This is a genomic window from Microbacterium sp. K27, from assembly GCF_004794435.1.
Lineage (GTDB): Bacteria > Actinomycetota > Actinomycetes > Actinomycetales > Microbacteriaceae > Microbacterium > Microbacterium maritypicum_A.
In genome coordinates this window covers 112,511-169,359 of the sequence record NZ_SSDK01000035.1, presented here as the reverse complement: position 1 = coordinate 169,359, position 56,849 = coordinate 112,511, and the positions used below count along the sequence as shown (strand labels likewise).

Below are 56,849 nucleotides of genomic sequence, written 5' to 3'. Positions count from 1 at the left end.
ACGGAACAGAGCCGACGGAACGAGCGGGGCTGAGCCGACGGGCTGAGAGAGGCGGAGGGCCGAGTGTGGGGGTGGGTGCCGGCTGGGGACCGAGCTCCCACCCCATCCCCCCTCGGGATCGAAAAGAGATCCACTCTCCCTCCGCATGACGGCTGAGCCGCCCCGCCCACGGTCAGCTGGGGACTGACGCTGCTGGGCGTATGGCCAAATGGTATACCGGGCGAGGTTGCAACCCGTTGCATCCATTCGGGCGAATGTGCTTGCTTACCCGCGGTCCTCGCGAGGGAGGTAGCCCGCCAAGAACAGATCGACGGCTCTGGCCACCGGTGGCTCACCTGTCTCCACACCCAAGAGGCCGGCGTTCAAAGGTGCGCCCACGACCAGCCAAGTGAACTCGCTCGCGAGTGCGTCGGCGTCGTCGACGGTCAGACCGTGCGCGTCGGAGAGATCGATCATCGCGTCTGCGAGATTGCGGATATTCGCGTCCCAGCTCTGCGCCAGGTAGTCCCTCGCGACCTCCGGATGCGCGGCCGCTTCGGCGATGACCAGTCGACGCATCGCCACCACCGGCGCGCTCAGCATCCCGGCCCGCATCGTCTCGCCGAGTGCGACGAGCCCCTCCCTCAGGTCGGGATGCGCCCTCACCGCTTCGAGAGCCGGTCTCATGGCATCACGGCCGGCGAGCGCCCAATGCCGGACGACGGCGGCATACAGCGCCGACTTCGACGCATGCTCCCGATAGAGGGACGCCTTCGAGATGCGGGCGCGCTTGGCGACCTCGTCCATCGATGCCCCCGCGTATCCGAACTCGAGGAAGACATCACGGGCGGTATCGAGCAGCGCTTCGCCCGTGCGACCGGCCGGACGTCCAGGCGTTCGAGTCATCGCGGTCATGTCGTTCAGTTTAGTACTTGACAGTTTCCCCTGTCGGGCATACTTTGAGTACCAACAAGTACTAAAGGAGGCCGACATGATCGTTCCGGCAATCGTCCTCGCCACGGTGGCATCGTTCATCGCGAGCGCTCTGCTCTACGCCGTGCCCCCGGTCTCGGCGCTCATCTCTCGGACGAGCACTCCTCGACCCGGCCTCCCCGCCGCCGCACAGATGGCATCGGTGGTCCTGCGCAGCCTCATCGTCTCCTGCCTCGTGGCCGGGCTGATGATCGCAGCCGGCTGGCACGGCGCCGGTTCCGGGTCGCTCCTCGGACTGGCGCTGTGCACACTCCCTCTCGTCCTGCTCATGGGCGGCGTCGTGCACGAGAACACCGCGCTGCCGGCAGCGGGCGTGCACCTGCTCGACTGGATCCTCAAGCTCGTCATCATCGGAGCGATCGTCGGATCGTTCGTCTGACCGAAAGGAGAGGCACATGAGCAGCCCCCTCGACATCACATTCACGGCCACCCTCGGAAAGGTTCGCGAAGGCGACACCTGGACCTGCGTGCAGCTGGACGACTCCGCGACCATCTTCGGCACACGAGGACTCGTCAAGGTCGCGGGCACCATCGACGGCGAGCCCTTCCGCGGCGCCTTCATGGCGCTCGGCGACGGCACCCACAAGCTCCCGGTCGCCGCCCCCATCCGCACGCGCATCGGAAAGGGCGACGGCGACGAGGTGACCGTGCATCTCACCGAGCGCCTCAACGGCTGAAGCACGCCCTCAGCGGGCCGACCAGCCGCCGTCGATCGTGTAGCTGGCCCCGGTGACCATCCCCGCGGAGTCACCGGCGAGCCACAGCGCGAGCGAGGCGACCTCGCTCGGCTCGACGAGCCTCTTGATGGCGGACTCGGTGAGCATCACGGTCGCGAGGACCTCTTCCTCGGGGATCCCGTGCACGCGGGCCTGATCGGCGATCTGCTTCTCGACGAGGGGCGTGCGCACGTAGCCCGGGTCGATGCAGTTGCTCGTCACACCTCGGGGCCCGCCCTCCAGTGCCGTCACCTTCGACAGCCCCTCCAAGCCGTGCTTCGCTGCGACGTACGCCGCTTTGTAGGCGGAGGCGCGCAAGCCGTGCACGCTCGACACGTTGATCACCCGCCCGAAGCCCCGGTCGTACATTCCGGGGAGGGCGGCCCGGATGAGCAGGAACGGCGCCTCGAGCATGAGCCGCAGGATGAAGGAGAACCGCTCCGGCGCGAAGTCCTCGATCGGGCTCACGTGCTGCACTCCCGCATTGTTGACGAGGATGTCGACGTCGATGCGGGCATCGGCCAGCGCCCCGAGGTCGGAGAGGTCAACGTGCCACGCCTCTCCGCCGATCTCCGCCGCGAGCGCCTCCGCGGACGCACGGTCGACATCGGCGACCGTGACCCGGGCGCCCGCCGAAGCGAGCTCACGGGCGCAGGCCGCCCCGATCCCGCTCGCCCCACCCGTGACGAGCGCCCTGCGTCCGTGCAGATCGGTCATGTCGTACTCCTTCGCATGTCAGGCCGCGGCCGCACGGGCGGCATCGGCGTCATCGATGGCCTGCAGCGAGATGCCCTTCGTCTCGCGCAACGACACCACGGCGATGGCGGTCACGACGCAGGCGATGACGATGTAGATCGCGATCGGCAACCAGGATCCGAAGTCGCGCAGCCACTGGATCGCGAGGATCGGGGCGAGCGAGCCGGCGAGGATCGCGGTGACCTGGGAGCCGAGGGAGACGCCCGAGTACCGCATCCGCGTGGGGAACAGTTCCGCCATCACCGCCGGCTGCGGGGCGTACATGAAGGCGTGGAAGCAGAGCCCGATGGTCACGGCTAGCACGATGAGGACCGGGTTGAGGGTGTCGAACATCGGGAAGGCGAAGAACGCCCAGGTCGCGCTGAGGATCGCGCCGGTGAGGTAGACGGGCTTACGCCCCCACCGGTCGGCGAGACGCCCCAGCTGCGGGATGATCGCGAAGTGCACGACGTGCGCGATGAGCAACGCGAGCAGCAACTGACTCGTGTCGTATTCGTGCACCGTCTTCAGGTAGACAATCGTGAAGCTGACGACGATGTAGTAGACGATGTTCTCGGCGAAGCGGATGCCCATCGCCTGCAGGATGCCCTTCGGATAGCGGCGCAGCACCTCGACGACACCGTACGACGTGGCCTTCTCCGCCTCGACCTGCGCCTTGGCCTCGAGGAAGATCGGCGCCTCTTCGACGTGACGACGGATGTAGAAGCCGACCAGCACGATCACCGCCGACAGCCAGAAGGCGATGCGCCAGCCCCATTCGAGGAAGGCGGCCGAGCTCATCACCCATGAGCTCACGAGCAGCACGAGGGTGGCGAGCAGGTTGCCCACGGGCACGGCGGCCTGCGGCCAGCTCGACCAGAACGAACGCGAGCGGTCGGGGCTCTGCTCGGCGACCAGCAGCACGGCGCCGCCCCACTCCCCGCCCACGGCGAAGCCCTGGAGGAAGCGCAGCGCCACCAGCAGGGCGGGCGCCCAGTAGCCGATGCTCTGGAACCCGGGGAGGCACCCCATCAGGAACGTCGCTGCGCCGACGATGATGATCGTCGCCTGCAGGGTGGGCTTGCGGCCGAACCGGTCGCCGATCTGCCCGAAGACGATGCCGCCGAGCGGACGCGCGATGAATCCGATCGCGTAGGTGACGAAGGCCGCGATGATCCCGTCGAGGGGAGAACCGGTTGCGGGGAAGAAGTAGGTGCCGAACACCAGGCTGGCCGCGGTGGCGTAGAGGAAGAACTCGTACCACTCCACGACCGTGCCGGCCATGGAGGCCGCGACGACCCGCTTCAGCTTCGAGTTCGGGGCGGAGGGGGCGGTGGGGGCCGCGCTCACTGAGGATGTCATGTCTGTCTCCTTCGGGTGTCGCCGGTGACACCCGCGTCCCAGTGTCGAGCACGGCGCTCTCTGCAACAACGCCCAGTGCTGCACATCGACTGTGCATAATTGCAGAATGGATGCTGTCAAGCGGCCTCGCGCCGACGACCTTCTCGTGCTCCTCGCGGTCGCGCGCACCGGACGCTACACGAGTGCCGCCGCGCATCTGGGACTCGATCACACGACCGTCGCCCGCCGTATCGCCGCCCTCGAGGACGTGCTCGGCGGACGCGTGGTCGCACAGTCGGCGACGGGGTGGGAGTTGACCGACCTCGGCCGGTCCGCCGCAGAGACGGGAGGCCGGATCGAAGCGGCGCTGTCGCAGCTCGACGGCGGCACCGAACCACCGGACCCGATCTCCGGTGTCGTCCGCATGTCGGCGACAGACGGATTCAGCGCCTACATCGCGGCCCCCGCGGTCGCCACGCTGCGCAGCGACCATCCGCGACTCACGGTCGAGATCGTCGCGGCGACCCGGCGCGCCGCCGAGCATCGCGCCGGTCTCGATCTCGAGGTCGTGGTGGGGGTGCCGCAGACGCGTCGTGCGCACGCCGTGAAGCTGGGCACCTACACGCTGGGAATGTACGCGTCCCGCGACTACCTCGATCGGGTCGGAACGCCGAGCACCGCTGCCGAGTTGGAGCAGCACCAGCTGGTGTACTTCGTCGATTCGATGCTGCAGGTCGATGCCCTCGACCTGCCTCGCCGACTCGTGCCGCGCATGCAGGACGGCCTGACCTCCACCAACGTCTTCGTGCATGTCGAGGCCACGCGAGCAGGCGCCGGCATCGGCCTCCTCCCCTGTTTCGCGGCAGACCGCCACCACGACCTCGTGCGACTGCTGCCCTCGGTGTTCGCCGAGAAGCTCCCCTACTACCTGGTCGCTCGTCCCGAGTCGCTGCGCCTGCCCGCCGTCTCCGCTCTGGCCGCAGCTCTGCGCGCGCAGACGCGCGCGTCGAGGGCGATGCTCGACGGCGCGAGCGACTGAGCACCGCCCTGTGTGACCCCGGGTGACGAACCCGACCCCGCCCCCTTCTGCATGCAAGAGAATTGAGAGCGATGTCTGAACGAGAAGAACACACCCACTGGCAGACCGAGCGCCGCGCCGCCGTCACGTCGCCGACCGGCAACCTCGCCCTGATCGAGACCCGCTGGACCGGTGAGCGCCCCGATGTCGATGCCGAACAGCGCGCCGCGGCCGACACAGTGACCGTGACGCCGATCGAGCGCACGAACATCGAAACGGGTCAGGCGGAGCACGGGCTGCGCGTCTGGGATGCGGACGCCCCCGCCATCCGCGCCTTCGACCGCATCGACACCTACGATTACGACCCGGCGTGGGTGCTCGAGGGACACTTCACCCCGGTCTCCGGTGATCGACGCGTGTCGTTCGAGCACATCCGCGACAACGGCGGCACCCGTGATCTGGTCGTCCCTGGCGACATCCGCCTCGAGCTCGACGGCCAGGAGTACACCCTCGCCGCGTTCGACGACGGCGGCACGCTGTTGCTCGTGTTCGGCGACGAGACGAACGGCTCGGAGACCTACGGATCCGGTCGCTTCCTGTTCGTGCAGCTGCGCGACGACGAGGGCTCCGTCGTCCTCGACTTCAACCGCGCCTTCGTGCCGCCGTGCGGATTCAGCGCCCAGTACAACTGCCCGCTGCCGCCGGCATCCAACCGCTTCCCCCTGCCTATCCGAGCAGGCGAGAAGAACGTCGTGTTCCGCGACGGCTTCGACATCTACGCGGCGTGACGCCGCACTCGCTCACCCTGGAGTACTCATGAGAAGAACCCGCATCCTCGGCGCGCTCGGCGCCGTCGCCACGCTCGCCCTCGTGGCCGGCTGCGCGTCGGGCACGAGCAACGACGCCACCGCGAGCGAAGACGCCACGATCCTCATCGGGTCGCTGTACGAGCCCACCAACCTCAGCAACACGCAGGGCGGCGGCCAGGGTGTGACCGAGGCGCTGACCGGCAACGTCTACGAGGGCCTGTACCGGCTCACGGACGACGGCGAGGTCGAACCGCTCCTCGCCGAAGACGCCCAGGTGTCCGACGACGGCCTGACCTACACGATCACGCTGCGCGACGACGTGACCTTCCACTCGGGCGACCCGCTCACCTCCGCCGACGTGAAGTCGAGCATCGAGGCCGTCACCGCCGAAGACTCCGTGTCCGCCCGCAAGTCGAGCTTCACGACCATCGCCGACATCGCCACCCCCGATGACAAGACGGTCGTGTTCACGCTGTCGGAGCGCTCGATCTCGTTCCTGTACAACCTCAGCTACGTCTGGATCGTGAACGACGAGGCCGGCGACATCACGTCGTCCGAAGACGGCACCGGCCCGTACACGCTGGACGAGTGGAAGAAGGGCTCGACCCTCACCCTCCAGCGCTGGGACGACTACTGGGGCGAGCCTGCCAAGAACGGCGAGGTCGTCTACACGTACTTCACCGACGCGACGGCGGAGAACAACGCACTCCTCACGGGTGAGATCGACGTCATCACCAGTGTGCAGAACCCCGACTCGCTCACGCAGTTCGACTCCGACGACTACGTCGTGAGCGAGGGCACCTCGACCACGAAGGAGCTGCTCGCCTTCAACGACCGCGTCGCCCCCTTCGACAACACGCTCGTGCGCAAGGCGGTCTACTCCGCGATCGACACGAAGAAGCTCCTCGAGTCGATCTGGGGCGACTACGGCACGCTGATCGGGTCGATGGTGCCGCCGACCGACCCCTGGTACGAGGACCTCACCTCCGTGAACCCCTACGACGTCGAGCTGTCGAAGGATCTGCTCGCGCAGGCCGGCTACGCCGACGGCTTCACGTTCACGCTCGACACCCCGAGCTACGACCCGCACCCCGCCGTGGCGGAGTTCCTGCAGTCGCAGCTCGCCGAGGTGGGCATCACGGTCGAGATCAACACGATCAGCGCCGACGAGTGGTACACGAAGGTGTTCAAGGAGCAGGACTTCGAGGCCACTCTGCAGGAGCACGTGAACGACCGCGACGTGGTCTGGTACGGCAACCCCGACTTCTACTGGGGCTACAACGACGCCGACGTGCAGCAGTGGGTCGCCCAGGCCGAGCAGGCCGCAACGACCGACGAGCAGACGGCCCTGCTGAAGCAGGTCAACGAGAAGATCGCCGCGGATGCCGCGAGCGTATGGTTGTACCTGTACCCGCAGATCGTGGTCGCCTCCAGCGATCTCAGCGGGTACCCGGTCAACGGCCTGAACTCGCAGTTCTTCGCCTACGACATCGTCAAGTCCTGACGTGCGTGGGGGATGCCGCGCGTCGGCATCCCCCACGTCATCCTGAGAAGCCATGCTCGCCTACCTCCTGCGCCGCCTCGCGTTCCTCGCGGTCTCGCTCGTCGTCGCGATGGTCGCGATCTTCGTTCTGCTGCGCCTGCTTCCCGGCGACCCGGCCAACGCCCTGCTCTCGGTGAACGCCACCCCGGAGCAGATCGATGCCGCGCGCGCTCAGGTCGGCTCCGACCAGCCGCTGCTGCAGCAGTTCACGACGTGGGCGGGCCAGGTGCTCCGCTTCGATCTGGGTGAATCGTTCCTGAGCTCGCGCCCCGTCGGGCCCGACATCGCCGACCGTCTCGCCGTGACGCTCCCGCTCACCCTCATCGCCTTCACGATCGCGCTGCTCGTCTCCCTCGTCATCGGCATCACCGCCGCCGTGAAATCCGACCGCTGGTACGGCATCGCCCTCTCGGGCTTCGCGCAGCTCGGTGTCGCGGTCCCCGTGTTCTGGGTCGGCGTGGTGCTCGTCTGGGTGTTCGCGCTCGGCCTCGGTGCTCTGCCGTCCGGCGGATTCCCCCGCAAGGACTGGGAAGATCCGGCGGATGCACTGCGCTCGCTCGCGCTGCCCATCCTCACCATCGTGATCGTCATGAGCGCCTCCCTGAGCCGATACGTGCGCTCGGCGACGCTCGACGTGCTCGGCAGCGACTATCTGCGCACCGCCCGCGCCGGTGGTTCCGGCATGGGTGAGGCTCTGCTCCGGCATGGGGTGCGCAACGGCGCGGTGCCCGTCGTCGCGGTGCTCGGCATCGAACTGTCGACGACGCTTCTCGGCGCGGTGGTCGTCGAGAGCGTCTTCACGCTTCCGGGACTCGGCAGCCTGCTGCTGTCGGCCATCGAGCAACATGACTTCCAGGTCATCCAGGGCGTCCTCGTCGTCAGCACCCTGTTCGTGCTGCTGGTCGGGTTCGCCGCCGACATCGTGCAGCGCCTGATCGACCCGCGCCTGCGCACGAGCGTCTCGGGGAACCGATGAGCCGCGTCGCCGAACAGCTGATCACCGCGTCCGTGCCCGTGCGCCGGCGGCCGAAGGCGACCCTGCTGATCGGGATCGTCCTCACCGGCATCATCGTGCTGATCGCCCTGGTCTCCCTGTTCTGGCTCCCCTATCCGCTGGCCGACACCAGCGGGGGGCGTCTCGAGGGGCCCAGCGCCCTGCACCTGCTCGGCACCGACCGACTCGGACGCGACCTGTTCTCGCAGCTGATGTGGGGCGCGCGTATCGCCCTCATCGTCGGCACCTGCGCCGTCGCGATCGCGGCGATCCTCGGCACCGTCGTCGGGCTTCTCGCCGCATTCGCGCGCCCCTGGGTCGACGACACCCTCTCCGCCGGACTGGATGTCGTGATCGCGTTCCCCGTCCTCCTGCTCGCGATGCTGGTCGTCGCCGTACAGGGAGCGTCGCTGTGGTCGGCAGTGCTCGCGATCGGACTCGCGATGTCGGCGGTCGTCGCCCGTCTCACGCGCATCCTCGCGCGTCGCGTGCTGCAGGAGCAGTACATCACCGCCGCGCGCACGAGCGGCACCGGCGTGCTCGGCATCGTGTTCCAGCACGTGCTTCCGAACATCGCCCCTACCCTCGCCGTGAGCCTGGCGCTGCAGTTCGGCGCAGCCGTGCTGGCCGAGGCGAGCCTGTCGTACCTCGGGTTGGGAGCACCGCCGCCCAACGCATCGTGGGGGCGGATGCTGCAGGAGGCGCAGGGCACCGTGCTCACCGCCCCCGTCGGCGCGATCGCTCCGGGTGTCGCGATCATCGCGCTCGTGCTCGGCGTGAACTTCCTCGCCGACGGTCTGCGTGACCTGGCCGACCCGACCCGCAGGAGGAGCCGATGAGCATCCTCGACGTCTCCGGCCTCACAGTCCGCTCCGGCGCGGGCACCCTCGTGCGCGATGTCTCCTTCTCCCTCGCGCCCGGTGAGCGCCTGGGCCTGATCGGTGAGTCCGGCTCGGGCAAATCGCTGACCTCCCTGGCCGTGACCGGGCTGCTGCCGGATGCCCTCAGCGCGTCGGGCTCGGTGCTGCTCGACGGCCACCAGGTGATCGACGCCCGCGACGCCGACCTCCGCCCGCTGCGCGGACCGGTCGCGCAGATCGTGTTCCAGGAGCCCCTCACCGCGCTCGACCCGCTGATGAAGGTCGGCCGCCAGATCGCCGAACCGCTGCGCCGCCATCTCGGGCTGCGCGGGGCAGAGCTGCGTTCTGCGGTAGCGGCTGCCCTCGACGAGGTCGCGTTGTCCGACGCCCGCATCGCACGCGCCTACCCGCATGAGCTCTCGGGTGGCCAGCGTCAGCGGGTGGCCATAACCATCGCCTTGGCGGCACGCCCGCAGCTGCTCATCGCCGACGAGCCGACGACTGCACTGGACGTGACCGTGCAGGACGGGGTGCTCGCGCTGATGGAACGCCTGGTCGACGAACGAGGCATGGCGCTGCTGTTCATCAGCCACGATCTGGCCGTCGTCTCGCGCATGGTCGATCGCATCGTCGTGCTGCGCGACGGACTCGTGGTCGAAGCAGGCACGGTCGCGCAGGTGCTGCAGGAGCCCGCCGAGCCGTACACGAGGATGCTGGTCGACAGCGCCCGTGCACTCGACGCCTTCCTCGACGCCGGGGAGGTCGGCGCATGAGCCTGCTCGAACTGCGTGGTGCCGGCTTCGCCTACGGGTCCCGCCGCGTGCTCGACGACGTGTCGCTGCGCATCGACGAAGGCGACTCCCTCGGCCTGGTCGGCGAATCGGGTGCGGGCAAGTCGACGATCCTGCGACTGCTGCTCGGACTCGCCGCCCCGCGCGATGGACAGGTGCTGTTCGAGGATGCCCCGCTCGCACTGCGCGACCGGGCGCAGATGCGTCGCTTCCGCGCGAGCGTGCAGCCGGTGTTCCAGGACCCGTACTCGTCTCTCGACCCGCGCCAACGCATCGACCGGATCATCGGCGAACCGCTCCGTTCGCTGGGTCTGGCATCCGGCGCCGATGCACAACGCCGCATCGCCGAGGCGCTCGACTCCGTCGGACTTCCCGCCGATACCGCGCGCCGCTATCCGCACGAGTTCTCCGGTGGGCAGCGCCAGCGCATCGCGATCGCGCGCGCCGTGGTCTCACGCCCCCGGGTGCTGCTCGCCGACGAACCCGTCAGCGCCCTCGACGTGACGACGCGCGTGCAGGTGCTCGAGCTGCTCGACCGGCTGCGCCGCGAGAACGGCCTGTCGCTCGTGATGGTGTCGCACGACCTGACCGCGATCGCCTCGGCCTGTGATCGCACGCTCGTGCTGCAGAACGGCCGCGTGGTCGAGCAGGGGGCCACCCCGGCCGTGCTGCACGAACCGCAGGACCCGTACACGCGGGCGTTGGTCGATGCCGTGCCGCGGCTGCCGCGCTGAGCACCGGGCGGGGTCAGGCGAAGTCCCGCCACGTCTCGCGAAGAGCGGCGACGGAACCACCCAATTCGGACGCCGACAGGTACACAGGCCCCTCCGCGATATCCACATTCCGAAGCGGGTCATCGTCTCGATGCTGCGGGAACACATGGCAGTGCAGGTGCGGTGCGCGATGCCCCATCACGAGGTAGTCGATCTTTCGGGGCGTGAACGCCGCGCCGACCGCCTTACCCGCGCGCTGCACGTCGTGCCAGAAAGCATCGAGCTGAAGCGCATCGAGCCGATCGAGGTCGGTGACGTGTTCACGAAGAATCACCACGGAATAACCGGCGTGAGCTTGATTTCGCACGAGACGAAAGTATGTGGCCTCGGTGGAACCCACCAGGATGCTGTGTTCGTTCTCCTCCAGGTGAGCGTCGGCGCACATGCCACACCGCGCGGGATCGATGAGCTCCGACCACTGCTCGTCCGTCCACCACATCGGCTCATCGTAACCAGAAACCTCCATCGCGCCGTTCACACCGCCCGCGTCGACAAGCCGAAGTACGCCAGCTCCGCATCGTTCAGCATCCGGGACCGGATCAGGAATCGCATCCCGGTCGGGCCTTCGACCGAGAAACCCGCACCGCGCCCCGGCACCACGTCGATGGTCAGGTGCGTGTACTTCCAGTACTCGAACTGCGACTCCGACATGAACACCTCCACCGTCTGCGGCAGTCCGACGTCGAGGGCACCGAGCAGCACGTCGCCCGGCCCCGTGATGAACATCCCGATCGGATAGCACATGGGTGAAGAGCCGTCGCAGCAGCCGCCGGACTGGTGGAACATGAGCGGCCCGTGCTGTGCGGTCAGCTCACGCACGAGTGCGGCCGCCGCCTCCGTCACGTCTACGCGCTGGTAGGTGCCGATGCTGACCATGACTGCCGCCTTCCGGGGAGGAGCCGGGCGGACGCTGAGGGAGCAGCGCCCGCCCGGGGATCGAGCTCAGAAGAAGCCCATCGGCCCTTCCGCGTACGAGACGAGGAGGTTCTTCGTCTGCTGGTAGTGGTCGAGCATCATCTTGTGGTTCTCGCGCCCGACGCCCGACTGCTTGTACCCGCCGAACGCCGCATGCGCCGGGTACTGGTGATACGTGTTCGTCCAGACGCGTCCGGCCTCGATCGCTCGTCCTGCACGATAAGCCGTGTCCCCGCTGCGGCTCCACACGCCGGCACCCAGTCCGTAGAGGGTGTCGTTCGCGATCGAGATCGCGTCGTCGAAGCCGTCGAACGAGGTGACCGACAGCACCGGCCCGAAGATCTCCTCCTGGAAGATGCGCATGTCATTGGTGCCCTCGAACACGGTCGGTGCGACGTAGAAGCCCTCGCTCAGATCGCCGCCGAGATCGACCCTCTCGCCACCGGTGAGCAGTCGCGCACCGCCCTGCTTGCCGATGTCGATGTAGCTGAGGATCTTCTCGAGCTGATCGTTCGACGACTGCGCGCCGATCATCGTCGCCGGATCCAACGGATTGCCCTGCACGACCTTCGCGACCCGTTCCAGCCCGTCGGCGAGGAAGCCGTCGTAGATCGACCGCTGGATGAGTGCGCGCGAGGGGCAGGTGCAGACCTCGCCCTGATTCAGCGCGAACATCGTGAAGCCCTCGAGCGCCTTGTCGTAGAACGGATCGCTGGTCGAACGCGCGACGTCTTCGAAGAACACGTTGGGGCTCTTGCCTCCGAGTTCCAGCGTCACCGGGATCAGGTTCTGCGAGGCGTACTGCATGATGAGGCGACCGGTCGTGGTCTCGCCCGTGAAGGCGACCTTGCGGATGCGCTTGTGCTGCGCGAGCGGGGCGCCCGCCTCGATACCGAACCCGTTCACGATGTTCACGACGCCGGCCGGCAGCAGGTCGCCGATGATCTCGAACAGGAACAGCAGGGATGCCGGTGTCTGCTCGGCGGGCTTGATCACGACGCAGTTGCCCGCGGCGAGCGCGGGCGCCAGCTTCCAGACCGCCATCAGGATCGGGAAATTCCAGGGGATGATCTGACCGACCACACCCAGCGGTTCATGGAAGTGGTACGCGACGGTGTTCTCGTCGAGCTGGCTGATGCCGCCTTCCTGCGCCCGCAGGACGCCGGCGAAGTAGCGGAAGTGGTCGACGGCGAGCGGGATGTCGGCGGCGAGGGTCTCGCGCACCGGCTTGCCGTTCTCCCAGGTCTCGGCGACCGCGATCTCCTCGAGGTGCTGTTCGATCCGGTCGGCGATCTTGTTGAGGATCACGGATCGCTCGGCAGGACTGGTCTTGCCCCAGGTCGCGAACGCCTGCCACGCGACCTCGACGGCCCGATCGATGTCTTCGCTCGTGCCGCGACCGACCTCGGTGAAGACCTTGCCGTTCACGGGGCTGACGTTCTCGAAATACTGGCCCTTCACGGGCTCGACGAACTCGCCGCCGATGTAGTGGCCGTAGCGCGGCCGGTAGTTCGCGAGGGCGCCCGGCTGGCCCGGGGCCGCGTAGGCGAGGGACACGTCTTCTTCGACGATGCTCATGGGGTCTCCTTCGACGGGGCCGCGCGTCGGTGCAGCGGCTCTTCTCCGAAGGTAGGTCGCCCGGGGTTGCGCCCCGATGCGCAACGTTGCGCCCGGTTGCAGGCCGCGGTCAGGCCTCGAGGCGCTCGATCCTCGCGACGAGCCCTGCGCGCTTCGGCGACCGGGCGGGGAGCATCTCCAGCGCGAGACGGAGTGCCTCGGCATCTCCCTGCCCCTCGGGGATCTCTGCGTAGGAGAGCAGCACGTCGAGACTCGCCTCGGACAGCATCGCTTCGCGGAGCGCTCCCCTCACCGACTCCCGGAACTCCTCGACGCCGGGCGAGGTCGACTCGGGGAGCACCGGACCCCGATAGGCGGTGAGCGCCACCCGGTGCGCGCCGCGATCGAGCAGTGACAGCACGTCATGTGCGTCGGTATCGACGGCGACGGGAAGGCGGTACGGGCGCGACTCGGGCACCAGATCGGGGGCCGTGCGCTCGAGCACCTTACGCAGGCGAACCATCTCCGGGCGGAGCGTGTCGGGCGAGACGCCCGGGCCGTAGACGAGCTCGCAGAGGCGCTCGGCCGAGAGACCCTGGCGGTGCACGGCCAGCATCAGCAGGATCGCCGCGTGGCGTGCGCTGAGCTCGATCATGGACTCGTCGTGTGCGGACTCGGTCTCCAGGCGGGCCCGATCCCGGCCGAGCACATGCAGCGTCGCGCGCGCGGTCGCCGGCATGCGTCCCTTCGTCACGCTGGTTCGCGGCCGGGACTCCTCGCTCCGTCGGCGCAGACGAGCCACCATCAACTCCGCCTCGACCGCGCGGGCCGTCGCATCGACCAGCAGTCGCGCCTGCAGCGAGACCACCTCGGGGCCTCCGGTGATGTCGATGACTCCGAGCACACGCTGCGTCTCGGGGTCGCGGACGGGCGCAGCCGTGCATGACCACGGATGCACGAGGCGGTTGTAGTGCTCCGCGCCGCGGATCTGCACCGACTGGCCGAGGGCGAGCGCGGTTCCGGGGGCGCTCGTGCCGACGGCATCCTCCGACCAGTTCGCACCGGCGACGAAGCCCATGCCGTCGGTGAGCGAGCGCAGCTGATCATCCCCCTCGATCCAGAGCAGGCGTCCGGCCTGGTCGCCGACGGCGATGATCACTCCGGTGTCCTCCGCCTCGCCGGGCAGCAGCAGCGCACGGATCATGTCCATCACCGAGGCGAGAGGGTGGGCGAGGCGGTAGGCCTCGAGCTCGTCGCTGACCAGTTCGAGCGGAGGAGCGCCTTCGGGTCCGACCCGACCGCGCCACGACCTCTCCCACGACTCGCGGACGAGGGGGCGCACCTCTTGCAGGCGCCGGTCGTCGAGATTGCCGGCGAGCAGCTCTTCGTGCGCACGCTCGATGAGCAGTCGCGATGTCGGGGGGAGGGACTCGCGGGATACCTGCCACGGCGCAGACACAGCGGTCTCCGATCGTCGAGAGCGTGCGTTGCCTCAGTGTACGAGCAGCGCGGCCCCGAGGGAACACCTCACCGCGTCAACGGAGGAGGCCGGCGACGAGGTCGTCGATCACCTCGTCCGTCGAGGTGTCCGGATCGATCGGCGTGGTGAGCCGGTCGAGCAGCAGTCCGTCGATCGCGTAGTGGAAAAGCGCGATCTCGCGCCGTCCGCCCGGGAGCCCTGCCGCGGTGTTGAAGGCGATGTCGCCGTCGAAGCCGGCACGTTGCCAGGCGCCCAGCACGGCGGCGACCTCGGGGCGTCGGCCGCCTTCGAGTCGCAGCTCGAACAGGGCGAGCGTCACGTCTCGATCCTCGGTCAGCCTTCGCACGATGTCGCGGATGTAGTCGGCGAACAGCGCGGGGCCGGGTGGCACGTTCGCGCGGCGCTCGAGATCCTCGGGCGTAGGAGCGAGTCGCTCTCCGATTCGCTCGACGAGTCCCTCGATCAGGGCGTCCCGACTGCGGAAGTAGTTCGATGTGGTGCCGGTCGGAACCCGCGCGGCGACGTCGACCGCGCGGTGCGTGAGACCTCTCGACCCTTCCCGTGCGAGCACCGTGAGTCCCGCATCCGCGATCGCCCGCCGCCGGGAGTCGTTCTTGACCATGGGTAGAAGACTAGCGCAATCACTACGCCTGTTGTACTGTAACTGCGACAAATGTAGTGATTGGAGCATCATGCGAGAACTCGTGTACTACGCCGCCGTCACCCTCGACGGCTACATCGCCGGCCCGAACGGCGAGTTCGACGCGTTCCTCGTCGAGGGCGACCACATGGACGGCATCAATCGGCGCTTCGCCGACACCCTCCCGACCGCCGCGGCCGCAGCGCTCGGGATCGCACAGAACCGCGACGTCTTCGACACGGTGCTGATGGGATGGAACACCTACGCCGTCGGCGGGGTCTCCAGCCCCTACCGTCACCTGCGACAGATCGTCTTCAGTCGTTCGAAGACGGCCGAGGGCGAGAGCCTCGTCGTCACGGCCGAGGATCCGATCGACGTCGTGCGGCGACTGAAACAGGAAGACGGCGCCGCCATCTGGCTCTGCGGCGGGGGCGCCCTGGCGGCGACACTCGCCGACGAGATCGACCGACTCGTCCTCAAACGACAGCCCTTGCTGTTCGGCTCGGGCATTCCCCTGTTCGGTGAGCGCCCGTATCGCCCCGAGAGGTTCGATGCCGTGCAGACGGTCGCCTACGAAAGCGGCGTGGTGTTCACCGAGCTGGAGCGTCGGCGCGAGGGGTGATGCGAGAGAGATCTTCCTGCTAGCATTCTGCTGTCAGGAGGCGGGATATGGCGACCGTGACCATCCGGAATCTCAGCGACGATGTCGTCGACGCGCTGAAGGAGCGTGCCCGACAGAACTCCCGCTCGATGGAGGCCGAGGTGCGCGACGTGCTCACGCGATTGGCGAAGAACAGCGCGAGCGGGCTCGAAGCCGACCTGGCGCAGCGGATGGCCCGTCCGCGCCGGTGGTCGGTCCCATCAAGCGAGATCATGGCGAGGGTGGAAGCGAACCCGTCGACCCCGGAACAAGACAGGATGCGTCGGGAATGGGCGGCGGAGCTGGAGGCGGACAGGCAGAATCCCTTCTTCCTCGAACCGCTCCGGGACCCGTGGGAGAGTCGTGATTCTTCTTGACACGAACGTGCTGATCCAGCTCGACAGCGTGCAGTTGCCCCCGGACGACGTGGCTCTGAGCGCCATCGTCTACGCCGAACTTCAGCTCGGAGTCGAGCGTGCGACGGATCCGGTTCTTCGCCGCAGCCGCCGCAACGAACTGATGCGCCTCTCCTCACTCCTCGAAGCCGACTGGCTCCCGTTCGATCGGGCAGCCGCGGAGGGATACGCCCGCCTTGCGTCGGAGGTGATCCTGACCCGTCCCGCACATGCCCGGAGCAAGGACCTCATGCTGGCCGGGCACGCCTACGCACTCGGCGCCGCCCTCCTCACCTTCAACCCGAAGGACTTCGAGCTCGTGTCCGGCGACGTCGAGATCATCGTCCCCGAACTGCGCTGAGACAGGTCAGCCGCGGGCGGCCCACCACCCCCGAAGCCGCTGCTCGGCGACATCGGGGCCGAGCACGCCCTCGTCCAGGCGCAGGTCGAGGAGGAACCGGTACGCCTCGCCGACCTCGCGTCCGGGGCTGATGCCGAGCACCTGCTGGATGCGGTTGCCGTCGAGCTCCGGACGGATCGCGTCGAGCTCCTCCTGCTCGCGGAGTGCGGCGATGCGCGACTCGATGTCGTCGTAGGCGCTCGCGAGACGACCGGCCTTGCGCTTGTTCCGCGTGGTCACGTCGGCGCGGGTGAGGATGTGCAGGCGCTCCAGCAGATCGCCGGCATCGCGCACGTAGCGACGCACGGCCGCATCCGTCCAGGCGCCCTCGGCGTAGCCGAAGAAGCGCAGGTGCAGCTCGATGAGCGTGGCGACGGCGTTCGTGGTCTCGGTGTCGAAGCGCAGCGCCTGCAGCCGCTTGCGCGCCATGCGCGCCCCGACCACATCGTGGTGGTGGAACGTGACCACTCCCCCGGCCTCGAGCTTGCGGGTGCGCGGCTTGCCGATGTCGTGCAGGAGTGCCGCGATGCGCAGCGGCACGTCGGGCGCGGCGCCGGGGTGCCGGGAGTGCTCGAGCTCGATCGCCTGGGCGAGCACGGTGAGCGAGTGCTCGTAGACGTCCTTGTGGTGGTGGTGCTCGTCGACCTCGAGGCGCAGTTCGGTGACCTCGGGCAGGAACTCGTCGATCAGCCCGGTGTCGACCAGCACGCGGATCCCGCGCACCGGGTCGTCGGTCTGCATGAGGCGCACGAGCTCGGACTGGATGCGCTCCGGACTCACGATCTTCAGCGTCTCGCGGAGCTCGGCGATCGCCTCGGCCGTGGCCTCTTCGACGCGGAAGCCGAGCTGGGCGCTGAAGCGCGCGGCGCGCAGCATGCGCAAGGGGTCGTCGCCGAACGAGATCCGGGGGTCCGCCGGGGTGCGCAGAACACCCGCGATCAGATCTTCCACCCCACCGGTCGGGTCGATGAGCTTGACCGACGGCACCTGCAGGGCCATGGAGTTGACGGTGAAGTCGCGGCGCACGAGGTCGCCGTCGATCGTGTCGCCGAACTCCACCGTGGGCTTGCGGGTCACACCGTCGTAGCTGTCGGCACGATAGGTCGTGATCTCGACCTGTTCGCGCTGCACGCGCGCGCCGATCGTGCCGAACGCCCGGCCGATGTCCCACTGTGCGGTCGAGATCGGCGTGACGATGGTCAGGATCTCGTCGGGCGAGGCGTTGGTCGTGAAGTCGAGGTCATGGGTCGCGCGTCCGAGCAGCGCATCGCGCACCGGACCACCGACGACGGCCAGATCGAAGCCGGCCTCCTCGAACGCCGTCGCAAGGGTGCGGACGACCGGATTCTCGGCGAGCGCACCGAGACGGGCGAGGCCGTCAGCCATATTGAGCATGGGTTCCAGCGTACCGGGGTGAGCCGTTCGTGCCGGGGCAGTCTGCTGCCCCTGCCTCTTCTCCGAGCCCTTCTGCGAAAACCCAGACCGTCCGCCCGCGCGCCGGCGCGCCACCCCTCGACACGCCGGTCCCCGCGACGTCGGTCTCCGTTTCGGCCGAAGGAGCGTCGGTCGCGGAGTTCACCCGCCCTTCCCTTCGGGGTCAGACGCCGGTCATCCGTCTTCGATGGGGTGGAGGGGCCTCGTGCGGCTGAGCACGGAAACCCCACCTCGAAGGACTGACATGACCTCCCCCACCCCTGCGGTGCGGTGGCGGCGTCGCGGACTGACGTCCGTCGCGCTCCTCGCCCTGCTCGGCGGCGCCGTCGTCGCCCCCGCGGCTCTCGCCGCCCCCGACCCCGAGGTGCCGACGGGATCGCTGATCACCGGCGACACCTCCTGGCACTACCTCGACGACGGCTCCGACCCGTCTCCCGCACCGGCGGCGCTCCGCGACTGGACGCTGCCCGCCTATGACGACAGTGCATGGAAGACCGCTGCCGGCTCGTTCGGCGCGAAGGGCGGGAAGCTCGCACCGGTCGGTCCGCAGACGCCGAAGACCCTTCTGAACCACTACCTCGACGGCACGGCGGCCCCGACCGTCCCGACCTACTTCTTCCGCACGACCTTCGAGCTCGAAGCGGGCGTCGCCGAACAGGTCGCGGCCCTCCAGAGCACTATCACGTACGACGACGCGATCATCGTCTGGATCAACGGCGAAGAGGTCGCCCGCTACGTCGACGGCCGCATCACCGACACCACCAACGTCGAGTACGCGGGAGACGGCAACGGCGACCCGCTCACCAGCACGTTCAGCGCCGAAGGCGACCTGCTGCACGACGGCACCAACACGATCGCCGTCTCGCTGTTCCAGGACCGGGAGACCAGCTCCGACATCTTCTTCGACATGTCGTCGCTGACCCTGGTCAAGGCATCCGCCCCCGGCACCCCGGTCGTCGCACCGCCGACCCGCGTCATCCTCACCCCGACCGAGCAGCCTGCCGTCTCGCAGTCGTTCTCCTGGCTCGCCGGCGACGCCTCGCACACGGTCGGACAGGTCGAGATCGCGCCCTCGGCGGGCGGCGAGACCCGCATCGTCGACGCATATGACGCGGGTGTCGTGAACGGCAACCCGAACAAGCACTTCTCGGCCACCGTGACCGGCCTCACCGCCGCCACCGAGTACCGCTATCGCGTCGGCCTCCCGGGCAGCTGGAGCGACTGGTTCACCTTCCGCACCGCGGATCCGTCCGCGACCGACTTCCAGTTCATCTACTACGGCGACGCGCAGATCGGCCTCGACACCACGTGGCCGAGCGTCGTGAAGCAGGCGGAAGCCGCCGCGCCCCGGTCGATCGGCTCGGTGCACGCGGGTGACCTCATCAACACGTCGAGCAACGAGAACGAGTGGGTCAACTGGTTCAAGGGCATGAAGGACTCGGCCGTCCGCACCAACGTGATGGCCGCCCCTGGCAACCACGAATACTCGGGCGACAAGCTGCTCACGGCGTGGAAGGCCGCGTTCGAATACCCGCGCAACAACCCGTCGACGAGCTCGATCGGCGAGCTGGCCGACCTCGCCAAGGGCGACTCCGCCGTGGCGCAGCAGTACCGCGCGTTCTTCGACCACTGGAGCTCGTTCGCCGCCGAGACCGCGTACTACACCGACTACCAGGGCGTGCGTTTCATCACGCTGAACGCCACCCGCGACACGACCTTCCTCACCCCGGCCGGACTCCCGTCCTGCACGGGCACGGAGTGCCCGTCGTCCCAGATCGGCACGCTGTGGACCCGCTTCCAGGGCGCCTGGCTCGACCTGCTGCTGCAGAACAGCCCGTCGAAGTGGAACGTCGTCACGTTCCACCAGCCGGTGTTCTCGGCATCCGAGGGTCGCGACGAGCCGGTGTTGCGCGCCGAGTGGCTCCCGGTCTTCCAGCGCAACGACATCGACCTGGTGCTCATGGGCCACGACCACACCTACGCTCGCGGCTACGTGAACACCGATGCCACCGAGACCACCGGCCTCACCACCGGCCCGGTCTACGTCGTGTCGAACTCGGGCGCGAAGCACTACGACCTCGAGACCCCCGAGAAGAACGTCTGGACCAACAACGGCGCCACCCAGGTACTGCGTGGCCAGGGTGTCACCACGTACCAGGTCATCGACGTGTCGAAGAATCAGCTGGTCTACCGTTCGTACCTCGCCGAGAAGCAGCCGGGCGCGACCACCGACCTCCCCGTCGGCGCCGTCTACGACACGTTCACCGTGACGAAGTCGAATGCCGGGGAGAAGTGGGTCACCGAGGCCGGCGTCACGCCTCCGGTCACGCCGGAGCCCGAAGTTCCGGCCAAGGTCGAGCTCGGCGCGGCATCCGTGAAGGCCGGCGGCACGGTCACGGTATCGGGCAGCGGCTTCGCGGAGGGCGCGCAGCTGCGACTCGAGCTGCGGTCCGACCCGGTGCAGCTGGGCACCGCCACCGCCGGTGCGGACGGATCCTTCCAGCGCACGGTCACGATCCCGGCGAACACCCCGGCCGGCGGGCACACGCTCGCGGTGATCCTGCCCGACGGCACCGAAGTCACCGCGGCCCTCACCGTCGCAGCGGCAGCCGGTGGCGGAGCGGTGGCACCGGGCAACGGCGGCTCGACAGGCGGCGACCTCGCCACCACAGGTGCCGACAGCGCGCCGTACATCGTCGCAGCCGTCGTGCTCCTCGCCGCCGGCCTCGGCCTGTTCGCGATGCGCCGTCGTCGCCGTCACGCCGCGGTGGAGACGACCGAGGCGGAGTAGTCCGCACGAGAGGGTGCCGTGCCGTCTTCGGACAGGCCGGCACCCTCTTTCCCTGCACAGATATCCCATCGATAACGATGCGGATTCCGCTGCTCACGGGGAGCCATCCCCTCCTCCACACACCCCTACGCTCTGGACATGCGCCCTCACTCTCGCCTCATCCTCGCTTCGGCCACAGCCGCACTCCTGGGCCTCTCGCTCACCGCCTGCGCCCCGGCGAGCACAGTCGGCTCGGTGACGCCGTCATCGTCATCGTCGCCGGTCGCCTCTCCGTCCCCCACGCCTGCGGACCGGGTCGTCGAGATCTCGGTCGACGGCCTCTCGGTCGACGACGGCGCCGTGATCGCGTACGACGACCCTGACGGCGCTGTCGCCGCCCTCACCGACGCCTTCGGATCGGCTCCGACGGAAGGAACCGTCGAGGGCCCCTACGGCGCCGTGTACTCCGGATACGACTGGCAGGGCACGAAGGCGACGGTCCGCGAGACCCGTATCGACCTGGTCGTGTCGGCGGATGCCCCCGGTGTGATATTCCGCACCCCGGAGGGCATCGGCATCGGTTCCACGCGCGCCGAGGCGATGGCCGCAGGAGCGGTGGACGGCTGGGATGAAGACGGCGACGGCGTCGCCGACTACCTGAGCATCGGCGTGCGAGAGGTTCCCGGCACGTCATCCCTCGTGAATCCCGGAGAAGTCGGCGTGGAGTACATCGACCTCAAGATCACCGGCGATGTCGTGACCCGCCTCAGCAGCGGAGGCAACGACTTCAGCGACATCTGACGCGAATCCGGACGCTGTCGACAAGACTCCCCATCGCCTGACGGAACCGCCGACTGAGATAGCCTTCACCCGAGTCCGTCCCCGGTGAAGGAGAGCAAGTGTCCGCGAATGATGTGATCGCCGACGAGACCGATCGGATCGTCGCCGCGGCCCTGCAGGTGAACGGCCGCGCGTCGTGGGGCGAGATCGCTCGCGTGGTCGATCTGCCCGAGCGCACGGTCGCCCGTCGAGGCCAACGGCTGCTGGATCGAGGACTGGTCCGCGTCTCCACCTACGTCGACCCGGCCCGCGTCCTACACGCCCGCGCGGTGCTGTTCCGCATCACGACCGAGCCCCATGCGCTGTGGCACGTGGCACGCACGCTCGCGCGGCGGGCGGACGCGTCCTCGGTCTCGGTGCTCGAGGGCAGCAGCGACATCGCCGGAATGCTGCTCCCCCACGATGACGCCTCCATCCGCGAGCTGCTCTTCACCGACTTCCCCGAGCTCGACGGCATTGACTCGATCAATGTCACGACAGTGCTGAAGTTCTTCCGCTCGGGGCACGACTGGCGCGCGGGAGTGCTCACCGACGAGCAGGCGCGCATGCTCGACGAGTCGTCCGGATCCGAGGTCGACCCCGCCGATTCTCTGAGCACGGACGAAGAGGCGCTCATCCGGCTGCTGCTGAAGGACGGACGGATGCCGGTCGCTCAGCTTGCCCGATCGCTGGGACTGAACGTCACGACCACCCGGCGCCGGATGGAGTCCCTGAGCCGTCGCGGTCTGATGCATCCGCGGACCGAGGTCGTGCCGAGTCTGTTCGGGTTGGGACTGGAGGCGCTCGTCTGGCTCCGGGTGCCGATGGCGCGCCTCGAGAGAGTGGGAACCGCCCTGGCGGCAGCGCCCGAGGTGAAGTTCATCGCCGCGACCACCGGCACCTCGCAACTGCTCGCCAACGTGCTCGTGAAAGACGCCGACGAGTTCTACGAGTTCCTCACCGGGCCGGCCGTGGCGGGCCACGAAGGCCTCGAGGTCGTGGAGTCGCTGGTCGTCATCACGCCGGTGCTGCGTGGGTCGCTGATCGTGGATGAGGCACCCGAAGCACTGGCGAACGACATGCCCACCGGCGCCATCCGCCTATAGTCTGATTCTGTTACTGACATGTAACGAAATGGCGAGATCGTTCTTCAAAGCTTGACCTAGTGGCGAAATAGGGCAAGTATCCTCTCCAGGGCCATCACCCCTGGAGAGGACGACCGTGTTCACGGCAACGGGAGACAACTGGGCGGATCGCGCGGCGACGCTGCCCCTGCGCACGCGCTTGTTCATCGACGGTGCGTGGGAGGAGGGCTCGGCCGAGCCACTGACGCCGGTGAGCCCGCGCGACGGACGGACGCTCCCGCCGATCAGCGCAGCCTCGGTGGGCGATGTGGACCGTGCTGTGCGCTCGGCGCGCGCGGCATTCGACTCCGGGATCTGGTCGCGGATCGCTCCCCGCGAGCGTGGACAGCTGCTGATCGCGTTCGCCCAGAGGATCCACGACAACGCCGAAGAGCTCGCCCTCACCATCTCGCTCGAGATGGGCAAGCCCCTGCGCGAGGCGCTGCAGACCGAGCTCCGCGCCGTCGTGAACTGCTTCCGCTGGTACGGCGAGGCTGCGGACAAGGTCCTCGACGAGATGCCGGTCACCGCCCCGGGCAGCCTCGCGCTCGTCACCCGCGAACCGGCGGGAGTGGTCGCGGCCGTCGTGCCCTGGAACTTCCCCCTGACCATGACCGCCTGGAAGCTCGCCCCCGCTCTCGCGGTCGGCAACAGCGTGGTGCTCAAGCCCGCCGAGCACACCACCTTCTCGGCGCTCCGTCTGGCCGAGCTCGCACACGAGGCCGGGATCCCCTCCGGCGTCCTCAACGTCACACCCGGCACCGGCCAGGTCGCCGGCCGTGCTCTCGGCGAGCACCATGACGTCGACGTCGTCACCTTCACGGGCTCGCCCGAGGTCGGCCGCAAGTTCCTCGGCTATTCGGCGGCGTCGAACGGCAAGCGCGTCTGGCCGGAGCTCGGTGGCAAGACCGCCAGCCTGGTGCTGCCGGATGCCGACCTCGAGCGCGCGGTGCGGGCCACCGCCGACGGCTGCTTCTACAACCAGGGCCAGATGTGCACGGCCTCGTCGCGTCTGCTGGTTCCCCGCGCCCAGCGGGACCGTGCCCTCGAGATCGCCGCCGACGTCGCACGCACGACCCTTCCCGCCGACCCCTTCGAGGTCACGACCTCGATGGGCGCGATCGTCAGCGAGAGGCAGCTCGCGGGCATCGCCGGCTTCGTCGAGCGCGCCCAGACGGAAGGCGGCGAACTCGCGGCCGGCAGCCCCGAGCGGTTCCACGCCGTCGATGGTGGCAGCTACTTCGCCCCGGTCGTGCTCGGCGTCACTTCCCAGCACGAGGTCGCGCAGCGCGAGGTGTTCGGCCCCGTGCTCTCGGTCATCGCCTACGACGACGTCGAAGACGCCCTCGAGATCGCGAACGGCACCGAGTTCGGACTCGCCGCCGCGCTCTGGAGCACCGACCTCAACGCCGTGCACACCCTGTCTCGGCGCCTGCGCGCGGGCATCGTCTGGGTCAACTGCTTCGAGGAGGGCGACATGACGATCCCCTTCGGCGGGGTGAAGGGTTCCGGCTTCGGCCGCGACAAGAGCCTGCACGCGCTCGAGAAGTTCACCGATCTGAAGACGACCTGGATCGAGCTCTTATGACGCGCCCGTTCATCGGCATCACCACCTGGCGCCGGTTCATCGACACCGATCTCGGGGCCGGCCGCGCGGCGCACACCCTGGGCACGGAGTACGCCGCCCCCATCGAAGCGGCCGGCGGTGCCGTCGTTCTCCTCCCTCCGACGGCGAGCGTGGACGAGGTGCTCGACCGCCTCGACGGGCTGGTGCTCTCCGGCGGCGAAGACGTGCACCCCTCGCGCTACGGCGCCGAACCGCAGGAGGGGAAGAACTACGATCCCTCGCGCGACGGCTTCGAGATCGAACTCGCCCTCGGGGCACGCCGGCGCGGTATCCCCGTACTCGCGATCTGTCGCGGACTGCAGGTGAGCAACATCGCCTTCGGCGGGTCCCTCGTGATCGATATCCCGACCACGGAACACCACCAGCCGGTGCGCGCCGCCGACCAGCAGCTCGCCGCCCGGCATCCGATCGTCCTCGCGGACGGGAGCCGGCTCGCCGCCCTCTACGGCACGCGGGAGCGGATCGTGAACACCATCCATCACCAGTCGATCGACGTTCCCGCCCCCGGTGTCCACTCCGTCGCCTGGGCGCCGGACGGGATCGTCGAAGCCGTCGAGTCCGACGACGACTGGCCCTTCTGGGCAGTGCAGTGGCACCCCGAGAAGATGATCGACCCCGATGAGGCCGCAGAGGAGATGCCGCTGTTCACGGCGTTCGTCTCGGCCGCCCGCGAACGAGCAGCGGAACACCCCGCTGCGGAGAAAGGAACACGATGACCAAGCAGGTCTTCCTCGAGTACGAGAACGGCGTCCGCGCCGTCGCCACCCTGTTCGAGGACCTCGCCCCTCGCACGTGCGAGGCCATGTGGGGTGCGCTGGAGAAGCCGGTCACCATGCAGGCGATGCACGCGATGTATGCCGGACCGGAGGTCATGGTCGGGCTCCCCGAAGAGGCTCAGAACTTCGACCCCGAGAAGGTGCCGTTCGAGAACCAGCAGGTCGTGCCCGCACCGGGTGATCTGCAGTGGTACTGGCAGCGACCCATGCAGATGGGTGGGCTGCCGTTCGAGTGGTACGAGATCGGCGTCTTCTACGATCGTGGTGCCCGTACTCTCGGCCCGCTCGGATGGACACCCGTCAACATCTGGGGCGGCATCACCGAAGGACTCGCGGAGTTCGCCAAGGAGAGCGCGGCGATCCGCATCGACGGAGCCAAGCAGCTCACCATCGGACGCCTGGTCTAAGGCGTCGACTCAGTGCTGGACCCATCCCGAAGGAGCAGTGCATGAATACCCGAAGAATCCTCACCACCGGAGCGCTCGTCGCCACCGGAGCCCTCGTCCTCGCCGGCTGTGCTGCCGGTGACGACAGCGCATCGTCCGGCGACAAGGAGTTCGCCGGCGAGACCATCGTCGTCACGTCATTCGGCGGCGACTGGGAGAAGGCCTTCATCGAGGCCGTCGTCGATCCCTTCGAGGAGGAGACCGGGGCGAAGGTCGAGCTGATCACGCTGTACAGCGCCGACGCCCTCGCGCAGGTCACCGCCCAGAAGGCGAGCCCGCAGATCGACGTCGTGCATTTCTCCGGAGGGCAGGAGTTCACCGCGGCCGCAGACGGTCTCATCGCGCCGATCGCCGCCGACGAACTCTCCGAGACCGGCGACCTGATCGACCTGGCCACGGCCGGACTCGAACGGGGCGAAGGCCCGGTCATCCAGCTCGCGCCGATCGGGCTCGTGTACAACACCGAGGCGGATGCGCCGGCACCCACCTCGTGGTTGGATCTGTTCGACGAGGCCTACGCAGGGCACGTCGCCCTCACGGACTTCTCGAACACGTACGGCGTGCTCTCGATGCTCCGGGTCGCCGACGCGCTCGGTGGTGGCATCGACGACCCGTCGCAGGCGATCAGCGATCTCGGGGCCCTGGCTTCCTCGGGCGACGCGATCGTCGTCCCGACCTCGCCCGATCTGCAGACCGCCTTCGCCCAGCGCGACACGTGGCTCGCACCGTACGCGATGGACTACGCCGGGACGCTGCAGGACGCCGGCCTTCCGGTAGAGTTCATCGTCCCGGAAGAAGGCGTCACCGCCTCCCTCATCACGGCGAACGTGGTCGAGGGCCGGGACAACCCCGACCTCGCGAAGCTCTTCATCGATTTCGAACTGCGCCCCGAAGCACAGGCCGTCTTCGCGGAGAACATGCGGTACTCGCCGGTCAACACCAAGACCGAGCTCTCCGACGAGGCTGCGGACGCGGTGCTGACGGGTGACGAGCTCGAGACGGTCGTCGTCTACGCTCCGGGCGATGTCGCGGCTTCGCGACCGGCCTGGACCGATGAGTGGAATGCGCTGATCACCAAATGAGTGTGCGAACCCGTAGGGAGCCCTGGCTCCTGCTCCTGCCGGCGATCGTGCTGCTCGCGCTCGCCTTCATCACCCCGGTGGCTGGCATGCTCCTCATGAGCGTGCAATCGTCGGCAGGCGGGTTCACCCTCGACAACTTCACCCGGTTGTTCACGAGTGAGTATCACCTCCAGGCGGCGCTGCGCTCGCTCCGCCTGGGGGTGATCCAGACGGTGATCACCCTGCTCATCGCCATCCCGCTGTCCTACGTGATGGCGCGCGCCGGATCCAAGGTGCGCTCGTTCCTGCTGATCGTCGTGATCCTCCCGCTCATGACGAGCGTCGTCGTCCGCACGTTCGGGTGGGTGGTCCTGATGGGACCGTCAGGGCTCCTCATGAAGATCCCCGGTGCCGAGTTCCTCGTGAGCGGCACCCAAGGCTTCCTCGGAACCGAGACCGGTGTCGTGATCGCGATGGTGCAGGTTCTCCTCCCGTTCGCGGTGCTGAGCATCCTCGGCGTGATCTCGGGCATCCGGCCGCAACTGGAGGAGGCCGCACGCACCCTCGGCGCCGGATTCTGGCGCACACTGTGGCACGTCGTCCTCCCCCTCGCGATCCCCGGCATCGTCGCCGGAGCCTCGCTCGTCTTCGTCCTGTCGGTGAGCTCGTTCATCACCCCGCGCTTCATCGGCGGCGCGCAGATCCCGGTGTTCGCGCAGACGATCTACATCGATGCGACCACCAACCTCGACTGGTCGTTCGCGGCCGCGCAGGCCGTGCTGCTGTTCGCCGGGGTCATGCTCGTGCTCGCAGCGACGTCCCGACTCGGGAAGCAGAAGGTGTGACCATGGTCCGTTCCGTTCCGATCCTCGGCAGGGTCCTCGCCATCGTCCTCGGCGTCGTGGTGACGCTCTACATGCTCGTGCCGCTCATGGTCGTCGCCGGAGCCTCGATCGGCGAGAACCGCTTCCTGACCTTTCCCGGTCAGGGCTTCACGTTCGAGTGGTACGTCGAGGCGCTCACCTCCGACACGTATCTGGAGCCGTTTCGGCTGAGTCTGCTGGTCGGCATCACGGTCGCGATCGTCGCCGCAGCCATCGGCACCGCAGCCGCTCTCGCCCTCACCCGCTTCAAGGTCCCCGGCGGTGCCGCCATCCAGGGGCTGCTGATGTCGCCGCTGACGATCCCCACGATCATCCTCGCCATCGGCGCACTGTCCATCTCCTCACTCACGATCGGGTCGCCGAATGTGGGTGTCCTGATCGCGATCCACGTCGTGATCGCGATCCCCTATGTCATGCGCACCGTCACAGGTGTCATGACCAGGGCCGACCACTTCACGGAAGAGGCGGCACGCACCCTGGGCGCCAGCACCTGGAACCGCTACCGCCTGGTGGTGCTCCCCATCGCCCGCCCCGGCATCGCCGCCGGCGCGTTCTTCGCCTTCAACATCTCGTTCGACGATGCGGTCATCGCCCTCTTCCTGCGTACTCCGCAGCTCGAGACCCTGCCCATCGCCATCTACGGCCAGCTGGAGTTCAGCACGTCGCCCACCGTGGCCGCCGTCTCGACTCTCATGGTCCTGCTCACCGTCGTCCTCATGATCGTGCTCGAACGCATCATCGGCCTGGGAAGGTTGTTCGTCTGATGACAACACTCACCATCACTGCTCTCACCAAGGACTTCAAAGGGACGAAGGTGCTCAAGGGCATCGACATCTCGATGCGTTCGGGGGAGTTCGTCTCCTTGCTCGGGCCCTCGGGGTGCGGCAAGACCACGCTCCTGCGCTGCATCGCGGGCCTCGAGTCGCCCAGCGGCGGCACGATCGAGATCGCAGGCCAGGATGTGACCGGGCTCCCGCCCGAGAAGCGCCACCTCGGCATGATGTTCCAGAGCTACGCGCTGTTCCCGCACATGAGCGTCGTCGAGAACGTGCGCTTCGGTCTGCGCATGTCGGGCGAGAAGACCAAGGCCGAGCAGAAGGAACTCGCCGTCCGTGCGCTCGAGCGCGTGCAGATGGGCCACCTGGCCGATCGGATGCCGGCACAGCTGTCGGGCGGACAGCAGCAGCGCGTCGCCCTGGCCCGTGCCATCGCGTTCGAGCCGCGCGTACTGCTGCTCGACGAGCCGCTGTCGAACCTCGACGCCCGCCTACGGGAGGACATGCAGGTCGAGCTGAAGGAACTGCACCGCACGCTCGGCCTGACCACCGTGTTCGTCACCCACGACCAGGAGGAGGCGATGAGCCTCTCGGACCGCATCGTCCTCATGAACGCAGGTGTGATCGAGCAGGAGGGTGCACCGGCCGAGCTCTACGGAGCACCGCGCACTCCCTTCGCCGCCGACTTCATCGGTGCGGCGAACCTGCTGCCTGCGACCCGTTCCGGCGCCGTGGCGACATTGGATGGCACCGCGATCCAGGTGCCGATGACCGGCGCGGGCCCCGATGGCGCCGGCGAGGTGGTGCTCCGCCAGGAGGATCTGCGGCTCTCCCCGACGATCGGAGGCGACGCTCCGGTACGTGTCGAGGTCGTCACCCATGTCTACCGAGGCGCCGACGTCGTCTACATCGTCGAGCTCGCGGGAAAGCGGATGCGCGTCGTGCGTCCGCGGCACGAGGCGCCGATCCCCGAGGGTGCGGCCGGTCTCGGCTGGCGAGAGGGTGCCGTGCTCTGGATCGCCGCGGCCTGACGGACAGATCCGCTCCTCGTCGGAGGGCGCCCTCCGACGAGGAGCGGCACCGTCGTAGGATCGCGGCATGGCCGACGAAGACTCCCCCTCCCCCGACGCCCCCCGCGATGCCTCCCGCCGAGGCTTCTTCAAGGTGGGCGGCGCCGCCCTCGCCGGCGCGGTGGTCGGCGGTGTCGGCGGCGCGGCCATCGGAGCCTCCATCGCCGGTAACGGTCGCGACGGTTTCGCGGCGGATCCTGATCCGTTCGCTGCCCTCACGCCGCGCAGCGAACCCGGTTTCGATCACCTCGTCGTCGTGATGGGCGAGAACCGCTCCTTCGACAACCTGCTCGGGTACCTGTACTCGAAGGAGAACCTCCCGGCGGGCGAGACGTTCGAGGGTCTGGAATTCGGCTCCTACAGCAACACCGCCTCCGACGGCACGGTCGTCGACGCGCACGTGTACGAGGGCGACACCGACCGGATCATGAGTCTTCCCGACCCGGACCCGGGCGAGGAGTACCCGCACGTCAACACGCAGATCTTCGGCACGGTCGATCCTCCGACGAACGCCGACCTCTTCGTCGACGAGATGACCGCGCCCTTCAACGCCCCGACGCGCGGCGAGAAGGCCACGATGTCGGGTTTCCTCGAGGACTACATCATCAACTTCCGACGCCTGCGCAAGGGTGTGGATCCCCGGCCCGACGAAGCCGCGCACATCATGGGCTCGTTCTCTCCCGAGATGCTGCCGGTGCTGTCGACGCTCGCCTCGGAATTCGCGGTGTTCGACCACTGGTACGCCGGAGTGCCCTCGCAGACCTTCTGCAACCGTTCGTTCTTCCACGCCTCCACGTCTCACGGTTTCGTGACCAACCAGGCCGGAGGCGGCTACCGGAAGTGGTTGGATGCGCCGGCAGCGCCCACGGTGTTCAACCGGCTCGAAGACAAGAAGGTGAGCTGGAAGATCTACATCGACAAGCTCCAGCTCGTCTCGTTCACCGGCATGCTGCATGCGGCGGTGCTGGAGAAGTACTGGCGCACCGATCATTTCGGAACGATGGAGGACTTCTACGCCGAGGCGAAGGACGGCACGCTCCCCGCATACGCCTTCATCGAGCCGCGGATGGTTTACGACCACAACGACTTCCACCCTCCTTTCGGTTCCCCCCGCGAGAGCGAGGTCGACGGTGAGGCCGTGTTCGACAGTGCGATCTCTGACGTGCGTGCCGGAGACCGCCTCATCCACGACATCTACGAGGCGGTGCGCACGAGCGCTTCCCCGAAGGGCTCCAACGCCGTCAACACCCTGCTGCTCATCACCTTCGACGAGCACGGCGGGTGCTACGACCACGTGCCGCCGCCCGCCGTGACGAAGCCGACGCCCGAGACCGGTCCGGGTGAGATGGGCTTCACCTTCGATCGGCTCGGGTGCCGGGTGCCGGCCATCGCCGTCTCGGCCTATACCAAGCGCGGCAGCATCATCCATGACGAGATGCATCACGGATCCGTGACCGCGACCCTCTCGCGCCTGCACGGCCTGACGCCCCTCAACGACCGGGATGAGTCGGCGAACACTCTGCTGAACGTCGTCAACCTCGACAAGCCGCGGCATCCGTCCGACTGGCCGGTGACCACCCCGGCCTACACGCCGCCCAACCCGGAGGACACGGCACCACAGCCCGGAGAGAAGGATCAGCTGAAGCCTCTCACGCCGCCCGCACGCGGTCTGCTCGGCCTGCTCCTCGCGCGCTACGGGAAGCCTGGTGAGCAGGAGCCGGAGACCTTCGCCGACGCGTACAAGCTGCTGCACGAGCACGGCGAGGAGCTGTTCGGTCCGCCGAGCGGGAACTGATCGTGGCTCTACTCGTACGGTCGGCGCTCAGTGAGCAGAGCCTCCTCCCGACTACACGTCGGCGATGAGCCTCTTGCCCAGGTCGACCGTGTCGTCGATCTCGTAGCCGAGGCGTCGGTAGAACTCGACGACCTGGGCGTTCCCCGTCCGCACCTGCAGGTTCACCTTGGGGCAGCCCAGATCGCGCAGACCGGCCTCGACGTGGGCGACGAGTGCCCTGCCCACCCCGAGCCCTCGTGCGTCGAGATTCGTGGCGAGATAGTTCATCCACCCGCGATGTCCGTCGTAGCCGGCCATGACCGAACCGAGGATCCGCCCTGTCTCGTCCTGCGCCACCACGAAGAGATGCGGTTGCACTGTCGCCTTGCGGGCGATGTCCTGAAGCGGGTCGTTCCACGGTCTCGTGAGACCTGCAGTCTCCCACAGGGCCACGACGGCATCGGTGTCTTCGGGCTGGAACGGTCGGATGCGCACCGGTCCAGCTTTCCAGATCGACCCCGCCTGCCCGGGTCAGCCCTCGCGGGAGAAGGTGACGTGCGTGACACCGGACTCGGCGACCTCCGAGGTCACGCGGTAGCCCGACTCGAACCCGCGCAGGTCGTCCCACAGGCGGATCCCGCTGCCGATCAGGATCGGCGTGATCCCCACATGCAGGTCGTCGACGAGTCCGGCGCGAAGGTACTCGCGCACGGTCGTCGCCCCGCCTCCGACGCGCACGTCGCGTCCATCCGCAGCGGCGACCGCCTTCCGGAGCGCCTCCTCGGGCTCGGCAGACAGGAAGTGGAAGCTCGTGCCGTTGGCGAACTCGATCGACGGACGCGGGGTGTGCGTGAGCACGAACACCGGAGCCTGGAACGGCGGCTCGTCTCCCCACCATCCGCGCCAGTCGGGGTCGTCCGGGTTCGCGTGGAGCCCGAACATCCCGGCCCCCATGATCTCGGCGCCGATGTTCTCGAAGTAGTGCGAGGCGTACTTCTCGTCCACGCCGGTGGTGCCCGCCCCGCTGGTGTCATGGAAGACGCGTTCGTGGAACGTGCGGGTTGCCGTATATGCCGCCGTCAACCGCCCCCAGTCCTCGCCGAACGGGTTCTCGGGAGTCTGATCCGTCGTCGTGGCGAAGCCGTCGAGCGAGATGTTGAGATCGACGCGAACACGGGTCATGACTGCCTCCGGAACTGCACGGGGTGACGACGCGTCCATCGACGCGCCGTCACCCAGCGTCAGCGTTCAGCGACGCCTTGTCAAGGACGAGGGTCTTGATCAGATGGCGTCGCCCTGAACGGGCCCTTCCGTGTTCGGCTTCCATCCGAGTGCGGGTGCCACATGTTTCGCGAACGACTCCAGCACATGCAGGTTGTACTCCGGTCCGAGCTGGTTCGGGATCGTCAGCATCAGGGTGTCGGCGGCCATCACCGCCTCGTCCTGTCGGAGCTGTTCGATCAGCACGTCGGGCTCCGCCGCATAGGTCTTGCCGAACGTGGAACGGAACCCGTCGATGATGCCGATCTGGTCGGCGTTCTCCTCGCTGCGAAGGCCGAAGTAGGCCCGGTCCATGTCGGACACCAGCGGGAACACGCTGCGACTGACCGAGACGCGCGGGGTGCCGGTGTGACCGGCCTCCTTGTACGCCGAGCGGAAGAGGTCGATCTGCTCACGCTGCAACTCGTGGAACGGCTGCCCTGTGGCCTCGGTGACGAGCGTCGAGCTCATCATGTTCAGGCCCTTGCGACCCGTCTCGATCGCGGTGGGACGCGAACCCGATCCCCACCAGACGTGATCGCGAAGCGTCGGCGACTGCGGCTCGATCGCGAGGTAGCGTCCGGCGCCCACCATGCGGGGATCACCGGGGGCGATTCCCTCGCCGTCGATCGCGCGCAGGAACAGGTCGAACTTCTCCCGGGCGATGACGCTCCCGCGCTCGGTGTCCTCCTCATCGACGTAGCCGAAGGTCTCATAGCCGCGCAGAGCCGTCTCGGGTGAACCGCGGCTCACCCCGAGCGCGATGCGTCCGTCGGAGATCAGATCCAGCGCAGCCGCTTCTTCCGCGAACTGGAACGGGTTCTCGTAGCGCATGTCGATCACCCCGGTGCCGACCTCGATGCGCTTCGTGCGCGCGGCCATGGCCGTCAACAGGGGCATCGGCGAAGCCGCCTGACGCGCCCAATGGTGCACACGAACGTATGCGCCGTTCACACCGATCTCGTCTGCGCCCTCGGCGATCGCGATGGTCTGCTTCAGCATGTCCCCCGCGGTGCGGGTCGCTGAGCCGGGCACATCCGCATAGTGCCCGAAGGAGAGGAATCCGAAAGCCTTCATGATCTATTCCAACGCATGGAAACGCCGTCTATTCCCCCGGTACCAGGATGCCGTCGAGCACGAGTGACCGGATGCGGGGCTCGATCTCGGCCCACAGATCCGGGAGCGGAACCTCGAAGAGGTCGGCCAGCGCCGAGACGATCTGCACCACGGTGAGCTCGCCGTCGCACGCGCCCACGAACCCGGCGAGCGCGGGATCCACGTTCACCGTCCGGGCGAAGCCGCCGCCCTGTCGCAGCTCGATGACGCTCGGGTCGTCGTTGGCCGGAAGCAGGTGCCGGGCCTCGGTGACATCGGGTGCCGTCACCAGCGTTGCAGGAAGCCCGTCGGCGAGGGCGTCGTGCGCGGCCAGCCCGGTACCGAGAGCGGCGCCGACGTTGGAGACCGGCTGGGCGATGCGCTCCGTACGGCGAAGCGGAGGCGTCGAGCCTCGCCGCATCAGTACGTACCCGAATCCGACCGACGTCACGCCTCGCGCGGCGAAGTCGTCGAGCCAGGCGGTCAGCAGCGGGGTGAATGCAGGGTCGCGGGGTGTGGTGCCGCCGTCACGGATCCACAACTCCGCGTAGCCGAGCGGCGACAGCTCCTCGCGTTCGATCACCCAGAGGTCGATGTCGCTCGGCACCCACGCGTCGAGACGTGCGAGGCCCGTGATCCCGGCCCGCGACTCCCAATTGCCGAGCAGCTGGGCGATGCCGTGCTGCGTCAGATACGCGGGTGCGCTCCGCACGAACTGCTCGACGAGCGCGTCTCCCACCAGTCCGCCGTCGCGGTATTCGTACGCCGGGACGCCGTCCATCCGGGGGGTGATGACGAACGGCGGGTTGGAGACGATCAGGTCGAAGGCCTCGCCCGCGACGGGCTCGAACATGCTGCCGTGTCGGAACTCGATGTTGGCCACGCCGTTGAGGCGGGCGTTGAGTTCCGCGAAGGCCAGGGCGCGCTCCGAGATGTCGGTCGCGATCACGGTGCCGGCCCGACGGGCGACGAGGAGCGCCTGGATCCCGCACCCGGTCCCCAGATCGAGCGCGCGATCGACCTGGATGGGAACGATCGTCTCGGCGAGAGTGCGCGACGCCCCGCCGACCCCGAGCACGTGGTCGAGAGGAAGAGGGCCGTCGAGCGCGACCTCATCGAGGTCGCTGGCGATCCACCACTCCCCGACGCCGTCGGCGTCTACGAACGACTGTGGACGCAGCAGGACGGTCGGGGTCACGGTATCGGCATCGGCTTTCGCGAGTGCGAGCGCCACGAGCCCGTCCACGCCGAGCTGCGGCAATGCGGCGGCGACCGCCACCCGCGGCTGCGGCATGCCGAGCACCAGGAGGCGTCCCAGGGTCGCCAGCACGCCCCCGTCACCGGCGATCGTGCGCAGGATAGGCTCTCTCATCCCGCGGGCGAGGGCATCGTCGGCCTCCTCGCCCCACAGTCGGCGAAGGGGCGCGGAACGCAGGTCGGCGGCGTCGAGATCAGAAGCGAGTGCGGCGACGAGAAGCGGGTCGGTGTGGGGTGCGGGGGTGTCGGACACGGCCGTCACTCTACGCGTCTTCAGGGTTCTCCTTCCCCAGGCCTCCTAGAATCAGGGGGTCAGTACTCACGATCAGCCCTTTTCCGGGCGTTCGAGGAAGACCTTCATGACCGCGATCACCCCCGAGCACGGCTTCCGTGCGCGCCTGCGAAGGCTCGCAGGCGGGACCGCTGTACTCGCGATCGCTTTGGGCGCCTACACGGTCGCCCTCCCGAGCACCGCCATCGCCGCCGGCGGATCCTCCTCAGACGACGAGCAGAGCATCGGGTTCCACGTCTCCGCGGGTCTGCGGGGGCTCGTCGCCCCCGGTTCCGCGACCACGGCGATGGTTACGCTGCAGAACGACACGGATTCGAAGCTCTCCGGCGGTCAGGTGCAGGTGGAGCTCAGCAAGACTCCCCTGACGGATGAGGCTTCGGTCACGAGCTGGCTCGACGAGGGTGAGGCTCCTGGCGACTTCGCGACGATCGGTTCCGAGACGACGGCGCCACTCGAGGCCGACACGTCGGCCACGGCGACGGTCTTCGTGCCCGCCGACACCCTCTCCGATCTCACCCCTGGTGTGTACCCGCTGCGCGCAGAGCTCACCGGCGCGAAGACGGCGAGCGCCACCGACGATCGCGCGACAGCCGTCGCGGCCACCGCCACGAGCGTGCTGGTCGTGGCGGACTCTCAGACGACGCAGGTCGGTGTCCTGGTCCCGGTCACCGCGACGCCGGAGGGTGGGGCGCTGCTCAGTTCCGACGAACTCGCCGCGCTCACCGCGCCGGACGGTGCTCTCACCGCTCAGCTCGACGGTGTCGCAGGAACCACCGCGGTGCTCGCGATCGACCCGTCGATCCTCACGGCCATCCGCGTGCTCGGCTCCTCAGCGCCGCGGTCGGCCCAGGACTGGCTCACCCGTCTCGAAGCTCTGCCCAACGCACGGTTCGCACTGCAGTTCGGTGATGCGGATGCCACCGCTCAGGCACAGGCGGGGCTACCCGCACTCCTGCAGCCGACGACGCTGGCTCCGTTCCTCGATCCCGCGAACTTCCCGCAGGCACCTGCCAGCGTCTCCCCGACGGACGGACCGAGCGCGACGCCGGGCCCGTCCCCCAGCCCGACCAACACGCCGCAGCTTCCTGACGACCAGGAGCTCACGGCCGTCGAGGGTGCCCTTCCTCGAATCCTGTGGCCGGACGACGACCTCGGACCCGACGACCTCTCCTCGTTCACGCGCTACCTCGGCGAGGGCACGACCACGGTCGTCTCCTCGGCAGCGCTCGGCGGACAGAGTGCGGCGCACGCCACGCTCGGCGGAAACGACCTCCTGGTCACAGACACGGGCCTGTCCGAGTCCTTGTCCGAGGTCGCGGCCGAAGCGGACCCGCTCGATCGCCAGCGCCTCCTCGCCGAGGCCGCTGCTCTGCTCCTGCTCGCCGAGGATCGCGTCGCCGGTGCCCCCCTGCTCGTCGGACTCGACCGCGACGAGAATCGCGACGCCGACGCGTTGCGCGACGCGATCTCGGCCGCCGATTCGATCGGATTCGAGCTGTCCGCGCTCCGCGCGACACCGCCGGTTCCGGCCGCCCTCACCTCCCAGGCCGATCCCGCTCGCGCCACCGCGGTCAACGAGCTCCTCGCCGATGAGGGCACTCTCACCGCCTTCTCCTCGATCCTCACCGACCCCCAGGTGCTGCTGAGCCCCGAGCGCATCAGGATCCTCCGCACGCTGACCGTCGGATCGTCGGCGAAGTCCTTCGCCGACGGTGTCGAGAAGCACCGGAAGCGCACCACGGAGACGCTCGCGGCCGTGAGCATCCCGCCGTCCAGCACCATCCAGCTGCTCACGGCCAACGCCGACCTGCCGATCGCCGTGCGCAACGACCTTCCGTGGCCGGTGACGGTGCAGCTGTTCGTCTCACCGACCGACCCGCGCCTCGAAGTCACCCCGATGACCGAGACCGTCGTCGAGGCGAACTCGACGAAGCGCGTCAAGGTCCCGGTGTCGGCACGCGTCGGCAGCGGTGAGGTCGACCTGCGGCTCAGCCTCTACAGCCCCACCGGCGTGCAGATCCAGGGTCAGCAGGAGATCCGAGTCGCCGTTCGCGCCGAGTGGGAGACCATCGGTCTGGTCATCTTCGGAGGTCTCGCCGTCCTCCTGATCACCCTCGGTGTGATCCGGACGGTCCGCCGCAAGCGCCACGAGGCTGCTGAGGACGCCGAGGCGGAGGCCGAGCTCGAGAAACTCGACGAGGTGGCCGCGGAAGACGAGGTGGCCGCGGAGGCCGAATCCGATGCTCCTGCACCGACGACCGGAGACAAGACCGTCGACGGGAGACAGATTGAGTAGTCTCGGCCGCGCGAGCGCCGTCATCGGCGCCGGCACCCTCGTCTCTCGACTGACCGGCCTGCTCCGCAGCATCGTGCTCGTCGGCGTCCTCGGCTCGGTCGCATCCCAAGCAGCAGACGCGTTCACCTATGCGAACCAGTTGCCGAACAGCGTCTTCTCCCTCATCTCGGTCGGAATCCTCACCGCCGTCATCGTCCCGCAGATCGTGAAGGCGACAGCGGATGCCGACGGCGGCAACGCGTTCATCTCGAAGCTCTTCACCCTCGGCACCGTGGTGCTCGTGGTGGTGACGGGGATCGCGACCGCCGCGGCGCCCTGGCTCGTCCACCTGGTCGCCGGCAAGGCGAACGAGGCCACTCTCGCGCTCGCGACGGCACTCGCATACTGGTGTCTTCCCCAGATCCTCCTCTACGGCCTCTACGCGATGCTCGGCGAGGCTCTCAACGCGCGGAAGATCTTCGGTCCGTTCACCTGGGCGCCCGTCGTCAACAACATCGTGTCGATCGCCGGTTTCCTCGCGCTCGGTGCCCTGTTCGGGCCGGTGTCCACGAAGGCCGCCGACTGGACGCCGCAGATGATCACGCTGCTGGGTGGCACGGCCACTCTCGGCATCGCACTCCAGGCCGTCGTCCTGCTTCTCTTCTGGCGCCGCACGGGGCTCGCATTGAAACCGGACTTCCGCTGGCGGGGTGTCGGACTCGGGAATGTCGGACGGCTGGCGGGCTGGACCTTCCTCATGGCGTTCGCGAGTCTCTCCGCCGGAGTCCTCCAGGGCTACATCGTCAGCGAGGTCGCCGGTTTCGGTGCTTCCGCCACCGTGACGGCGAATGCCTGGCTCATCTTCATGCTCCCGTACTCGGTGATCGTGCTCTCGATCGGCACTCCCTACTTCACCCAGATCAGCGGTCACGCCGCCGCCGGCCGCGACGATGAAGTCCGTGCCGACATCGCGCAGAGCATCCGCACACTGCTCTTCTTCATCGTCGCGGCAACAGCAGCCGTCGCGGCCGCAGCCATCCCTGCTTCTCGGGTGTTCACCGCCTCCGCCGACGACGCCCAGGCAGCCGCCCTGGTGCTGCTCGCCTATCTCGTCGGGCTCATCCCGCTCACGGTCCTGTTCATCGTGCAGCGCACGTTCTACGCGTACGACGACACGCGCACCCCGTTCTGGTTCACGATCTTCCAGTGCGTGCTCATCGTGGTGACGGCGCTCATCGCGCTGGGCATGCGCGAAGCGGGAATCATCCCCCTCACATCCCTCGCCGCGGCGGTCGCGCTCGGTCAGTCCATCGCGAGCGTCCTGCAGACGATCGTCGCCACGTGGCTGCTGCATCGCAAGATCGGCGGCCTGCAGATCCGTTCCTGGATGTCCGCCATCGTTCGCTTCGCGATCGCCGGCGTCCCCGCGGGTCTCGCTGGCTGGGGAGCGTTCGCCCTGCTGGGAGGAACCGCAGGCTGGACGATGGATGACAAGATCCAGGGCGCCCTCGGCACCGCGATCATCGGGCTCGTCGTGGTGATCGTCTACATCGCCATCCTCGCCGTCATGCGCGCCCCTGAGCTCAAGGCCGGCAGCGCCCTCATCCGTCGCTTCCTGCCCGGTCGCTGATCCCACCCCAAAGGCTTCTCCCAGCGCAGCGGCGCAGACTGTGCGGGGAATGCCTCGCGGTTACCATGGGTTGAAGCATTCGAAGGTCATTCGACTGCAGTTTCTAAGACGGAGAGCACATGCGTCAGGTCATCATCATCGGCTCCGGCCCCGCCGGATTCACGGCTGCCATCTACGCGGCCAGGGCGAACCTCAAGCCGCTGCTCATCGCGAGCTCCGTCGAGGTCGGCGGCGAGCTGATGAACACCACCGAGGTCGAGAACTACCCGGGCTTCCCCGAAGGCATCCAGGGCCCCGAACTCATGGCCAAGTTCCAGGAGCAGGCGGAGAAGTTCGGCACCGAGGTCGTCTACGACGACGTCACCGAGCTGCAGCTCGACGGTCCCGTCAAGAAGGTCATCCTTGGCAGCGGTGCGGAGCACGAGACGCAGTCCCTGATCTACGCGACCGGTTCCGCCTACCGCAAGCTCGGCATCGAAGGTGAAGAGCGCCTCTCGGGCTACGGCGTCTCCTGGTGTGCCACGTGCGACGGGTTCTTCTTCCGCGAGAAGACGATCGCGGTCGTCGGAGGCGGCGATTCCGCGATGGAAGAGGCCACGTTCCTCACCCGCTTCGCCGACAAGGTCTACGTCATCCACCGCAAGGACACCCTGCGAGCGTCGAAGATCATGCAGGAGCGCGCCTTCGCGAACGAGAAGATCGAGTTCGTGTGGAACAGTGAGGTCGCCGAAGTGCTCGGTGGCGACTCCGTGACCGGCGTGCAGCTGCGCTCGACCGTCGACGGCACCCTCAGCGACCTCCCGCTCGACGGACTCTTCATCGCGATCGGCAACGACCCGCGCACGCACCTCGTGCATGACAAGCTCGAGCTGACGTCGGAGGGCACCATCTGGGTCGACGGCCGTTCGTCGAAGACCTCGGTTCCCGGAGTCTTCGCTGCCGGCGACGTCATCGACCCCACCTATCGTCAGGCCATCACGGCTGCCGGCACGGGGACGGTCGCCGCTCTCGACGCGGAGCACTTCCTCGCAGACTTCGAAGACGCCTCCGTCGAGGTCCCGGCGGCCGAGGCCGCTGAGATCCTCACCGCCTCGGCATAGCCCGGGAACACTTTCCCCTCGTCGGCTGTTGTAGCAGACGAACCTCGAATCAAGGAGAACTCTGATGAGTGCAAAGGCTACGAGCCAGGCGACCTGGGAGCAGGACGTTCTGCAGGCCGACGGTCCGGTGCTGGTGGACTTCTGGGCTGAGTGGTGCGGTCCGTGTCGTATGGTCGCGCCGGTTCTGGACGAGATCCAGGCCGACAACCCCGACAAGATCACCATCCTCAAGCTCAACGTCGACGAGAACCCCGAGCTGGCGATGAAGTATCAGATCACGTCGATCCCGGCGATGAAGGTCTTCCACGGTGGTGAGGTCAAGACGACCATCATCGGCGCCAAGCCCAAGTTCGCGCTCGAGAAGGACCTTGCCGCATTCATCGGCTGATCCTCTGACAAGAAGGGGCCGTACCTCCCGGAGAGGTACGGCCCCTTCTTCGTCTCCGCGTCGCATCGCGGCCGCGACGCCGTTCGTCTCAGTGCTTGTCGTGCATCGCGACATCCTCGAAGACCGCTGCCCAGCTCGGATCGTGGGGAACGAGAACCACGCCCACCTCAGGAGGCGTCGGCGACGGTCGGATCCCAGCGGCGGTGCCGCTGCTTCTCGTCCAGCAGGCCCCAGACGGCCGATGTCAGCTCCGGGTACTCCAGGGCGATCTGCCGGAGCACGCGATAGTGTCGGGCCGCATTGGGACGCACACCGTCGTTCGCATTGATGTTGTCCGCGCGCAACAGGTAGACGACGAGCTCATCGACGCTGGGGAGCTCTTCCATGAACTCCCAGGGATCCTCTCCCCCGAGAAGGCGCTCCTGGATGAGAACCGCGAGTTCGTCCGCCGCTTCGGCACGCAGCACTTCCAGGCTGGCGCGACGCTGTACGGACTCGGTCATACTTCCAGCCTACGTCGGCTGCGGGCCCCTCCGGCGCTCCACCTTCATGTTCTCGGTCATTTCTTCGAGCTCCCTGCCCTTGGTCTCCGGCACCTTGAAGAACACGAAGAAGAACGACAGGAGCGCGAAGAACGCGTAGAACCCGTAGGCGAACGTGAGGCCGATCTCAGCGAACGCCGGGAACGTCGTGGAGATGAAGAAGTTCGCGACCCACTGCGCTGCAGCCGCGACGGCGAGAGCACCGGCTCTGATCGAGTTCGGGAAGATCTCGCCCAGCAGCACCCACACCAACGGACCCCAGCTCGCGCCGAAGAACACGACGAAACCGTTCGCGCAGATCAGGGCGATGGTGGCCCACGGGTCGGGAAGCGTCGCCGTCCCCTGCGCGTCCAGCGTGCCGAACGAGAATGCCACCGCCATGAGGCCCAGCGTCACGGTCATCCCGACGGAACCCACCAGCAGCATGATCCGGCGACCGATCTTATCCACCAGCAGAATCGCCACGATCGTGACGACGATGTTCGTGACCGAGGTGATGACGGAGGTGAGCAGAGCGCTGGATTCGTCGAAGCCCACCGACTGCCAGAGGGTCGTCGAGTAGTAGAAGATCACGTTGATGCCGACGAACTGCTGGAACACCGACAGTAGGATGCCGATCCAGACGATCGGCTTCAGGCCGAGACGGTTGCCGCGCAGGTCACGCAGCGACTCCGAGCGCTCCGTGTCGATGGTTCCGGTGATCTCGTCGATCTTCCCCTGCACGTCGACGGTCCCGGTGACGGTCTCGAGAACGTCGGCAGCTCTCTTCAGCTCACCCTTGCGCACCAGATATCGCGGAGATTCCGGCAGCCGAAGCGACATGAGCCCGTAGACCAGGGCAGGGATCGCGGCCACCATGAACATCCAGCGCCACGCGGTGAGACCCCACAGCGGCTGGTCCGCGGCACCGGCGATACCGGCGAGCAGTGCGTCGGAGAGCAGTGCCGCGAAGATACCGGTGACGATGGCGAGCTGCTGCAGGGAGCCGAGGCGCCCGCGGATGGCAGCCGGCGATACCTCGGCGATGTAGGCCGGTGCGATCACCGAGGCCGCACCGACGCCGAGGCCCCCGATGACTCGCCAGATGATGAGATCGACGACGCTGAAGGCGAGACCGGAACCGATGGCGGAGATGAAGAACATCGCGGCGGCGACGACCATGACCGGGATGCGGCCGTATTTGTTGGAGACCGGACCCGCGAACCAGGCACCGACGGCGCAGCCGATGAGGGCCGAGGACACGGCGAAGCCCTTCAGGGCAGTCCCGAGATCGAACCCCGAGACGTCGCCCGCCAGCGCGTCGACGGCACCGTTGATCACGGCGGTGTCGAATCCGAAGAGGAAACCACCCAACGCGGCCGCGATACTGACGGCGATCACGCGGCGCTTGATGGCTGCTGGACCGGCTGTTCTCGACATGACATCCCCCTCGTCGTCACGATGACGCGAGTCTAGGCTAGCGCTGCTCCTGTCGGGAGATCACTTCGACGAGCCGTAGCCGCCCTCTCCCAGTTCTTCGAGAATGCGGTTGAGATCCTGGATCGAAGCGAAGTCGATCGTGACCTGGCCTTTTCGTGCACCTAGAGCGATCTTCACCCGGGTGTTCAACCGGTCACCGAGCTTGCCGGCGACCTCATCGAGGTACGCACGTCGTGCACCGGGAGTCGGCTTCACGGACTTGCCGGCGCTGGGCTGCGACTTGGCCGCTTCCTCCGTGGCGCGCACCGAGAGGTCTTCGTTCACGACCTTGTCCGCGAGGCGCTGCATGGACTCGGGATTGTCGAGGCTGAGGATCGCGCGTGCGTGGCCCGCGGTCAGGACTCCCGCCGCCACCCGCTGCTGCACCGGCACCGGCAGTTTCAGCAGACGGATCGTGTTGCTGATCTGCGGACGAGAGCGTCCGATACGAGTGGCCAGCTCTTCCTGGGTGATCCCGAAGTCTTCGAGCAGCTGCTGATAGGCCGAGGCCTCTTCCAGCGGGTTCAGCTCGGAGCGGTGAAGGTTCTCGAGCAGCGCGTCCCGCAGGAGATCTTCGTCGGCGGTGTCGCGGACGATCGCGGGGATGACGTCGAGACCTGCCTCGCGAGCGGCACGAGTGCGCCGCTCGCCCATGATGAGCTCGTACTGTCCCTCGGTGTTCTTGCGAACCACGACGGGCTGCAGCACACCGAACTCACGCACGCTGTGCACCAGTTCTGCCAGATCTTCGGGGTTGAAGTGTGTTCGAGGCTGGCGGGGGTTGGCGACGATCGTGTTCGGGTCGACCTGGATCAGGTGGATGCCGGGGACGATCTCGAGATCGGGTGCGTCGGCTTCCACCTCCGGCGCGGTCTCCGCGTTCGCCTGTCGCAGGCTCGCACCAGGGAAGAACACGTCGACGGGACGTTCCGACTGATCAGCTGTGGGGATGAGGGCGCCGATACCCCGACCCAGCCCAGTGCGCTTCGCCATCATTTCTCCTTGCTCTGCGTCGCTGTGCGCGACGCGATTTCAACAGCGGCCTCACGGTACGCGATCGCGCCGGCGGACTGACCGTCGTATGCGATCACGGTCTGACCGAAGCTGGGGGCCTCCGATACCCGGACGGAACGCGGGATGACCGTCTCGAGTACCTGCTCCGGGAAGTGCGTACGCACCTCTTCGGCGACCTGCTGCGCCAGGCGCGTACGACCATCGAACATCGTGAGCAGGATCGTGGAGAGGTGAAGGACCGGATTCAGGTGCTTCTGGATCATCTGAATGCTCCCGAGCAGTTGACTCAATCCCTCGAGGGCGTAGTACTCGCACTGGATCGGGATGAAGACCTCGGTGGCGGCCGTGAAGGCGTTGATCGTGAGCAGCCCCAGCGAAGGGGGGCAGTCGATGATGACGAAATCCATGGGGTGGTCGGCCAGGTACGCCTCGAGCGCGCGACGCAGGCGATGCTCTCGGGCGACCTGTGCAACGAGTTCGATCTCTGCACCCGCGAGATGGATGGTGCTCGGCGCACAGAAGAGGTTCGAATCCTCGGGGCTCTCCTGCACGATGTCCGCCAGTGGGAGCTCATCGATCAGTACGTCGTAGACGCTGGGAATCTCAGCGCTGTGCGGCACACCCAAGGCCGTGGACGCATTGCCTTGGGGGTCGAGGTCGATGACCAGAACCTTCGCCCCCATTCCCGCCAGGGCGGAGGCGATGTTCACGGCAGTAGTGGTCTTACCCACACCGCCCTTCTGATTCGACACCGTCAGCACACGGGTTTCCCCGGTGAACTCCACGGTGGTGGCCTCGAGTGCGCGCCGACGCGCGGAGAGGTCAGCGAGTTCCCGCGCGAGCGGCGTATCCATCCCGAACGATCCGTTCGATGACGTCTTCTCGGACTGTTTCACGTGAAACATCCACTCCTTTCGGGGCCGCGTTCCACTCTAATCGCTGGGACTGCCCTTCGATGACGGAGCGTACGCCGTGGGCCCTTCGAGGGTACGTAGCGGGCGGAAAGGGATCCGAGATCTCAGGAGGTCTGAGGACCCCTTTTGGCGGTCGAGGCCGTTGTTTCACGTGAAACGGGGGTCGTTCGCGAGGCGCGTGCACCCTTGGAGGCGCTTCCTGCCCGGCAGAACGACAGCGGGGCACAGCCTGGGTATGTCAGTTTTGGGGCGCCATGGGCTTTCGTGCCGAGCCGCGTCTCCTGAAATGTGCTCCCTAGCCCGTGCACCCCAACCGAAGCGCACTCCCTGAACTACATTCCCTTGACCGCACCCCCTAGCCGCAATACCTGAGCCGCACTCTCCTAGCCGCGCTGACCGAGCTACGCGCCTGAACCGAAGGTTTACAAGGCCGTGCGCAGAGCGGCGTTCTTCCTCACATCAACTCGTCCGTACTGCACTCACGGAGAAAGCCGCTTGCGCTGGAGCGCGGGACTCGGCGCACCGCGCGAGCCCCGCTGCTGCCGATCAGCCTCGTAAGGACCTACCTCGAGATGACCGCCCGCGGCGCAACCACGGTACCTCGAGCCGTTTCACGTGAAACATGAGTGAAGAAGGGCTGCACGGACGAGATCGGACACCAATACCAGCGCAGTGATTCCTGGAGGAAGTGCATCCACACCTGACCATGCGCTGGGAGGACAACCACGCGAATCCCCGCGCCCCGGAGTGCGAAGCGGCGATCAGATCGCGCTCCGCCGCGAAGACCACTCTCCACAGGTAGTCACAGTTCTGCAGGGAGTCGCAGTTCTACAGCGACTTCCCCTCACAGGAGAGGCAGCAGTCCGCAACACCGGCAACGGGACCTCAACCGGTGATCGGTGGCCGAGAGTCAAGTGCACATGGAAGGAACGCACATAGATGGGGTGCACATGGAAGACGTCGCCCCCTGGAGGGAGATGTCTCACAAACACGAGAGAGCGGCCCCCTCCCCCACCCCACTACCACGCCTCTCCGTGCCGATGCATGCGCGGTTCTCCGCGGCAGAACCGTTTTCACGCGCGATAGCCGACGAACAGGCGGCAACGTTTGACGTGAAGCACCCTTCCAAAGCCATCGAGAACCGTGACCGTGGCATATGGGCATCCACGAAGGTGGGGTCGACATAGTGCTCGCTCCGTCAAGGGGGACTCGGTGGAGCTTGAGCCGTCGATCTCGCGCCTGGACGCGACGTCAGCGTTTCACGTGAAACCAGGCAGCAAGCGTGTTCGGCATGACCGGGTCCCCGCCGGCAGCAACCCTGCGCACAACATTTCTTGGTGCGCATCTGCCGCACCCACACCCACACCCACAAGCCATCACGCTGGCAGCCCGCGACAACTCCACCGACGACAATCCGAGATGGCTATTCCCACAACGTAGTCATTGCGCCCATTCGAGCACCTAGAGACACAGGACCACTACGAGAGGCTGCGCCATGAGGTGCGTCTATCCACAGTGTTTCACGTGAAACATCTCCTCTAGTCTGCTCGACGAAGAAGTGCGCCGCGCAATGGGTGGCACTTCAGCGATCTCCGCGTCGAGCGGCGCCCAAGCCCCGATTTCCCCCAGATAGACATAGCAAGGACGGAGCACCGGTATGCTTGGCCCGCTCCCACCAGGATCCTCCGTTGGGAGCCCAACCGCATCCCCGGGTCGTCTGGCCTCTACGGAAAACAGGCGCCCGACAATTCATCACGTCCAAAGCCGACATCACTCCGGCGCGAGACAAACTGGCCCCGACAGCACGACACAGAAAAGCGGGGTGTTTCACGTGAAACACCCCGCCTTCCTGTGGAACTGGACGGTCCTAGCGAACGCGCGCGCGAACCACCCGGGTGGTCTCGGGGAGGATACCCTCCCCCAAGACCTCGACCCTCACATCCGTCAGACGGAACTTCTTGATCTGCTTCTGGGCCGCCTCGATCTCATTCGGTGCGTTCATTCCCTTGAGGAGAGCGAGTTCGCCGCCATCTCGAACCAGCGGAGCAGTCAACGGAACCAGGGTGCGCAGTGCGCTGACGGCGCGAGCAGTCACGACATCAAAGCCTTCCGCAGGACGTACATCCTCCGCACGCGATCGAAGAACGGTCACGTTCGAGAGCTCCAGTCCATCGACCTGCTCGTTGAGCCAGGTGACGCGTCGCTCCATCGGTTCAACAAGAGTCCACTGCACGTCCGGGCGGGCGATCGCGAGCACCAGGCCAGGAAGTCCGGCACCCGAGCCGATATCAGCGACGGAACCGTGGAAGAGGGGAGCAGCGATCACGCTGTTGAGGATGTGACGCGTCCATAGCCGTGGGAGCTCGAGTGGACCGATGAGGCCCCGCTCTTCCCCCTCGCGAGCGAGAGCTGAGGTGAACGAACGTGCCACATCGATGCGGTCTCCGAAGAGATCGGAAGCGACCGAGGGTTCCTGCTCCAGCTCACTCATGCCTGCCCCCGAAACGATGTTTCACGTGAAACATCAACGACGGCGAAGAACCGTGTGGCGGTCGGCGCCCTCACCGTAGGACTCGGAGACCAGACCCCGTTCGGCAGCAATGTCGTGCACCAGCTTACGCTCGTAACTCGACATCGAAGGCAGGGACGCCTGGGACGAGCCCTCGTCGAGCTTCGCGGCGGCGGCATCGACCAACGTCTCCAACTGACGGCGACGGGTGTCGCGGGAGCCGGCGATGTCGAGGATCAGTCGAGAGAACGACCCGGTCTTGCTCTGCACCGCGAGACGCGTCAGTTCCTGCAGCGCCTGCACCGTATCCGGGGCGGAGAGCAACGCCAATGCATCTCCCTCGGCCTCGACCGAGACATAAGCGCGGCCCTGACGAACGTCGAGGTTCAAGTCGCCATCGATGTCCGCGATGTCGAGAAGTTCCTCGAGATAGTCCGCGGCGACGTCGCCTTCGTTCTCGAGCTGAGCCACGGTGGGCTCGGTGCTGTCGGTCATGGTCTCGCTCATGAACCGCTCCCCTTCTTCTTCGCGCGCTTCTTGCCGACCGGCTGCTGACGCTTCGGTGCTTCCGCCTTGGCCTTCTCGGCCTCTTCGAGCAGACGCTGCTGCTCCGCCTCATAAGCGGCCATCGGGACGACCTTGCCCGAGGAATCGATGGCCTTGCCCTTGCGGGCGAGACGCTCCTCGCGAGCCTTGGCGGCTTCTGAACCGGGTGTCGGCATCTCGCGGATGACGAGGAACTGCTGGCCCATGGTCCAGAGATTCGAGATGAACCAGTACACGACGACGCCCAGCGGGAAGAAGACACCGGAGAAGATGAAGCCCAGCGGCAGCACGTAGAGCATGATCTTCTGCATCTGGTACGCCTGGCCGGTCTTGGCCTCGGGCGACAGGTTCTTCGAGATGATCTGCAGCTGTGTGAAGAACTGCGAAGCGATCATGAGGACGACGAGCGTGACCAGGATGACGATCGCCGTAGTGTTCTTCGCATCGATCGCATTGCCGAGGTTCTCGTGCAGCGAGGCGACGCCGAACAGCTTGGCGTCGTAGAACTCCTTCGTCAGCTCCGGGCTCAGGAGCCCGACGCCACCACCACCTGCCTTCGCATGCTTGCTCACATCGCTCAGCACGCTGTACAGCGAGAAGAAGATCGGCATCTGCACCAGCAGAGGCAGACAGCTCGACATCGGTGTCGTGCCGTGCTTCTTGTACAGCGCCATGGTTTCGCGGCTCATGGCCTCGCGAGAGAGCTGATCCTTCTTGCCGCGGTACTTCTCCTGAACTTTTCGCAGTTCAGGAGCAATTTCCATCATCTTTCGCTGACTCTTGATCTGCTTCACGAAAAGCGGGATCAGAGCGGCACGGACCACGACGACGAGTCCGACGATCGACAGCACCCAGGTGATGCCGGATGCCGCAGGAAGCCCGACGGCGGTGAACAGCCAGTGCCAGGCGACGAGGATGAGCTCGACGACCCACTTGAGCGGCCACAGGATGGTGCCGATCAGATCGAACCCACCTGCCGCGGGTTCGGGGCTGGGAGTCGCACTGGCGAGCAGAAGGTCAAGACCCACCGATCAGTCCTTTCGGGAAGGGACGACGAAACCGTGTGCAGTCAGGTCGTAACGGAAGTGGTCGTGCGGACGGACATCATCGACGCCGCCGGTAGTCCAGGGGTTGCAGCGGAGGATGCGCCATGCCGAGAGCGCTGCTCCCTTCACTGCACCGTGCTGCTGCACCGCACCTACAGCGTAGGCGGAACAGCTGGGATAGTACGCACAGACATCTCCGTACATCGGGGAGATGACCTTGCGATACGCGGTGAGGAATCCCAGCACGAGATTGCGCGGGATCACCGGGATGCTGCGGATCAGGTCCTGCGCGTGCAACTGCGCGGTCCCGACAGACGAGGCTGGAAGCGCGGTCATGCCGACACCGCGGCAGGAGCCGGCGTCAGTCTGCCCAAGCAGCGTTCGACATCGGCTCGAAGCTCCGCGAAGGAGGCCGTGGCAGACGCAGGAAGGGCACGGATGACGACATCCGTGCCCTCGGGAACACCCGGGAGCGCCTCCGCGCACACGGCTTTGAGCCGACGACGCACGGTGTTGCGCACCACAGCGGTGCCTACCTGCTTGCTGATGATGAATCCGAACCTTGCGGCTCTGCTCTCGCCCGTCGTCAGCATCGAGGTGATGACGCGCGCCCCGCCACAACGGGAACCGCGACGAACGACCAGACGATAGTCGCTCCCGCGGGTCAGCCGATACGGGCGGGCGAGCACAGCGGACTACGCAGAGAGCTCGGTGCGGCCCTTCGCACGGCGTGCAGCGAGGATGCCGCGGCCTGCACGCGTACGCATGCGGGCACGGAAGCCGTGCTTCTTGGCGCGACGACGGTTGTTGGGCTGGAAGGTGCGCTTGCTCATGGAATCACTCCGGGAATGCTGCCACCGGGTTCACTTCGACCGGAGACATGGGGTACTGCCAAAAATGGCATAAGTCAACCAAGTAAGGGTACGTCTTACCGGCGCGCAGAGCAAATCTGCGCGCTCCTCTGGTGGTCTTCCGGTACGAACCGCACAGCCATTATCCACAACCCCGGGTCGGCCGGCAGCTGCAACACGCACGCGTGTTTTCAAGGGCAGGTTGCCGTTCACAGCCGGGATGACTACCGTGGCATCCTAAGTTATCCACAGGGGACACGGCACGTCGACCCCGCCTCGATCACTCGTCCGGAGCGTCATGTCATCACCTGCCCAGCCCGACGTCCCCATCTGGACCACGGTGCAGGAGCTTCTGGTCGACGACGATCGGGTCACACCTCAGCTGCAGGGCTTCCTCAGTCTCGCCGTCCCGGCAGGGGTGATGTCAGCGACGCTGTATCTGGAAGTGCCGAACGATCTCACCGCGGCGCAGATCAACAAGCGCCTGCGCCTGCCGATCATGGAGGCCCTCTCGCACATCGGCGAAGAGGTCACGTCCTACCGCGTCGTCGTCAACCACGAGCTGGCAGAGCAGCAGACGGCGCCGATCGCGGTCGGCGACTTCGGGCGCCACGAGCAGGTGCGTGTCGAATCCCCCATGGAACAGCCGACCCAGCTGCGCCACGAATCGCGGCTGAATCCGAAGTACACCTTCGACAACTTCGTGATCGGACAGTCCAACCGCTTCGCGCACGCCGCCGCCGTCGCGGTCGCCGAAGCGCCGGCCAAGGCCTACAACCCCCTCTTCATCTATGGAGACTCCGGTCTCGGGAAGACCCACCTCCTTCACGCCATCGGCGACTACGCGCAATCCCTCTACGCAGGGGTCAAGGTCCGCTACGTCTCGAGCGAGGAGTTCACGAACGACTTCATCAACTCGATCGCGAACAACCGCGGCGCCGCGTTCCAGGCGCGCTACCGCGACGTCGACATCCTCCTGATCGACGACATCCAGTTCCTGCAGGGACGCGCCGAGACGCAGGAAGCCTTCTTCCACACCTTCAACACGCTGCACGATCACAACAAGCAGGTCGTGATCACCAGCGACGTGGCCCCGAAGCACCTGACCGGGTTCGAGGACCGTATGCGCAGCCGCTTCGAGTGGGGTCTGATCACCGACGTGCAGGCGCCCGACCTCGAGACGCGTATCGCGATCCTCCGGAAGAAGGCGCAGAGCGAGGCCCTCCATATTCCCGACGAGGTACTCGAGTACATCGCGACCGTGGTGTCATCGAACATCCGCGAACTGGAGGGCGCACTCATCCGGGTGTCGGCCTTCGCGAGCCTGAACCGCTCCGCTCTCGACATCTCCCTGGCGCAGACCGTGCTCCGCGACATCATCGACACGGCCGAGGACAACATCATCTCGCCGACCGACATCATCACGGCGACTGCACAGTACTTCAAGCTCACGGTCGACGACCTCTACGGCTCCAGCCGGTCGCAGCAGATCGCGACCGCCCGCCAGATCGCGATGTACCTGTGTCGCGAGCGGACCAGTCTCTCCCTGCCGAAGATCGGACAGCTCTTCGGCAACCGCGACCACACCACGGTCATGTACGCCTACAAGAAGATCAGCGAGCTCATGAAGGAGCGCCGCTCCATCTACAACCAGGTCACCGAGATCACCACGCAGCTCGGACGACGCTGACACGCCGCGTCTCCGAGAAAAGGGGAGGACAGCACCTGAACCGGTGCCGTCCTCCCCTTTTTTGTGAGCCCGACAGGGATTCTGATCGTCGGATAGATGCCTCTATGCACATGTGGATAACTTGTGGATGACCGTGGATTCCATCGGGACGAATGTGGGCTGATCACCCAAACCTGTGGATAACTCGGGGAGGGCCATCACCGACCGGAAAGCCCGGAACCCGCGGATTCCTCAGGGTTTCCACAACTGACAACTGTGTAGTTCCCTACTCGCCACTGCTATCCACCGAGTTATCCACAGTATCCACAGCTGTTAACACCGTTAAGGAGTTAAGTCATTCAAGGCGCGATCCGATCACCAGACGGTGGGGACAACTGGTCGACCGAATGACAGGAACCTCGGCGTAGGGATACGCCGGACTGTGGGGCTAGCATGGGAAGCCCTGCACCGGCAGGGGCGACGACAACGCGTCACAGTTCGACGACAAGGGAGCACCCGTGAGGTTTCAGGTCAACCGCGATGTCTTCAGCGAGGCTGTCTCGTTCGTCGTCAAGCTTCTGCCGCAGCGCAATCCTCAGCCGATCCTCGCCGGCGTCCTGATCGAAGCCGATGGTTCCGGTCTGACGCTCTCGGCATTCGACTACGAGGCTTCCGCCCGCACCACCATCGAGGCGACGGTCGAGACCCCGGGAACGATCCTGGTGCACGGCCGGCTTCTCTCGGACATCGCCAGCCGACTTCCGAACGCTCCGATCGAGATCGCCGTCGAGGAAGACGGGGGCATCGCGGTCACCTGCGGCTCCGCACGATTCACCCTCGCAGCCATGCCCGTCGAGGAATACCCCTCGATCCCCGAGGTGACCGGTTCCTCCGGTGTGGTCCCGGCCGACGACTTCGGCACGGCGATCGCCCAGGTCGGATTCGCCGCGTCGCGTGACGACGTGACTCCTGTGCTCACGGGTGTGCAGCTCGAGGTCTCGGGACACACCCTGAGCCTCGTCGCGACAGACCGCTACCGCGTCTCGCTGCGGGATGTGCCGTGGGACGGCGAGGCCGTCGAAGCCACCGCACTGGTCCCTGCCCGCACTCTGCTCGAGGTCGGCAAGACCTTCGGACACGCCGGCACGATCCAGGTGGCGTTCTCCGGAGCGGGCGACCGAGAGATCATCGCCTTCACCGCGGGCAACAAGACCGTCACTTCTCTCCTGATCAAGGGCAACTTCCCGCCTGTACGCCGACTGTTCCCCGAGCAGACCGACCACTACGCGGTCGTGAACACCGCAGACCTCGTCGAGGCCGTTCGCCGAGTCTCACTCGTGCTCGATCGTGCTGCTCCCCTGCGTTTCACGTTCTCGAACGACAGTGTGACGATGGACGCCTCCGGCGGAGACCACGCACGGGCATCCGAGTCGGTCGACGCGATCCTCTCCGGTGGCGATGAGGTCACGCTGGGCCTGAACCCGCAGTACCTGATCGAGGCTCTCGGCGCCGTCAAGAGCGAGTTCGTGCGCGTCACGTTCACGTCGAGCGACAACGCCAACAAGCTGAGCCCCGTGCTCATCACGAGCCAGACCTCGGTCGACCAGGCGGGTCTCGACTCGTTCAAGTACCTGCTCCAGCCGAACCTCCTCCTGCGCTGATCTTCTCCGCTTCATCCATACCCGGAACGTTCCTCGGGGAATCCGGACTGTCAGACCCCGAAGGTAGGCTGACTCCGTGATTGTGGAGCACCTGAGTCTGGTCGATTTCCGCAATTACGCGACCGCTGAACTCACCCTCCATCGCGGACCCAACGTGCTCGTCGGGCGCAACGGTCAGGGAAAGACGAATCTGGCAGAAGCCGTGGTATTCCTCGCCACGCTCGGGTCGCACCGGGTGTCATCTGATGCGCCGATGGTCCGCGATGGCCAGGAGTTCGCGGTGATCCGTGCCCGACTGTCGCACGGAGAGCGTCGCGTGCTCGCCGAGATCCAGGTGAACAGGCAGGGATCGAACAAGGCTCGCATCAACGGATCGCCGTCGAAGCCGAACGAACTCCCCCGCTACGCGCACGTCGTGCTGTTCGCTCCGGAAGACCTGCAGATCGTGAGGGGAGACCCCTCAGCTCGGCGCCGCTTCACCGATCAGCTCCTCATCCAGCGCACGCCGAGGCTCGCCGCTGTGCTCGCCGACTACGACCGCGTCCTGAAGCAGCGCAATGCGCTGCTGAAGTCGGCGCGTGCTCGCGGCGTTCGCGGCGAAGGTCTGAGCACTCTGGACGTCTGGGACGACAAGCTGGTCTCCCTCGGATCGGAGATCATCACCGCCCGTCAGCGCCTGGCGGCGGATCTGCAGCAGCCCGTGGCCGATGCCTACGAGGCGATCGCCGGTGCAGATCATCGTCCCCAGCTGGAATGGGCGCTCTCGGTGGGCGGCGGAGACCCCGAAGAGGGGGAAGAGGGAGCGGAAGGTGCCGAGACGGGGCCGTCCGCAGACAGACTCACCGATCCGATTCGTATCGCCGAGGTGTTCCGCGCATCCCTCGCGGCGAAGCGATCGAAAGAACTCGATCGCGGACTGACCCTCACCGGGCCGCACCGAGACGACCTGGTGCTGCGGGTCCGCGACCTCCCGGTCAAGGGATACGCCTCCCACGGGGAGTCGTGGTCGGTGGCTCTCGCCCTGCGGCTCGCATCGGCCGAGCTGCTCCGCAGCGAATCTCCCGCCGGCGATCCGGTGCTCATCCTCGACGACGTCTTCGCAGAACTCGACGCCGATCGGCGTCAGCGGCTGGCGGCCTTGACCGCCGGTTATGAGCAAGTGGTGGTCACGGCAGCGGTGGAGGAGGATATCCCCGAGGTGCTGCATGCCCACGTGGTACGGATCAGCGCCGGAACCATCAGCGACGAGCGGGAGGCGACGGATGACTGACGCGGCACGCCATCCGTCCGCTTCGAGCCCCTCGGCAGCGACTCCGGACACTCCCCCTCCGGTGGCCGATGTTCCCGAGACGATCGGCACCTATCTGCGGCTGCGCGGGCTGCAGCCGAGTTCCAAGAGCTGGAAACGCAAGCGACGCATCGCGACCGACGACGACAACGCACCTTTCACGCCCGGGCGAGACCCCGGCGCGCTCGGTGCGGTGCTCGACAAGCTGAGTCGTGACTCGGGCTGGCAGATCACCCTCGCGCGAGAAGATCTCGTACGCCAATGGGCTGATCTCGCAGGCGCAGACACCGCGAAGCACTCCGAACCCGTCTCCCTGGAGCGCGGCCTGCTCACCGTGAAGTGCGACTCGACCGCGTGGGCGAAGAACCTGCAGTTCATGCGGGCGACGATTCTCACCGAGATCGGCCGACGGTATCCCGATGCGGGCGTCGAGAACCTCCGCTTCATCGGACCGGACGTTCCCTCGTGGAAATGGGGTCCCAGAGCCGTTCCAGGACGGGGCCCGCGCGATACCTACGGGTAGGGCACCACGCGAGGGGGTCGAAAGGCTCAGAGGCCCACACACGGCCGTTGAGCGGCATTTCCCGATGAAACTCCGCTAGAATGGGAGTTCGTGATATCGATGTGGAGAATGCCCTCTGATGACGCCTGAATCCCCTGCTGACGAGACGGAATCGAACACCGGGGGAACCCCCGCAACCGAGGGCACCATCGCACCCAAGGCGAAGCAGCCGGGTGAGTACGGTGCGGATTCGATCCAGATCCTCGAAGGCCTCGAAGCCGTGCGCAAGCGCCCCGGCATGTACATCGGGTCCACCGGGCCTCGAGGACTCCACCACCTGGTCTACGAGATCGTCGACAACTCCGTCGATGAGGCACTGGCCGGTTACGCCGACACGATCTTCGTGACGATGCTCGCGGATGGCGGTGTGCGAGTCGTCGACAACGGTCGCGGCATCCCGGTCGACCCGCACTCGTCGGACCCCAACAAGTCGACGGTCGAGGTCGTGCTCACCATCCTGCACGCCGGTGGAAAGTTCGGCGGTGGCGCCTACGCCGTCTCCGGTGGTCTGCACGGTGTCGGCTCCTCCGTCGTGAACGCGCTGTCGACGCGCTTCGACGTCGAGGTCAAGCAGAAGGGCTTCGTCTGGCGGCACAGCTTCGCCGACGGCGGTATCCCCCAGCAGAAGCTCGAGAAGGGCGAAGCGACCGAAGAGACCGGAACGAGCATCACGTTCTGGCCGGACGCCTCGATCTTCACCGAGACGATCGAGTTCGAGTACGACACCCTCCGTACGCGGTTCCAGCAGATGGCGTTCCTCAACAAAGGCCTTCGCATCGAGCTGCGCGACGAGCGGGAGTCCTCCGCCTACGAGGTGGAGGAAGACGGGGCCACCGTCACCAAGCAGCCCGGCGACGTGTTCTTCTACGAACGGGGTCTCGTCGACTACGTCGAGTACCTCAACAAGGTGCGTCACGCCGAAGTCGTCAACGACGAGATCATCGCGTTCGAATCGGAGGACACCGAGCGCAAGATCTCGCTCGAAGTCGCGATGCAGTGGACCACGTCCTACACCGAGAACGTGTTCACCTATGCGAACACGATCAACACCCACGAGGGTGGAACGCACGAGGAGGGCTTCCGCGCGGCGCTGACCACCCTGGTCAACAAGTACGCCCGCGCGAACAACCTGCTCAAGGAGAAGGACGACAACCTCTCCGGCGACGACGTGCGCGAGGGCCTGACGGCGGTCATCTCGATCAAGCTCGGCGAACCGCAGTTCGAGGGCCAGACGAAGACCAAGCTCGGCAACACCGAGGCGAAGGCTTTCGTGCAGAAGGTCGTCGGCGATCAGCTCGGGGACTGGTTCGAGCGCAACCCGAACCAGGCGAAGAACGTCATCCGCAAGGCGATCGACGCCGCGACCGCTCGCCTCGCCGCCCGCAAGGCGCGCGAGACCGCCCGCCGCAAGAGCGTCTTCGAGTCGGCCGCCATGCCGGACAAGCTCAAGGACTGCACGAGCAAGGACCCGTCCATCAGCGAGATCTTCCTGGTGGAGGGTGACTCGGCCGGTGGCTCCGCGGTGCAGGGTCGCGACCCGCACACGCAGGCGATCCTGGCGCTGCGAGGGAAGATCCTCAACGTCGAGCGTGCGCGTCTCGACAAGGCCCTGGGCAACAAGGAAGTCCAGGCGATGATCCAGGCCTTCGGCACGGGCATCGGCGAAGAGTTCGACATCGAGAAGGCGCGCTATCACAAGATCGTGCTGATGGCCGATGCCGACGTCGATGGCCAGCACATCACCACGCTGCTGCTGACGCTGCTCTTCCGCTACATGCGCGGTCTGATCGAGGCCGGCTTCGTGTACCTCGCGATGCCGCCGCTGTACCGCCTGAAGTGGTCCAACTCCGCGCACGAGTACGTGTTCAGCGACGCCGAGCGCGATGCCCTGCTCAAGCACGGCATCGACAACGGCAAGCGGATCCCGAAGGACGCCGGCATCCAGCGGTACAAGGGTCTCGGTGAGATGAACCCGAAGGAGCTGTGGGAGACGACGATGGATCACACCACGCGCACCCTGCAGCAGATCACCATCGAGGATGCCGCCGCGGCCGACGAGATCTTCAGCGTGCTGATGGGCGAGGACGTCGAGTCCCGACGCAGCTTCATCCAGCGCAACGCCAAGGACGTCCGCTTCCTCGACATCTGATGCCCGCGGGCTCAGACCAGATGTGTGACAGAGAGATTGATTCATGACTGACGAAGAACGCACCGAGCCGGAACACGATCACGGCAAGATCGATCAGGTCGACCTGCAGTCGGAGATGCAGCGCAGCTACCTCGACTACGCGATGGCCGTCATCGTGGGGCGCGCGCTCCCCGACGTGCGCGACGGGCTCAAGCCCGTGCACC

Annotated in this window: 55 protein-coding genes and 1 pseudogene (1 of these 56 cut by a window edge); 33 read left to right on the top strand and 23 right to left on the bottom strand. The window is 66.9% G+C overall.

Annotated features, from left to right (window positions below):
- Positions 1-264 precede the first annotated feature (264 nt).
- Positions 265-894, bottom strand: coding sequence for a TetR/AcrR family transcriptional regulator (locus DW307_RS07015; RefSeq protein WP_021201435.1), 630 nt, complete (start codon positions 892-894; stop codon positions 265-267).
- Between the two features lie 76 nt (positions 895-970).
- Here DW307_RS07015 and DW307_RS07010 point away from each other — a divergent pair, with 76 nt between their 5' ends.
- On the top strand, positions 971-1,351 hold the full coding sequence (locus tag DW307_RS07010; protein ID WP_021201434.1) for a DUF1761 domain-containing protein: 381 nt from the start codon (positions 971-973) through the stop codon (positions 1,349-1,351).
- A gap of 16 nt (positions 1,352-1,367) precedes the next feature.
- Positions 1,368-1,649 carry a DUF1905 domain-containing protein gene (locus DW307_RS07005; protein WP_021201433.1) on the top strand — a complete coding sequence of 94 codons (282 nt, stop codon included), beginning with the start codon at positions 1,368-1,370 and terminating at the stop codon, positions 1,647-1,649.
- A gap of 9 nt (positions 1,650-1,658) precedes the next feature.
- Here the strand turns inward: DW307_RS07005 and DW307_RS07000 are convergent, their stop codons facing one another.
- Both DW307_RS07000 and DW307_RS06995 read right to left on the bottom strand, forming a co-directional pair.
- Positions 1,659-2,405 carry a 3-hydroxybutyrate dehydrogenase gene (locus DW307_RS07000; RefSeq protein WP_029260791.1) on the bottom strand — a complete coding sequence of 249 codons (747 nt, stop codon included), beginning with the start codon at positions 2,403-2,405 and terminating at the stop codon, positions 1,659-1,661.
- Between the two features lie 18 nt (positions 2,406-2,423).
- Complete coding sequence (locus DW307_RS06995; RefSeq protein WP_036271975.1) at positions 2,424-3,785, bottom strand: MFS transporter; 1,362 nt, start codon at positions 3,783-3,785, stop codon at positions 2,424-2,426.
- Positions 3,786-3,891: 106 nt separating this feature from the next.
- Here DW307_RS06995 and DW307_RS06990 point away from each other — a divergent pair, with 106 nt between their 5' ends.
- The 7 genes from DW307_RS06990 (at position 3,892) to DW307_RS06960 (ending at position 10,513) form a co-directional block, all read left to right on the top strand.
- The gene (locus DW307_RS06990; RefSeq protein WP_136024376.1) at positions 3,892-4,803 is read left to right on the top strand and encodes a LysR family transcriptional regulator; all 912 of its coding nucleotides are present in this window, start codon (positions 3,892-3,894) and stop codon (positions 4,801-4,803) included.
- A gap of 71 nt (positions 4,804-4,874) precedes the next feature.
- The gene (locus tag DW307_RS06985; RefSeq protein WP_136024375.1) at positions 4,875-5,570 is read left to right on the top strand and encodes a DUF1684 domain-containing protein; all 696 of its coding nucleotides are present in this window, start codon (positions 4,875-4,877) and stop codon (positions 5,568-5,570) included.
- A 28-nt stretch (positions 5,571-5,598) separates the two neighbouring features.
- Positions 5,599-7,095, top strand: coding sequence for an ABC transporter substrate-binding protein (locus DW307_RS06980; protein WP_029260794.1), 1,497 nt, complete (start codon positions 5,599-5,601; stop codon positions 7,093-7,095).
- Between the two features lie 52 nt (positions 7,096-7,147).
- A complete protein-coding gene (locus tag DW307_RS06975) occupies positions 7,148-8,110 on the top strand; it encodes an ABC transporter permease (RefSeq protein ID WP_029268095.1) in 963 nt (320 codons plus the stop codon).
- Positions 8,107-8,967 (top strand): ABC transporter permease, encoded by an 861-nt coding sequence (locus tag DW307_RS06970; RefSeq protein ID WP_021201425.1) that lies wholly within the window; start codon positions 8,107-8,109, stop codon positions 8,965-8,967. Before DW307_RS06975 ends, DW307_RS06970 begins: the two co-directional genes overlap by 4 nt.
- The gene (locus DW307_RS06965; RefSeq protein WP_136024374.1) at positions 8,964-9,761 is read left to right on the top strand and encodes an ATP-binding cassette domain-containing protein; all 798 of its coding nucleotides are present in this window, start codon (positions 8,964-8,966) and stop codon (positions 9,759-9,761) included. Before DW307_RS06970 ends, DW307_RS06965 begins: the two co-directional genes overlap by 4 nt.
- On the top strand, positions 9,758-10,513 hold the full coding sequence (locus DW307_RS06960; protein ID WP_029268099.1) for an ABC transporter ATP-binding protein: 756 nt from the start codon (positions 9,758-9,760) through the stop codon (positions 10,511-10,513). The genes DW307_RS06965 and DW307_RS06960 overlap by 4 nt, the downstream gene beginning before the upstream one ends.
- A 13-nt stretch (positions 10,514-10,526) precedes the next feature.
- Here DW307_RS06960 and DW307_RS06955 read toward each other — a convergent pair whose 3' ends face one another.
- The 5 genes from DW307_RS06955 to DW307_RS06935 all read right to left on the bottom strand — a co-directional run bounded on the left by DW307_RS06955 (position 10,527) and on the right by DW307_RS06935 (position 15,126).
- Positions 10,527-11,030, bottom strand: coding sequence for an HIT family protein (locus DW307_RS06955; RefSeq protein ID WP_136024373.1), 504 nt, complete (start codon positions 11,028-11,030; stop codon positions 10,527-10,529).
- Complete coding sequence (locus tag DW307_RS06950) at positions 11,027-11,428, bottom strand: DUF779 domain-containing protein (RefSeq protein WP_136024372.1); 402 nt, start codon at positions 11,426-11,428, stop codon at positions 11,027-11,029. Before DW307_RS06950 ends, DW307_RS06955 begins: the two co-directional genes overlap by 4 nt.
- A gap of 66 nt (positions 11,429-11,494) precedes the next feature.
- Entirely contained in the window at positions 11,495-13,045 is a 1,551-nt protein-coding gene (gene exaC, locus DW307_RS06945) for an acetaldehyde dehydrogenase ExaC (protein ID WP_021201420.1), read from the bottom strand.
- 109 nt (positions 13,046-13,154) lie between these two features.
- Complete coding sequence (locus DW307_RS06940) at positions 13,155-14,483, bottom strand: GAF domain-containing protein (protein ID WP_136024371.1); 1,329 nt, start codon at positions 14,481-14,483, stop codon at positions 13,155-13,157.
- Positions 14,484-14,559: 76 nt separating this feature from the next.
- Positions 14,560-15,126: a TetR/AcrR family transcriptional regulator gene (locus DW307_RS06935; protein ID WP_029260801.1), complete on the bottom strand. Its 567-nt coding sequence runs from the start codon at positions 15,124-15,126 to the stop codon at positions 14,560-14,562.
- Between the two features lie 70 nt (positions 15,127-15,196).
- On the opposite strand from DW307_RS06935, the gene DW307_RS06930 reads away from it, so the two are divergent.
- Genes DW307_RS06930 through DW307_RS18060 form a run of 3 tightly spaced genes read left to right on the top strand, consistent with a single transcriptional unit; the run spans position 15,197 to position 16,540 of the window.
- Positions 15,197-15,766, top strand: a complete 570-nt coding sequence (locus tag DW307_RS06930; protein WP_136024370.1) for a dihydrofolate reductase family protein — start codon at positions 15,197-15,199, stop codon at positions 15,764-15,766.
- Positions 15,767-15,813: 47 nt separating this feature from the next.
- Positions 15,814-16,161, top strand: a complete 348-nt coding sequence (locus tag DW307_RS18065) for a FitA-like ribbon-helix-helix domain-containing protein (RefSeq protein ID WP_168440997.1) — start codon at positions 15,814-15,816, stop codon at positions 16,159-16,161.
- Positions 16,148-16,540 (top strand): PIN domain-containing protein, encoded by a 393-nt coding sequence (locus DW307_RS18060; protein WP_046399039.1) that lies wholly within the window; start codon positions 16,148-16,150, stop codon positions 16,538-16,540. The genes DW307_RS18065 and DW307_RS18060 overlap by 14 nt, the downstream gene beginning before the upstream one ends.
- Positions 16,541-16,546: 6 nt before the next feature.
- Here DW307_RS18060 and DW307_RS06920 read toward each other — a convergent pair whose 3' ends face one another.
- The gene (locus tag DW307_RS06920; RefSeq protein WP_136024368.1) at positions 16,547-17,974 is read right to left on the bottom strand and encodes a CCA tRNA nucleotidyltransferase; all 1,428 of its coding nucleotides are present in this window, start codon (positions 17,972-17,974) and stop codon (positions 16,547-16,549) included.
- Positions 17,975-18,257: 283 nt separating this feature from the next.
- Between DW307_RS06920 and DW307_RS06915 the strand changes: the two genes are divergently transcribed.
- From DW307_RS06915 to DW307_RS06865, 11 genes are all read left to right on the top strand, one after another.
- Complete coding sequence (locus tag DW307_RS06915) at positions 18,258-20,804, top strand: purple acid phosphatase family protein (RefSeq protein WP_136024367.1); 2,547 nt, start codon at positions 18,258-18,260, stop codon at positions 20,802-20,804.
- 138 nt (positions 20,805-20,942) lie between these two features.
- On the top strand, positions 20,943-21,584 hold the full coding sequence (locus tag DW307_RS06910; RefSeq protein WP_136024366.1) for a hypothetical protein: 642 nt from the start codon (positions 20,943-20,945) through the stop codon (positions 21,582-21,584).
- Between the two features lie 98 nt (positions 21,585-21,682).
- Positions 21,683-22,708: an Lrp/AsnC family transcriptional regulator gene (locus DW307_RS06905; protein WP_021201411.1), complete on the top strand. Its 1,026-nt coding sequence runs from the start codon at positions 21,683-21,685 to the stop codon at positions 22,706-22,708.
- A 115-nt stretch (positions 22,709-22,823) separates the two neighbouring features.
- Positions 22,824-24,314: an aldehyde dehydrogenase family protein gene (locus DW307_RS06900; protein ID WP_136024365.1), complete on the top strand. Its 1,491-nt coding sequence runs from the start codon at positions 22,824-22,826 to the stop codon at positions 24,312-24,314.
- Positions 24,311-25,069, top strand: a complete 759-nt coding sequence (locus tag DW307_RS06895) for a gamma-glutamyl-gamma-aminobutyrate hydrolase family protein (protein WP_051668235.1) — start codon at positions 24,311-24,313, stop codon at positions 25,067-25,069. Before DW307_RS06900 ends, DW307_RS06895 begins: the two co-directional genes overlap by 4 nt.
- Complete coding sequence (locus DW307_RS06890) at positions 25,066-25,536, top strand: DUF3830 family protein (RefSeq protein WP_017829890.1); 471 nt, start codon at positions 25,066-25,068, stop codon at positions 25,534-25,536. The genes DW307_RS06895 and DW307_RS06890 overlap by 4 nt, the downstream gene beginning before the upstream one ends.
- A gap of 41 nt (positions 25,537-25,577) precedes the next feature.
- A complete protein-coding gene (locus DW307_RS06885; protein ID WP_021201408.1) occupies positions 25,578-26,657 on the top strand; it encodes an extracellular solute-binding protein in 1,080 nt (359 codons plus the stop codon).
- A complete protein-coding gene (locus DW307_RS06880) occupies positions 26,654-27,481 on the top strand; it encodes an ABC transporter permease (RefSeq protein WP_021201407.1) in 828 nt (275 codons plus the stop codon). Before DW307_RS06885 ends, DW307_RS06880 begins: the two co-directional genes overlap by 4 nt.
- 2 nt (positions 27,482-27,483) lie before the next feature.
- Complete coding sequence (locus DW307_RS06875; RefSeq protein WP_029268117.1) at positions 27,484-28,284, top strand: ABC transporter permease; 801 nt, start codon at positions 27,484-27,486, stop codon at positions 28,282-28,284.
- Positions 28,284-29,327, top strand: a complete 1,044-nt coding sequence (locus DW307_RS06870; RefSeq protein WP_096359663.1) for an ABC transporter ATP-binding protein — start codon at positions 28,284-28,286, stop codon at positions 29,325-29,327. The genes DW307_RS06875 and DW307_RS06870 overlap by 1 nt, the downstream gene beginning before the upstream one ends.
- A gap of 67 nt (positions 29,328-29,394) precedes the next feature.
- The gene (locus DW307_RS06865) at positions 29,395-31,161 is read left to right on the top strand and encodes an alkaline phosphatase family protein (RefSeq protein WP_029268121.1); all 1,767 of its coding nucleotides are present in this window, start codon (positions 29,395-29,397) and stop codon (positions 31,159-31,161) included.
- A 51-nt stretch (positions 31,162-31,212) separates the two neighbouring features.
- Here DW307_RS06865 and DW307_RS06860 read toward each other — a convergent pair whose 3' ends face one another.
- The 4 genes from DW307_RS06860 to DW307_RS06845 form a co-directional block, all read right to left on the bottom strand.
- Positions 31,213-31,635 (bottom strand): GNAT family acetyltransferase, encoded by a 423-nt coding sequence (locus DW307_RS06860; protein WP_136024364.1) that lies wholly within the window; start codon positions 31,633-31,635, stop codon positions 31,213-31,215.
- Between the two features lie 36 nt (positions 31,636-31,671).
- Positions 31,672-32,322, bottom strand: coding sequence for a dihydrofolate reductase family protein (locus DW307_RS06855; protein WP_136024363.1), 651 nt, complete (start codon positions 32,320-32,322; stop codon positions 31,672-31,674).
- 99 nt (positions 32,323-32,421) lie between these two features.
- Positions 32,422-33,477, bottom strand: coding sequence for an LLM class flavin-dependent oxidoreductase (locus DW307_RS06850; protein WP_136024362.1), 1,056 nt, complete (start codon positions 33,475-33,477; stop codon positions 32,422-32,424).
- A gap of 28 nt (positions 33,478-33,505) precedes the next feature.
- Complete coding sequence (locus DW307_RS06845) at positions 33,506-35,014, bottom strand: DUF7059 domain-containing protein (protein WP_205810416.1); 1,509 nt, start codon at positions 35,012-35,014, stop codon at positions 33,506-33,508.
- A gap of 97 nt (positions 35,015-35,111) precedes the next feature.
- Here DW307_RS06845 and DW307_RS06840 point away from each other — a divergent pair, with 97 nt between their 5' ends.
- The 4 genes from DW307_RS06840 to trxA all read left to right on the top strand — a co-directional run bounded on the left by DW307_RS06840 (position 35,112) and on the right by trxA (position 40,437).
- The gene (locus DW307_RS06840) at positions 35,112-37,340 is read left to right on the top strand and encodes a DUF6049 family protein (RefSeq protein WP_240750539.1); all 2,229 of its coding nucleotides are present in this window, start codon (positions 35,112-35,114) and stop codon (positions 37,338-37,340) included.
- Complete coding sequence (murJ, locus tag DW307_RS06835) at positions 37,333-38,949, top strand: murein biosynthesis integral membrane protein MurJ (protein ID WP_136024360.1); 1,617 nt, start codon at positions 37,333-37,335, stop codon at positions 38,947-38,949. The genes DW307_RS06840 and murJ overlap by 8 nt, the downstream gene beginning before the upstream one ends.
- Positions 38,950-39,068: 119 nt before the next feature.
- Positions 39,069-40,049 (top strand): thioredoxin-disulfide reductase, encoded by a 981-nt coding sequence (gene trxB, locus DW307_RS06830; RefSeq protein ID WP_021201396.1) that lies wholly within the window; start codon positions 39,069-39,071, stop codon positions 40,047-40,049.
- 64 nt (positions 40,050-40,113) lie between these two features.
- Positions 40,114-40,437, top strand: a complete 324-nt coding sequence (gene trxA / locus DW307_RS06825) for a thioredoxin (RefSeq protein WP_021201395.1) — start codon at positions 40,114-40,116, stop codon at positions 40,435-40,437.
- 167 nt (positions 40,438-40,604) lie between these two features.
- Here the strand turns inward: trxA and DW307_RS06820 are convergent, their stop codons facing one another.
- From DW307_RS06820 to rpmH, 10 genes and pseudogenes are all read right to left on the bottom strand, one after another.
- Entirely contained in the window at positions 40,605-40,940 is a 336-nt protein-coding gene (locus DW307_RS06820; protein WP_021201393.1) for a hypothetical protein, read from the bottom strand.
- A gap of 9 nt (positions 40,941-40,949) precedes the next feature.
- Positions 40,950-42,398 carry a sugar porter family MFS transporter gene (locus tag DW307_RS06815; RefSeq protein ID WP_197024849.1) on the bottom strand — a complete coding sequence of 483 codons (1,449 nt, stop codon included), beginning with the start codon at positions 42,396-42,398 and terminating at the stop codon, positions 40,950-40,952.
- Between the two features lie 60 nt (positions 42,399-42,458).
- Positions 42,459-43,430, bottom strand: coding sequence for a ParB/RepB/Spo0J family partition protein (locus tag DW307_RS06810; RefSeq protein ID WP_021201391.1), 972 nt, complete (start codon positions 43,428-43,430; stop codon positions 42,459-42,461).
- Positions 43,430-44,356 carry a ParA family protein gene (locus DW307_RS06805; protein WP_021201390.1) on the bottom strand — a complete coding sequence of 309 codons (927 nt, stop codon included), beginning with the start codon at positions 44,354-44,356 and terminating at the stop codon, positions 43,430-43,432. The genes DW307_RS06810 and DW307_RS06805 overlap by 1 nt, the downstream gene beginning before the upstream one ends.
- 1,876 nt (positions 44,357-46,232) lie before the next feature.
- A pseudogene (gene rsmG, locus DW307_RS06800) lies at positions 46,233-46,930 on the bottom strand (16S rRNA (guanine(527)-N(7))-methyltransferase RsmG).
- Positions 46,890-47,381 (bottom strand): Jag family protein, encoded by a 492-nt coding sequence (locus DW307_RS06795; RefSeq protein ID WP_021201388.1) that lies wholly within the window; start codon positions 47,379-47,381, stop codon positions 46,890-46,892. Before DW307_RS06795 ends, rsmG begins: the two are co-directional and overlap by 41 nt.
- The gene (gene yidC / locus DW307_RS06790; RefSeq protein WP_021201387.1) at positions 47,378-48,448 is read right to left on the bottom strand and encodes a membrane protein insertase YidC; all 1,071 of its coding nucleotides are present in this window, start codon (positions 48,446-48,448) and stop codon (positions 47,378-47,380) included. The genes DW307_RS06795 and yidC overlap by 4 nt, the downstream gene beginning before the upstream one ends.
- 3 nt (positions 48,449-48,451) lie before the next feature.
- The gene (gene yidD, locus DW307_RS06785; protein WP_029259463.1) at positions 48,452-48,802 is read right to left on the bottom strand and encodes a membrane protein insertion efficiency factor YidD; all 351 of its coding nucleotides are present in this window, start codon (positions 48,800-48,802) and stop codon (positions 48,452-48,454) included.
- Positions 48,799-49,155, bottom strand: coding sequence for a ribonuclease P protein component (rnpA, locus tag DW307_RS06780; protein ID WP_021201385.1), 357 nt, complete (start codon positions 49,153-49,155; stop codon positions 48,799-48,801). The genes yidD and rnpA overlap by 4 nt, the downstream gene beginning before the upstream one ends.
- 6 nt (positions 49,156-49,161) lie before the next feature.
- Positions 49,162-49,299 (bottom strand): 50S ribosomal protein L34, encoded by a 138-nt coding sequence (gene rpmH, locus DW307_RS06775; RefSeq protein ID WP_013584598.1) that lies wholly within the window; start codon positions 49,297-49,299, stop codon positions 49,162-49,164.
- Positions 49,300-49,615: 316 nt separating this feature from the next.
- Here rpmH and dnaA point away from each other — a divergent pair, with 316 nt between their 5' ends.
- From dnaA to gyrA, 6 genes are all read left to right on the top strand, one after another.
- Complete coding sequence (gene dnaA / locus DW307_RS06770; protein WP_017829913.1) at positions 49,616-51,007, top strand: chromosomal replication initiator protein DnaA; 1,392 nt, start codon at positions 49,616-49,618, stop codon at positions 51,005-51,007.
- Between the two features lie 497 nt (positions 51,008-51,504).
- A complete protein-coding gene (gene dnaN, locus DW307_RS06765; RefSeq protein ID WP_021201384.1) occupies positions 51,505-52,647 on the top strand; it encodes a DNA polymerase III subunit beta in 1,143 nt (380 codons plus the stop codon).
- A 76-nt stretch (positions 52,648-52,723) separates the two neighbouring features.
- Positions 52,724-53,917: a DNA replication/repair protein RecF gene (gene recF / locus DW307_RS06760; RefSeq protein WP_031208177.1), complete on the top strand. Its 1,194-nt coding sequence runs from the start codon at positions 52,724-52,726 to the stop codon at positions 53,915-53,917.
- Positions 53,910-54,458 (top strand): DUF721 domain-containing protein, encoded by a 549-nt coding sequence (locus DW307_RS06755; RefSeq protein WP_205810414.1) that lies wholly within the window; start codon positions 53,910-53,912, stop codon positions 54,456-54,458. Before recF ends, DW307_RS06755 begins: the two co-directional genes overlap by 8 nt.
- Before the next feature lie 118 nt (positions 54,459-54,576).
- Positions 54,577-56,646: a DNA topoisomerase (ATP-hydrolyzing) subunit B gene (gyrB, locus tag DW307_RS06750; protein ID WP_021201381.1), complete on the top strand. Its 2,070-nt coding sequence runs from the start codon at positions 54,577-54,579 to the stop codon at positions 56,644-56,646.
- Between the two features lie 43 nt (positions 56,647-56,689).
- A protein-coding gene (gene gyrA, locus DW307_RS06745) for a DNA gyrase subunit A (protein ID WP_021201380.1) crosses the window boundary here: on the top strand, positions 56,690-56,849 show its beginning. It continues 2,396 nt past the right edge of the window; the window shows 160 of its 2,556 coding nt (coding positions 1-160); it begins with the start codon at positions 56,690-56,692; the stop codon falls past the right edge of the window.

Bases quoted from the DNA above. Each gene is read 5' to 3' on its own strand.
- DW307_RS06950 (WP_136024372.1), bottom strand. From the start codon at position 11,428: ATGGTCAGCATCGGCACCTACCAGCGCGTAGACGTGACGGAGGCGGCG.
- DW307_RS06850 (WP_136024362.1), bottom strand. From the start codon at position 33,477: ATGAAGGCTTTCGGATTCCTCTCCTTCGGGCACTATGCGGATGTGCCC.
- DW307_RS06890 (WP_017829890.1), top strand. From the start codon at position 25,066: ATGACCAAGCAGGTCTTCCTCGAGTACGAGAACGGCGTCCGCGCCGTC.
- DW307_RS06815 (WP_197024849.1), bottom strand. From the start codon at position 42,398: ATGTCGAGAACAGCCGGTCCAGCAGCCATCAAGCGCCGCGTGATCGCC.
- DW307_RS07005 (WP_021201433.1), top strand. From the start codon at position 1,368: ATGAGCAGCCCCCTCGACATCACATTCACGGCCACCCTCGGAAAGGTT.
- DW307_RS06755 (WP_205810414.1), top strand. From the start codon at position 53,910: ATGACTGACGCGGCACGCCATCCGTCCGCTTCGAGCCCCTCGGCAGCG.
- exaC (WP_021201420.1), bottom strand. From the start codon at position 13,045: ATGAGCATCGTCGAAGAAGACGTGTCCCTCGCCTACGCGGCCCCGGGC.
- DW307_RS06870 (WP_096359663.1), top strand. From the start codon at position 28,284: ATGACAACACTCACCATCACTGCTCTCACCAAGGACTTCAAAGGGACG.
- DW307_RS06930 (WP_136024370.1), top strand. From the start codon at position 15,197: ATGCGAGAACTCGTGTACTACGCCGCCGTCACCCTCGACGGCTACATC.
- DW307_RS06980 (WP_029260794.1), top strand. From the start codon at position 5,599: ATGAGAAGAACCCGCATCCTCGGCGCGCTCGGCGCCGTCGCCACGCTC.
- DW307_RS06875 (WP_029268117.1), top strand. From the start codon at position 27,484: ATGGTCCGTTCCGTTCCGATCCTCGGCAGGGTCCTCGCCATCGTCCTC.
- DW307_RS06960 (WP_029268099.1), top strand. From the start codon at position 9,758: ATGAGCCTGCTCGAACTGCGTGGTGCCGGCTTCGCCTACGGGTCCCGC.
- yidD (WP_029259463.1), bottom strand. From the start codon at position 48,802: ATGACCGCGCTTCCAGCCTCGTCTGTCGGGACCGCGCAGTTGCACGCG.
- DW307_RS06880 (WP_021201407.1), top strand. From the start codon at position 26,654: ATGAGTGTGCGAACCCGTAGGGAGCCCTGGCTCCTGCTCCTGCCGGCG.
- DW307_RS06820 (WP_021201393.1), bottom strand. From the start codon at position 40,940: ATGACCGAGTCCGTACAGCGTCGCGCCAGCCTGGAAGTGCTGCGTGCC.
- DW307_RS06810 (WP_021201391.1), bottom strand. From the start codon at position 43,430: ATGGCGAAGCGCACTGGGCTGGGTCGGGGTATCGGCGCCCTCATCCCC.
- DW307_RS07010 (WP_021201434.1), top strand. From the start codon at position 971: ATGATCGTTCCGGCAATCGTCCTCGCCACGGTGGCATCGTTCATCGCG.
- DW307_RS06935 (WP_029260801.1), bottom strand. From the start codon at position 15,126: ATGGTCAAGAACGACTCCCGGCGGCGGGCGATCGCGGATGCGGGACTC.
- DW307_RS06965 (WP_136024374.1), top strand. From the start codon at position 8,964: ATGAGCATCCTCGACGTCTCCGGCCTCACAGTCCGCTCCGGCGCGGGC.
- DW307_RS07000 (WP_029260791.1), bottom strand. From the start codon at position 2,405: ATGACCGATCTGCACGGACGCAGGGCGCTCGTCACGGGTGGGGCGAGC.
- DW307_RS06910 (WP_136024366.1), top strand. From the start codon at position 20,943: ATGCGCCCTCACTCTCGCCTCATCCTCGCTTCGGCCACAGCCGCACTC.
- DW307_RS06885 (WP_021201408.1), top strand. From the start codon at position 25,578: ATGAATACCCGAAGAATCCTCACCACCGGAGCGCTCGTCGCCACCGGA.
- rpmH (WP_013584598.1), bottom strand. From the start codon at position 49,299: ATGAGCAAGCGCACCTTCCAGCCCAACAACCGTCGTCGCGCCAAGAAG.
- DW307_RS06795 (WP_021201388.1), bottom strand. From the start codon at position 47,381: ATGAGCGAGACCATGACCGACAGCACCGAGCCCACCGTGGCTCAGCTC.
- trxB (WP_021201396.1), top strand. From the start codon at position 39,069: ATGCGTCAGGTCATCATCATCGGCTCCGGCCCCGCCGGATTCACGGCT.
- DW307_RS06990 (WP_136024376.1), top strand. From the start codon at position 3,892: ATGGATGCTGTCAAGCGGCCTCGCGCCGACGACCTTCTCGTGCTCCTC.
- DW307_RS06915 (WP_136024367.1), top strand. From the start codon at position 18,258: ATGACCTCCCCCACCCCTGCGGTGCGGTGGCGGCGTCGCGGACTGACG.
- DW307_RS06985 (WP_136024375.1), top strand. From the start codon at position 4,875: ATGTCTGAACGAGAAGAACACACCCACTGGCAGACCGAGCGCCGCGCC.
- DW307_RS06970 (WP_021201425.1), top strand. From the start codon at position 8,107: ATGAGCCGCGTCGCCGAACAGCTGATCACCGCGTCCGTGCCCGTGCGC.
- DW307_RS07015 (WP_021201435.1), bottom strand. From the start codon at position 894: ATGACCGCGATGACTCGAACGCCTGGACGTCCGGCCGGTCGCACGGGC.
- DW307_RS06975 (WP_029268095.1), top strand. From the start codon at position 7,148: ATGCTCGCCTACCTCCTGCGCCGCCTCGCGTTCCTCGCGGTCTCGCTC.
- DW307_RS06805 (WP_021201390.1), bottom strand. From the start codon at position 44,356: ATGTTTCACGTGAAACAGTCCGAGAAGACGTCATCGAACGGATCGTTC.
- DW307_RS06920 (WP_136024368.1), bottom strand. From the start codon at position 17,974: ATGCTCAATATGGCTGACGGCCTCGCCCGTCTCGGTGCGCTCGCCGAG.
- DW307_RS06840 (WP_240750539.1), top strand. From the start codon at position 35,112: ATGACCGCGATCACCCCCGAGCACGGCTTCCGTGCGCGCCTGCGAAGG.
- DW307_RS06855 (WP_136024363.1), bottom strand. From the start codon at position 32,322: ATGACCCGTGTTCGCGTCGATCTCAACATCTCGCTCGACGGCTTCGCC.
- DW307_RS06865 (WP_029268121.1), top strand. From the start codon at position 29,395: ATGGCCGACGAAGACTCCCCCTCCCCCGACGCCCCCCGCGATGCCTCC.
- DW307_RS06995 (WP_036271975.1), bottom strand. From the start codon at position 3,785: ATGACATCCTCAGTGAGCGCGGCCCCCACCGCCCCCTCCGCCCCGAAC.
- DW307_RS18065 (WP_168440997.1), top strand. From the start codon at position 15,814: ATGGCGACCGTGACCATCCGGAATCTCAGCGACGATGTCGTCGACGCG.
- gyrB (WP_021201381.1), top strand. From the start codon at position 54,577: ATGACGCCTGAATCCCCTGCTGACGAGACGGAATCGAACACCGGGGGA.
- DW307_RS06895 (WP_051668235.1), top strand. From the start codon at position 24,311: ATGACGCGCCCGTTCATCGGCATCACCACCTGGCGCCGGTTCATCGAC.
- dnaA (WP_017829913.1), top strand. From the start codon at position 49,616: ATGTCATCACCTGCCCAGCCCGACGTCCCCATCTGGACCACGGTGCAG.
- trxA (WP_021201395.1), top strand. From the start codon at position 40,114: ATGAGTGCAAAGGCTACGAGCCAGGCGACCTGGGAGCAGGACGTTCTG.